Here is a 57,671-nt window from a genome sequence, read left to right on the forward strand (position 1 = left end):
TATTTGCTGCTTATACATTTATGAGTAATATAACACCTTATTACTTAATAGCGGTTATAATTATAAATATACTAGTTTTTTTCTGTATAAAATTATCTTGTACTAAATTTGCAATATATGATAATTATGTATTGGTAAAAAATAACTATGGTGAATTCAATGAAATTCAAAGTCTATTACTTGAAAAAAAGGATAAGGAAAATACTTATGAGTTAAAACTTACAACTAAGTATGATTTACTTATTTGTTCCATAATAACAGAAGATCCAAAAAGTATACTTAAATCAATAAAAACAAACTTACCTAAAAACATAAAAATAAAAGAATTGGCAGCTAAATAGTTGCCAATTCTTTTATTAATTATTTATTAATTAGAGATTTAATTTATTAAAAATTGCATTTACCAAGTAATAGTTGTTTTATTCTTAGAATTCTTGCAAGGCAATTTAAACTCAAAGAATTTCAAATTCTTACCTCTTGGTGAAAATCTATCACAAACAATATGTAAAATATATCCCATAGAAAAGCCTAGCGCTAAATATATATTTCCTGTTAAATATACACTTCCACAAAACATTAATGTTCCAAGCCATTTATGAGTAAACATTCTATGTGGGGATAACTTTCCTAATACAGTTGTTATACAAAACATAACTGTTGCAAAACAATTGTGGATATTATTTTCTAAGAAATTCAATACATCACTTACACTTAATGCTATTCCCAACATATATCCTAATACTATTGCTATTATAGAAAATGTTAATACCTTATTAAAAACTTGTCTTGCTTTAGAATTATGTGAATCAATATCAGGCATATATGATCCAATAAATCCACCAATAATTAAAGGAGCTAAATATACAGCACTATCAAAAGTTTTGGTAATTAAAAATCCAATCCCCATAGTTGCCGTTGCAGTAGTTCCTACAATCATATGCTCTTTTCCTTTCATATACTTCCATCCTCTGTAATTTTATCACTTTATATTCTACTACATTTTTCAACAAAGTGAAAGTATGTTCTTTTTAAAACTCCGGGGTAAATCCAATATATGGATTAACCCCGGAGGTATCCCGAATTTTGGCGTTTATTGACAGACCTTACCTGGATTTAAGATATTCTTAGGATCAAAGGCAAGTTTTATTCCTTTCATAATTTCTATAGACTCTTTTGGTAATGATTCATTTAAAAATGGCTTTTTAGCAAATCCAATACCATGTTCCCCTGAAACTTGACCATTTAACTCTCTTGATTTCTTATATAATATTTCCATAACATTATTAAGTTTATTATTCCATTCTTCTGAATTTAATTCATCTCTTAATATATAAATATGAAGATTTCCATCCCCTGCATGTCCAAAACTCTTTATCCTTATATCTTGAGATTCTTCAACTTCATGTGTAAACTTAACAAATTCAGCAACTTTATTTCTAGGTACAACAACATCTACTTCATCCATTTCAGTAGTTAATGCTTTTATAGCCTCTAAAAATGCTCCTCTAGCACTCCAAATAGCTTCTTGTCTTTCTTCTGTATCTGAAATAAATACGTCTAAAGCTCCAGATTCTAAACAAATATTCGCTACTCCTTCATATGCTCTTTCTATTTCCTCTTTAGAATTTCCATCAAAGGTTAATAATAAGTATGCATCTGATGAATTATCAGGAAATGGTTTCTTTAAAAACTCTTCAGCTGCAACTATAGCTGCTCTTTGCATAAATTCTATTGCTGTTGGAATAGATTTTGATTTAATTATCTTTGGTACAGTTTCAATTGCATTATCTAAAGTATCAAAAGGAATCAAAAGACTAATTGCCTTTTTAGGTAATGGTAATAATCTTAATACAGCCTTTGTAACAATTCCTAAAGTTCCTTCAGAACCCACTATCAAATCCTTTAATGCATATCCAGAACTATTCTTTACTACTTTTCCACCAATATTAATAATTTCACCATTAGGTAGTACAACTTCAAGTCCTCTTACATAATCTCTAGTAACTCCATATTTTACTGCTCTCATTCCCCCTGCATTAGTACTAATATTTCCACCTATAGTGGCAGTTTTTTCTCCAGGGTCTGGTGGATAAAATAAATCAAATTCTTCTACATACTTTCCTATTTCCATAAGAAGCACACCTGGCTCAACAGTTAATGTTAAGTTTTCTTCATCTAACTCTAAAATCTTATTCATCTTACTTAAATCTATAACAATTCCAGCTTTAATAGGAACTGCTGCTCCTACAAGACCTGTACCTGAACCTCTTGGAGTTACTGGAATGTTATTGTTATAAGCATATTTCATTACCTTTGAAACCTCTTCAGCACTTAAAGCTTGTACCACCACATTAGGCATAACTCTAACAGAGCCAAGCTCATCTCTACTATAATCTTCACTTATATTTTCCCCATATAAAACTCTATCATTGTCACCAATTAAATCTAATATATTTTTATAATCTTCTACTGAAAATTCCTTATATTCCATCATAAATTCCTCCCATTTTTATATTTGCCCTAGAACCAACTAAAATTAAACTAAACACCTTTTATAGCAAATTCCTCTATTGCTCCTGAAACATTATTTTTAAGTTTTTCAATTAACATTGGTACAACTTCATAAATATCACCAACTATTCCATAATGAGCAACCTTAAAAATTGGTGCTTTTTCATCAGTATTTATAGCAAATATATAATCAGAATTATTCATTCCAGCAGTAAATTGAACTGCTCCAGATACTCCACATGTAATAATAAGCTTTGGCCTAACAGTTCTACCACTTAATCCAACTTGCCTTTTTGCATCAACCCATCCAGCTTCAATTAATGGTCTTGTACAAGCAACTTGACCTCCTAAAAGCTCACTTAATTCCTTTATCATTTCTAAATCTTTTTCGCTCTTTACCCCTCTTCCTGCAACAACTAAAACATCAGCTTCACTTATTTCTTTTTCCTTAGATTTTTTAGCTACTTCTAATACATTAATATTAGATTTTAATTTTTCCTTTTTTATAGATAACTTAATTATTTCACCTGCTTCATTCTCACTTCTTTCTGGTGCTGACATAACTTTATACCTAACAGTTGCAAGTTGTGGTCTAGAGTTTGGAGTAACAATTTGAGCCATAATATTTCCACCAAAAGCTGGTCTTATCTGAACTAAATCCGTATTTTCCTTTATATCTAAAATAGTACAATCTGCTGTAAGTCCAGTTCTAAACCTAGCTGCAACCCTTGGTGCTAATGACCTACCAACAGTTGTAGCTCCAACTAATAATACTGCTGGCTTAACATTCTTTATAAAATCCTCAATTACTGAAGTATATGGTTCAATTCTAAAATATTTTAATTCATTATCATCATATAAAAATACTTTATCAACTCCATAATGTAAAAGCTCACGAACATTATTTTCAATATTATCTCCCATTGCTATACAGTAAACTTCTTGATTAATCTTATCTGCTAGTTCCCTTGCCTTTCCTATAAGTTCAAGTGTTACAGGATGAATTTCTCCATCAACGTGGTCCACATAAACGGCAATTCCACTCCAAAGACTTTTATCTATCTCTATCTTTTCATCTTCAACAAATACAACTGCACCCTCTGGCCCTTTTCTAACACATAATTTACACATTTTACATCCACTATTTATATCTAGTTTATTGTCTTTAATTTCAAGTGCACCAAAAGGACATATCTTAACTAATTCTTCTTTATTTCCAACTTTATCTTGATTAATTACTAACCTTCCCATAAACTATACCCCCTTAAATAAACTTTAATTCCTTTAATGTATCCTCAAATTTTGTAACTAACTCTTCACTGCTACCTTTCCACATTTCCCTTTTATCATTAACCTTTGGAGGGAAAATTCTTTCCACTTGAGTTGGAGAACCATTTAACCCGTAATGGTTTTCATCTTGATCTTTAAAATCACATAAACTCTTAACATCTATTTCTCTGTCCTTGGTTGCTATTTTCTTTTTATAAGAAGGTAATCTAGGTTCGAAAATTCCTTTTTCTACAGTAATTAAAGCAGGTAATTTAATATCTACTATTTCCAATGTATTTGGCATATCCATCTCAACTACTATAGATTCATCTTTTACTTCTATAATTCTTCTAACATTTGCAACATGAGGAATATTTAAATACTCAGCCATTTCTGGACCAACTTGGGCAGTATCACCATCAGTAGTTTGCTTTCCACAAATTATTAAATCAAAATTCCCCATACTTTTAACACCTTGAGATAAGGTATAAGAAGTTGCTAAAACATCTGCTCCTGCAAATTTTCTATCAGATAACAATACACCATGATCCACTCCCATAGAATAAGCTTCCTTAATAATTTCTTTAGCTTGTGGTGGTCCCATTGTTAAAACATTTATTTTACCACCTTTATTTTCTGAAATTTTAAAAGCTGTTTCTAATGCATATAAATCATATGGATTCATTTTCGAATCAACACCATCTCTTTTCAAAACTCCAGTAACTGGATCAACCTCAACTTTAGATGTTCCTGGAACTTGCTTAATACAAACTAAAATATTCATACTTTCTCCTCCCCTAATATACATTAATTGAACTTAAATTATATTTTAAAAATTATATTGCTAGTTTATTTAGTAATAACTTAGTTTTAAAATTGGTATTACCAATTTTAAAACTATAAACCTCTATATATATTTCTTAAGTTATATTGATATTAAATTTTAGATAAATAAATTAATATCTAAAAAAATTTAGATACAATATTAAGACATATAGGTGCAATTACAACAGTTATAAGTCCTGCAATTCCAATAGATAATGAGCTCATAGCACCTTCTGTTTCTCCCATTTCTAAAGCCTTTGAAGTTCCTACAGCATGTGATGCGGTTCCTATACCAATTCCTCTAGCCACTGGATCAGTTATTCTAAAAACTTTACAGACTATAGGCGCAATAATCGCTCCTGTTATACCTGTAATAACAACTGCTAATACAGTTACTCCAGTTATTCCTCCAAGAGTATTTGAAATTTCTATTCCTATAGGAGTAGTTACTGATTTAGGTAATAAAGAAATAATTAATTCATTATTTAAATTAAATATTTTGGCTAGTATCATTACAGATAAAACACTTACTAAACATCCTATTGTTATACCAATAATAATAGGTATAAAATTTTTCTTAAGTAATGATAATTGCTTATAAAGCGGTACTGCTAATATTACTGTTGCTGGTCCTAAAAACATATTTATAAATTGACCACCTTGATTATATGTTTCAAAGTCAATATTAAATACTTTTAAAAATACTATTACTAAAATGATTCCTATTAAAAGTGGATTAAATATTGGCAATTTTGTTTTTTTATAAAGGATTTGTCCAATTTCATATGCAACTAATGATATGAAAATTCCAAAAAACATATTAGAAGTGAAAATATCCATACTATTCACCCCTTTCTAAAGAAACTGTAGATTCTTTACTTTTACTCTTTTTGATTGCTATAGCTTCTACTTTTTTAGATATTAACTGAACTGTTAATCCTGTACAAGACATTACAATAAAGGTAGTTATAACAACTATAAATAGTATTTGTGTAACATAATTACTTATTATTCCAAAATAATTCATTAGTCCCACACCCGCTGGAATAAATAGAAATGCTAAATTATCTAATATAGACTTTGCAGCATTCTCTATTTTTTCTAGTTTAATAATACCTGTAACCAAGAAAATGAAAAGAAATATCATCCCCATAATATTACCTGGTATAGGTAATGACAAACCTTTCGATACAACTTCCCCTAAGAAATAAACAAATAAAATTAAAATCCATTGTTTAAGTATATTCATTGACTCCTCCTTTTCCTAAAATTGGTATTACCAATTATCTATATTATAAATCTCAATTTTCTAATTGTAAATAATTGTTATTAAATTAACATAAATGTTTTCTTTTCTAAAAAGGAGCTATATAGATATAGTTGTTATGTACTGGACCAATGACTTCTAACTAAAAAAATATCCATTTGAACTGCTCCTGCTTACTTGACATGGGGTAGTTCAAATAGACATCCTTTACATCATACTAATTTACATATTATTAAAAAAATCCAATTTATTTAATTTTTCTTATTATATAATTCTATATTTAGTAATTTTCATAAGCTTGCTTTATTATTTCAAAATGCTTTTTCATTGAATATATAGCCTTTTCTTCATCTCTTTCTTGTAAAGACAATACTATTTCCTTATGACTATTTAAAAGAATTTCTCTATTATTCTCTTCACAAAGAATAATTTTTCTAGATTCCTTAATAAACTTGTCCATAAGTTGAGATATAACTTCAAGCATATTAACAATTAAAGGATTATCAGATGATTTAACAATTATATTATGAAATCTAATATCTAATAATAAGCTTTGTTCTTCATCATTTGTTTTATACATTTTATCAACTACATCATTTAATAATTTAATATCATCATCAGACATTCTCTTACTTGCTACTCTACAACATTCTATTTCAAGAGTTTCTCTTAATTCATGAATATCTTCTGGTGAGTATTCTTGTAACATAAACATTATAGACAAAGGCTCAAAAAGTGAATTTCCAAAACTATTTGCTATATAATTTCCAGATCCCCGCTTACTTTCAATTAACCCCATAATTTCTAGTACTCTAATTGCTTCTCTTATAGATGTTCTTGATACTTCTAGTTTTTCTGCCATTTCTCTCTCTGATGGTAATCTATCTCCATTTTTTAATTCACCACTTAATATTTTTTCTTTAATATCTTTTATTACTTTTGTATAAACCTTTGTATCTTTATTTTTTTCACTCATCTTACCCTCTATAACTACATTTAATATATTATCAAAGTTTTTATTATTATTTTCTCTATTATTGATAATAATAACAAATTTTACATAATATTTCTATATTGCTATTGTTAAAGAATTATAAATATTAAATACACACTCTTTTCAAATAACATAAAAAGGCCAGCCTAATAGCTGACCTAATAATATTAATGATGATGGTGTGAGCATCCATCATGATTACATGTATGATTACTATCAAACTCTTTCAATTCACCATTTTTTAAAGAGTTAATATTTTCTTCTATATTTCCTTCAATAGCTTGATAAACCTTTATTCCCATAGAGTTTAATTTAACTATAGCACCTTTACCAATACCACCAACTACAACAGCATCAACTACCTCACCTGATAATGCCTTAATAGGTTGACATTTTCCATGTTCATGTCCTAAGTCTCCATTTCCTATAGTCTTCACATCATTAGATTCTAAATCACAAATAACAAACTCTGGAGCACTACCAAAATGATTATAAGGTATACTACTCATACCTTCATTAGATTTAACTGGGAAACATACTTTCATTATAATTCCTCCTTAAATTTTCTCTTACAACAACATTTCATTGATTTACAGCTAAGTTTACACTTAGTTATATTTAAATCACTAATTTTAATATTACATTGCTTACTTATTAAATCTATATCTTTATGAATGAGAAGGTCCATAAACTTTTTAGCGTTTTCTAAAACCTCTTTATTTAATTCATACATAACGTAATATCCCTCTTTATATGCTATTACAAGATTTGCTTCCTTAAGAGTTTTTATATGTTGTGACACTGCTGCTTCAGAAATCTCTAAATGCTTAGCAATCCCTTTTGCACATACATTTTTACTAGATAATAAAATTAATATTTTTAACCTTGTTTCATCACCTATAGCTTTAAAAACTTTAACTTTTTCATTCATAAGTATACCTCAATCTAATTAAGTAATTGCTTAATTAAATTGTATTCCTCTTATTTAATTTTCTCAAATTTAATTTAAAGCAAATTTATCTGATAATTAGTTAAAAATCATCAAACTACTTATTTATCTCACAATTACTTCTAAATACAATAAATTACATCTATTTACAGTTTGTCCCAACACCTAGTAATAATCTTTCTTAAATTTCTACCGGAATTGCTTGTCTGTTTTTAAATCTATATATATTTTTAAATCCGATATTCTTTAATACCTCAATACTTTCTTTAATATCAGCTCCAACATCTTCAGCTTTATGAGCATCAGAACCTACAGTTATTATTTTTCCACCTAAATCATAATACATTTTTAATATATCAATTGATGGCATAGTTTCATTTACCATTCCTCTTAATGTAGATGTATTAACTTCAATACCTTTACCTGAATTGATTATATTTTTAAGTACTTCTTCTATCTTTTCTCTATATTCATTAAAATCATAGTTCCCATGAGTATTAAACGCATATCTCTTCATTAAATCTAAATGAGCTACAATATAAATATAAGGTGAAGTACAAACCTTATTTACTTCCTCAAAATATCTACTATAACTTTCTTCTTTAGAATGTGAACTCATATATGTTGCAAGTCCAATATTATAATCAAAATTATGTACTGATCCTAAAATAAAATCAAAAGGTATATTTTCAAGTATTAATTTTAATTCCTCTTCATTTTCATGTGGCTCACAAATTTCAATTCCAGCTCTGATTGTAAGCTTATCTTTAAAAATTTCCTTACACTCTTTTATTTCATCACTATACTTCTTTAAATTTAAAAAACCATAGCTTTTTATTCCTTCTTTAACAGAAAAATGTTCAGTAAAACAAATTTCATTTATACCTTTTTCAATTGCAGCTTCACAAACTGCTGATACTGTTTCCTTACTATCAAAAGAATTATTTGAATGGATATGATAATCAATTAAATACATATTACTCTCCTTATTTGCTACAAATTTTACTCCATGGATAGTATAACATAAATTTTAATTTTATCTTAATAACATATTAAGATACTAATATTTCTTATTTTCTAGTTTTATCTTCATAATAATACTAACTAATAACTCTATATTCATATAATATTAGAGATAAAGTTTATTTTAAAGGAGTAAGCAATGAAAAAATATCTATTAACTATTTTTACTTTGCTATCATTAACTTTCTTTCTTTTTAGCTGTACAAATGTAAATGATAAAACAATAACTGAAGAAAATAATTCTAATATTTCTAGTAGTGAATCATCAAAGTCAGATAATGAAGAATATGTTGAAGAGGAAATTGATAAAAATAATTCCGAAGATAATATTGTTAATAAGAATTGTAGAATTTTTTATTATCATTGTTCTGATAATTGCTATTATTATAAAGATACTGTAATTGCAGTAAAAGATAATGCATTAGTTTCTTCACTTACAGAAGAGTTAAAAAAAGAAGTAAAATCTGGAATTTCCATATTACCAGAAAGTCTTTATGTTAAAAGTGCAAAATTAGATAGAAGTAATGATCTATTAACTGTAGACTTATCTGCTGATTATTATAATAGTATAAAAAATCTTGGAAGTGGTCCTGAAGGTGGAATTTTAGATAGTTTAATGTATACTTATTGTTATAATTATGATGTTAATAATTTTATTCTCTTAATAGATGGCAAACCTTATACCGGAAATCATATAATCCTTGAAGATGGAGAATCTTTTTCTGTTAATTATGATAATATTAAAGATTATCTAAAACCTTTAGAATAATACAAATAAAAAAGCTGGTACATCCCTTTCTAAACAAAATACTTCCTGATCTTTTATATTTCATTTATGTACCAGCTTTAATAATTATTTAATTGTAAAGTTAAGTTAAAATATTATGTCTTATCTCTATAAAAGTTCAGTTTGTGATTGAATATTTTTAAGTTTAATATAAAACTCTTTAAACCTTTTTGCTGAAAAAATCTCTAATCCATCTAAATCATCTTCAAAAATATACCCTATCTCACTTAAACTGTACTCAACAGTTCTATTATTCTTTAATGTAAAAACTATAGTATCCCCACACTCATTAAAATTTACATTAACTAATTGATTTTCTTCTTCTGTTCTTTTGATTAGTTCCTTAATTGTTTCTACTGCTTCTTCTGCTAATTCAAGTAGCTTGTCCTGTGTACTCATAACCATCCCCCTAAAAAATATGACTCTAAGTTCTTACAAGTTAATTATACAAGATATATTTAAATCAGCTTGTCGAATCTTGTTCTTAATTTATTGGTAATATCCACCTTCATATCCAATGAACTATAAATTATCCATTTATAAAGGTTTATTTTTATAATAAATCTTAATAGAGCTATTAAAACAGCTTAAAGTATAATATTACCTTCTATTTTTCATATAATTCAAGTGGTAATTTATCTGGATCTTCGAAAAAAGTAAATTTTCTTAATGTAAACTCATCTATTCTTATAGGCTCACATTTTATTCCATTTTTTTCTAAATACCTTACAGTTTCTTCAATATCATCAACTTCCAAAGCAAGATGTCTAAGTCCCCTTGCTTCAGGATAACTTACTCTCTCAGGCGCATTTTTAAATGAAAATAATTCTATTTGACTATCACCAATCTCCAAATCTAATTTGTAAGATTCTCTTTCTTCTCTATATACTTCTCTAATAATCTTAAGACCTAATATTTCAGTATAAAACTTTTTTGATACTTCATAATTTGAACAAATTACTGCTACGTGATGTATTTTATTTATCTTCATAATTTTTTCTCCATAAAACTCATAAAATTATTTATCAATATTTTTTAAATTAAACTCTCTAACTACTATTTCAGCTACTTTTTCTGCAACTAATCCTGTAAAATGGATACACTGTTCCTTATGCTCACCTTGTGACATATCAAATTCTTTTGTTAATATACGACAACATAAAGCATTCTTACCATTGGCTACCTTAAAATAATCATGTAGTTCTTTTGCTACTTCCAAATTCTTTTCAACCTTAGGATCATTTTGCACTGTTCGTCCAAAAAATAGCCCTAATGCCATTACCCCTCCTGAAACTGCTCCACATAAACATTTTGATCTACCTATTCCAACTGGAAATCCAGATGCCATTGCAATAACAATTTCAGGTATATCTAATTCAAAATTGCTTCTAATACTACTCATTACTGCTTCAGAACAGAAAAATCCCCCTCTAAATAAATCCTCAGCATCCTTTTTTACCTTATTAATACTAATCTCCGTTTTCATTTGCATTTTTAACGCCTCCCAAAGTAAATATATAAATAAATACTTTTATAAACTATAACTTGATTCAATGTCCCTAATTGGTATTTTACGGAATAATACTATTTATTTCAATAAAAAAATAAGACGCTAAATATCTTGTCCTATCTAACATCTTATTTAATACCCTTTTATACCATAATTGATTTACCCTAAATACCATAAATAAACTATAAGGAACCTTCCCCATCAGCCCCTATAAGCTTACAATTTAAATTCTCTTAATACCCTAATGTATCTTCATATTCCTTAAGTATAGCATCTTCTTTAGATGATTTTACTTCATCTTTTTTCTCTTTTACTTCCTCATTCATTTCTACAACTTTTGATTCATCAACCATATTAAATCCTCCCGCTTTATATTTTGTATACGTTTTCTTGTTATGTATTTATTATATCATATTATTTATATTTTTCCATATATTTTTCTATAATTTTCTGATTTTTTTCTACTTTTACTAAAAACATTGCTTCACCACTAATATTTTTTTATTTACCTCTAGTTTATATGTATTCTTATCAAAACTAGAGGTAATTTACCTATGGAGTTAATATTGGTAATGTTTCATCTTCTAATATACAATATCTTATATTGTTGTTTGTTAAATTACATATATTATTTTCAAGGATAAAATTAAAAACTATCCTAACCCTTATGTTATTAATTACAAAAATCTGTCCATTTTCCCTAGTTCCTAGCATATTAAAAATATTTAATGCTATATTTTGATGTTGTTGCCCAATAACAATTGTAATAACTTCTGGACATGTACAATCCTTTCTACACTCCAAATATTCCTTGTGCAATGCCCATATTATATCATTTCTATCTAAAATACTCCTTATTAGAGATATAACCTCAAATGTTCTACTTCTTTCTTTCTCAAAAATATAAGCTTTCATTTCTCCTTCTATACTTCCAATAGAGTTATTTACTATACCATTAATAACATTATAAAGATTACTAAAATACCTCTTTCTAAACTCTACAAAACTACTTTTAATTAAAAATTCACAATCACTATCATTATTTTTTAATATCTTCTTATAAACTCTCTTTTCAGCCTTATAATACTTCTTCCTTATTTCAGCAACCTTTTTCCTGCATAAGATTTCTTTTAAATTACTCACTTCCTGAATATCTGATGACATATACTTCCTCCAAATATATCACTCTTATTATAATTCTACATATGAATACCTCTTTTTATTCTAAGAAATACACCTCCGGGGTTAATCCAATATTTGGATTGACCCCGGAGGTTCATACATTATATGGAAATTCTATTTATTTGATTCTTTCTTCTTGAAAAATATAAATGAACCTACAGCTACAAGTGCTAATGCTATTCCACATATAACTGTTGTACCAACTACAGCTCCAGTCTTAGGTAATGTGTCCTTTCCTGAAACAGTACTTTGATTTGTATTACCTGGTTTTGAGTTCTCTGGATTTGAATTCACAGAACCATTATTATTTTCATTTTTATTTTCATTTTTATCATCTGATTCACCAGTGCCTGGCTTTTGATTATTTTCTTCTTCGCCTGGATTTTCTCCATCTGGATTTTCTCCATCTGTATTTTCATCCCCTGGATTTTGGTTTTCATCCCCTTTTCCATCCTCTTCTTCAGACTGTTGGTTTCCAACTCCAGTTATAGTAGATCCATCCTTTAATAAAGTGTACTCAACTATTTGACCATCATAGAATTCAAAAGACAACTTAATTTCTCCATCATTTATAGAAGAATCATTAAAGAAATTATTATAAATTTCTATTGTACCATTTTCATAATCAGCCATAAATGCACTACTGTATTGTAAATATCTCCACCAGCTAGAGTTAGGTCCAACTACATTCCCCTCTTTATCGAAAGCAGTAGCACGTCTTAATTTTGCTCCATTAAATTTAGTTGGAATACTAAATCCTTCTGTAGTTCCTTCAGCATTTGATAATATTGGTTGTGTATATTTTTCTAAATATTGATGCCAATCAGCACCTGCAGAAAATTTCATTACTAAATCAGCAATATTTCCATACTCATTTTCTGCTAAAGAATTAAATTTATTGTTTACAAAGTCTTTTGAAAGAATAACTTTAGATTCTTCCTTATTGTAAGTATAATCAACACCTTCAGTTAACCCTTCAATTCCTTCAAAATCATTACCATTTAAAGTTAACTCTATTTCTAAATTTTCATCTACTTTATCTGATAAGTAAATTGTATTTAATCCTGTAGAATAAGATGATCTTTCTCCATTTATACCAGCTTCTAAAGCATTTCCAACTAAAGGCTTTTTCCAAGAATAATCTTCTGTATCTAATCTATCAATTCCTGATCCATTATCCCAGAACATTATACTTATATCATTTTCATCTGCTAAATAATTAATATAATCATAATACTTTAATTCTTCACCTAATTGATTACATTCATTACCGGCATCATAACCTAATAATCCCCATTCACCAACTACAACACCAATTCCATTTTCTATGAAAGTATTATAAACTGTATCAAACATTTCATCTGCTGCTTTTCTTGCTGTATACTCATTACTCCAATCAAAAAGAGGTTCATCAAATCCTGTTCTACCAAGGTTTGCACTAAATACCCATTCACTATAATAATGTACTGTAGCAATAATATTTTCATCATTTAAGCTAGTAATTAAATTCTTTAGTGGTTCACTATTTTTTGATTCATGATTTGTATCCATTGTAGGCATTACTATCATTCTTGTATCATTTCTTCCACCTGAATTACGAATAATCTCATATGCAGCTAAATTAAGCATATCTAATCTATCTTGCTTTGAAATATCACCATCAGCATTAAATCTAGGTTCATTTATAGTTTCAAAGCATACCTTTTCATCAATATCCTTAAATTCATCAGCAAGCTGTTCCCATAAATCCACATATATCTTATACTCTACTGCTTCTTTGTCACCATTCCAATCAGCAAGCCATATCCAAGAATCATGGTGAAGGTTAATCATTACATAAAGACCTTCCTCTACTGCCCAGTTAACAACTTCTTTATATCTATCTAACCATTCTTGATTTATTACATATTTCCCATCTACCTCTGAATATCTTCTATAAGCTGTAAATGGAATTCTTATACTATCATATCCCTTTTCTTTAATTTCTTTTATAAGCTCTCTAGTTACAGCTGGATTACCCCAAGCTTCCTCACCTTTATCTTCACTATTTAAGTCTAAGTCAACCCCATCAAAGGTATTTCCCAAATTCCAGCCTTTCCCCATAGCCTCAACATATTTTTGAGATTCAGTTTTACTGCTCTCTTCTGCAAATGTAGTATCTTCTCCTATAAATGCTAATGAAGTAGCTACAGATAGTGTTAACATACTAGCCATCAATTTCTTTAAAATTTTTCCTCTTTTCATAATATTCTCCCCCTTTGATTTGTTAATAAAAATTCTCAATTAACTAATGTAAATGTTAACATAAATGTTGCAACTTAAAAACACTACTTTTTTTATATAAAAATCATCATTTTTTATACATTCAGTCTTATATATGTCTACTTCCATGAAATTAATCTCTATGTTAAATATATTATAAATATTTTTTACTTGGTAGATTGTTCAATAACATTTATAATATAATAAAACTCACAATTATTATATATTGTGTATTTATATTAATTTATGGTAGGTATTTTTATGAATATTAAAGAAAAGTTTAAAGCTATTAGAAATAATTATGTAATTAATCAAGTTGAAAATATTATATTACCAAATTTTGAATGTAGTAATACAACTAGAAAAAAGTTTATTTTTATAGGAAGAGTTCAAAAAGTTGGATTTAGGTTTGAAGTATCATTACTAGCTAAAAAATTAGGTCTTACTGGTTGGGTGAAAAATACTCCTCAAGGTGAAGTTGAAGCCGAAATTCAAGGAGAAAAAGATAAAATTGACTTTTTAGTGCAATTCATGAAATCTCTAAAAAGAATTAAGATAATAGAAATTAAAGAGCAAATAATAGATGTTGTTTGCATAGAAGATGAATTTATAATTATTAAATAAATTTACATATAATAAAATTTCTAAATTAGAAAACTAATCTCAAAGTTAGCTAACGTAACCTAAATTTAAAATAGCAATGGTAAGTTAAAATATCTTACTTACCATTGCTAACTTTATTAATCTCCTACACCAAAATCAGTATTATGATATAACACCTCAATTGTTGGATGATCATCTAAATAGCTATATTCTTTTCTAAACCATTGAACTAATTCTTCATCTCTTTTTATAGATGTAGTATTGTCAACAAAAACATTAATTGTTCCATACTTGAAATTCTCTAAAAGTATTTCTATGTCTTTTCTAATCATATCTTTAGTTTGACCCTTTATTCCTACCATTAAACATACAGATTGGAATTTTTCAGCCACCTCTTTAGCATCTTTAAACTTAGCATTTTTATTTAAAAAATTATTTCTAAAATCGTAATCAAATGTTTCAACACCAATTTTAAATATTATAGGTATATTAAAGAAGTTTTTAATTTCATCTAATCTATTTCTATAGCACCAGTGGCTTTCAAAAAATAGCAATTTAATCTTTTTTTCATCTACTATTTTCTTTATATAATTCATAGTTTCTTTAGGTATTTCAAAACAACTACCTGAATTAATAACTTCAAGTACTCCAAACTCACCAGTTATGTTATCTAAGACTTCTTTATTTAACTTATTTAACTCCTCTTCATCTCTACCATTATCATCAATATAATCACAAAAACTACATTTCCCCCAAATACATGGGAATGACCTTAATAAAACAATTTCTCTATTATTTTTATTGGTGATTTTATTATATCTATCCATATTCATCTCCTATATAATACAGCTTGTCTGTTCTAATTTTAATTATATTTATATAATTTCTATAGGTTATTTCAAAAAATCTAATATATACATTAATTTTGGAAATTAAAATTTTTAGGCATAACTTTTATAACATTAAATACTAATAATACGATTATCATCTTATCAATAAATTCTGTTAATATCTGAGTTATAAATACACTTGGCACTAAACCTAATCCTAAACTATTTAAGTACATTACAATTATTGAATTTCCTGATGAAGTTATTCCTCCAAATACAAATGCTGATGCAATTGCAGCAACAAAGGCTGAACAAGATGCAATTAATAATGTACTAAATGGCATTATAGCCTTCTTCTTAAATGCTCCTTTTCTATAAAGAACTCCAGCTAAAAATCCTACTATAATTTGTGATGGTATAAAATATAGCGCATATGGATCAAAAGTTAATGTAGTTATTGAATAACTCAATATACCAGTAATAACTCCTGCCATTGGTCCAAATAGAAATGCCACTATAAATGTCCCTATTGTATCTAAGAAAATAGGTAATTTTAATGCAACTGCAATCAATGCTCCTATAACATTTACACCTACACATAAGGATATAAGTACCAATTTACTAGTATTGTTTTTTTTCATTTTTCCACTCCTCCTATTTAGTAATAGTAAGAGAGGTTTCTTCTGCCTTCCAAAACAAATAGACCTCTAAGTTATAACTTAGAGGTCCTATAAACAAAACATATTCTTATTAAGTTATAAAATAACATATTTATTTTATAACTAAGCCTAGTTTTTTATAGAGGGATGGTCATACGAACCTCTCCTAGTATTTCTACTAGATTTATAAATTTATTTAACATTATATCTTCATTACTTATTTTTTGCAATACTAATATTTAACATAATCATTAGAAATCTTAAAATAAATTGACTCATATGTCCAAGTTATGTTAAACTTAATATATTGTTACATCTGTATATACACTTGTTAATTCAAAAAGGAGACGTATTATTTATGAAAAAATTTAAACAATACTTAAATCACATATTTATTGATGGGTTAAGCGGTATGGCTTTAGGCCTATTTTCTACATTAATAATAGGTACTATATTACAACAAATAGGTAATTTTATAGGTGGAAACCTAGGCACCACCATATTCCTTATAGGTAAACTTGCAGCTGCAGCTACTTGTGCAGGAATAGGTGTTGGCGTTGCTTATAAATTTAAAGAAACTCCACTTATAGTAATTTCTGCAGCAGTATCTGGTATAGTTGGTGGTTTTGCAACTAAAATACTTACTGGAAATATCATAAGTGATACTGGAGTTATTACACTAGCTGGTCCTGGTGAACCCTTAGGCGCTTTTATTGCTGCATTAGTAGGAATTGAAGTTGGACATCTTATTGCTGGTAAAACAAAAATAGATATAATAATCACTCCACTTGTTAGTATTGCTGTTGGTTCTACTGTTGGATTACTTATAAGTCCTCCAATCTCAGAATTTATGACTTGGCTAGGATCAATAATAATGTTTGCTATGGAACAGCAACCTTTTATTATGGGTATTTTAGTTTCAGTAATTATGGGTATATTATTAACACTACCTATTAGTTCTGCTGCTATTGGAGTTATACTAAATCTTGATGGAATAACTGCTGGTGCTGCTGTTGTAGGTTGTTGCTGCCAAATGGTTGGTTTTGCTGTTGCAAGCTATAGAGAAAATAAATTTGGTGGCCTTCTTGCGCAAGGTATTGGTACATCAATGCTTCAAATCCCTAATATAATTAAAAAGCCTGTAATATGGTTACCTGCAATTATATCCAGTGCAATATTAGGTCCTATTTCTTCAACCTTCTTAAAAATGACTAATAATGCAACTGGCTCTGGTATGGGTTCTGCAGGATTTGTTGGACAAATTATGGCTTATCAAACAATGACACAAACAGCATCATCAAAAATAGTTATATTACAAATAATCATAATGCATTTTGTACTTCCAGCTCTTCTTACATTTATAATTTCAGAATTTATGCGTAAGAAAGAATGGATTAAACAAGGTGATATGGCTTTAGACTTGTAAAAAATGGGTGTACCTCCGGGGTCAATCCAATATATGGATTGACCCCGGAGGTACACCCTTTATTTTCCAAAGAGAAAAACAGCAATCATATACCCCGTAATGATTACTGCTTTTATAAATTATTATTTAATTTTCAACTCTTTCATACATCTTCCTTTGTTAGTCCAAATAGGCAAGTTAACAACATATTTTTCAATTATATCTACACCTATTTCCTTAGCTTCTTCTTCTTGAATCATACCCTTTATTTCACTTAAGATTTCATCTAAACTTTTTTCCTGCACTATAACGTATAAAAACTTTAAGAATTCATCTATTTCCTCTTCTGACATAATAAAGTACTTTAAAAATCCCCTTTTAAAATCCTTTGCATAACTATTATCAACTTCCCAATTACTCTTAGATAATGATAATAATTCACTTTCAGAAAACTTTCTATAATCTCTATTTTTCATTTTTCTATTAATATCATTATAAAGACTAACATAATTATCTATATTAGAATTAAATACAAAGGCACCTTCAATAATATATTCATCACTATATTTAGAACTTTCTCTTAAAATATTAACTAAGTACTGATGATCATATTCCTCAACTAAGTATTGCTTTACAAATTCAACTATTTGATATACCTCTAGTAAACCATATGCCCTAACCATCCCTCTATACAAGCTTATTATCTTAGTATTATTTTTAATTTTACGTCTAACTTGAAAATCTTCTAATAATTTAATAAGTTCTTGAGTTACTGATGGCATTAAGAACATCTTATTACCATCTTTATTTTCAACTGGGAATATTGCTCCAATTTCAACAAAATAATCTATATAAATACCTTCATCATCACCTATGTTATCTAAGATTCTTTCACCATTATTTTTATAATATTTTCTTAAAGACTTAAATGCTCCTTCATCTAAAAGCTCAAATTTCTCTAATATAAGTTTTTCATAAGATGATAATAAAACTTCTTTTAAATCTTGCTTTTTATATTTATAAACTTTACTAATCCCTAAAGCTTCAGCAATCTTAGCTAACCTTTCCCTTGTCATAGCAGACAATAATTCATTTAAATCCTTAGAGTATGGTGTTTTTTTAAATTGTTTTTCAATTCTTTTATTATTAGACTCCTTTATAGAATCACACAATTTCTCCATAGCTATTAATATATTATTAAGCTCTTCATTATATCTATCTTGACTATTTATTTTTATAAATTCATCTACCTTTAAATCCTTATACTCTTTACTAAAGCATTCCTCACACATCCATAATTGCAAGTTAATATCAAAAAATACAGCATTTTTACCGCATTTCTCACACGTCTCACACTTTTGTTTCATTAATCACGACCTCCATTCTCTACCTTTCACGCTTTTATCATTATTTCCAAATAATATAAAACTTAGTCGCACTTTATGTAAGTTTTGTGTTTTAAAAGTATAAAAGTAGTACTCTAGCTACCTTCAGCCTAAGTACTACTTTATAATATTTATTTATATATTAATATTCTTGCAACTTATAAACTGTTACTCTTTTTCTATGTAATAACTTAAAAAGTATAAATCAATTATTTTTATATTTTCTTGTATTTTAATACTTTACATACCTATTATAAATTTATATTTTCCTCCTTCTTATATCCCATTATAACTAACGATAATACTAATGGAATACAGGAAATTAATATAGCTTTTCTTCCTATATTTAATGAAAAAATCGAACCTATAAAAGCACCAAAACAAAAAACAAATATTATAAAATAATATTGAAAAGCTACCTTTAAATAATTCCTATCTTTATTTTTCATAAAAACAACTAACTTTTCTGTTCCACTTCTTAAGTTGCCTGTACACATAGTAGTGGCATAAGCATTACCATGAAATTTTCTAAAACTTTCTACTTGCATTGCACAAATTAATGAAATCAAAGTATTTGCAATATAATCATAGGATATAAAAGCTACAAATATAAGTAAAATTATTTCTATTGCTAAAACTACTTGTCTCCAATGAACTTTTTCATACTCTAATAATCTATGTCTTATAATTTCAACTACTAAAACTCCAACAGCAAAAGCAATAATTGGTACTAAATATTTTATTATATCCTTTGTATTGCCTTCTAGAAAATTAATACCCAACATAACCATATTACCTGTTTGAGCATTTGCAAATACCTTTCCCCTACATAAATAAGTATATGCATCTAAAAATCCACCTGTTAATGCTAGTAAAACTCCAACCCTTAATGATTCTGAAAATTGTTTCCTCATAACTAACTACTACATTCCATTCTTTCTATAATTTTCTATAATAATACATTATACCCCTTTTTAATTTTTCAATCTATTCTATAATAAAAATAAACAGAGATTTATCTAAAATAAACTTTCTCTGCTTATGGAAAATTTAAATATAAATATCTGAAAACTCTATGTTCATTCTTGTTACCATTCCATTAGATACTTTATTATAATCTAATTTTTCTAAATAATCTTCATTACTTAAAATCGAAACTGGTAATTTTATAGTAAATTCACTTCCAACTCCAATCTCACTTTTAACCTCTATTATACCACCTTGAATATTAATTAAATCTTTTACAATAGATAATCCTATACCGCTTCCCTCACTTCTCTTTCTTAATCTATCCTCTACTTGCTTAAACCTCTCAAAAATAACTTTTAATTTATCACTTGGGATTCCAATTCCATTATCTTTTACAGTTATATTAAAAGTTTCACCACAATCCTTTAATAATACCTCTATCTTTCCTGGTGAATTAGTATACTTAATACTATTTGACAGTAAGTTAAACATTGTTCTTTCTAGCTTTTCTAAATCAAATGCCATTATCTTTTCCTCAACATCTGTATCAAAAATTAAAGTAATACCATTTTGCTTAGCAAATTCAGCCGCAGACATAGATATATTTTCAATAAAATCTACTATATTATCATTTTGAGGATTATATTCATAATACCCACAATCAAATTTAGTAGAGTCTATCAAATTATTAACTAACTTTAATAGTCGTTTAGAGTTTTGATTTATTATTTCAATATAATTTTTTAATCTATTATTCTTTTTTAATAAATCTTTTTCTATTAATTCAATAGTTTGTAACGAACTAAAAATTAGATTTAAAGGAGTTCTTAATTCATGTGATAAATTTGCAAAAAACTCCAATCTCAATCTTTCAACTTCTTTTCTATGAGATACATCTCTTATAGTCTCAATAACACCTACCAAATTACCATAACTATCTAGAAACGGCTCCTTAACAATTTCAAATTCTACTGATTTTCCATTAATTTTCACATATTCATTATATATTTTTCTACACCTATCATTAATAACTTCTAAATCTGTGCTAATAGTATTTTCAGCTATATCACTTAATTCAGAGATACTAGTAATTTTTTTACCTATAATTTCTTCTCTAGTAATATTTAATACCTCTAAAAAACTATTATTACAATCTAAATAAACTCCTTCAGTATCTTTAAGAATTATATACTCAGATATATTGTTAATTATATCAGCTAATGTACTACCATCATTTATTTTTTCCATCTTCCCAATTATATTTTCAAAAATTCCTATAACTCCAATTATTTCATTGTTACTATATATAGCATATCTATGAAGTAAATAAATTTTATTTTTTAATTTACGAATTTCTCTATAATAAGATTTTCTTGAGTTTATAAATTTTTCGTAAGATTTTGAATACTTTTCCCCTATCTCTTTCCCATATATTTCAATATCACTTGCTCCATAAATATCTTTGTCAATATAATCAGAAAGAATTTTAAACTTTTCACTACAATCAACATATTTATTTTCTATATTCTTAATAAAGAAAATCTCATCTTTTCTCTGGATATCTTCTAAAAAACGCTTATCCATACAGGATTCAAAATATAATATAAAATATTCATCATCTAGCTTTTGTATAGTGATCTTAATAAAATCCATTAATTGTTTAACATATTTAGTGTAAGTTAAATTTTTATCATCAGAAGCTTGTACTATATTAAGAAAATTTATATCTTCTTTGTATTCTGATAAAACATCGAAAAAATCTTTACATATAGCATCTTCATAAGCCATATTTAATAATAAAAGCATTTTATCACTAATATATTTAATTTCCATCTTAAAATCTTTATTTTCTAAAAATCTATATTTTACATATAGCATGGCCATAGGCATTTTTCTAAAAACTTCTCTGTAATCAATCATCTCTCTACCCTCGGAACATAAAATTCTGTCTTTCTATGTAACAAATATAACTATATTAATTAAATTAAAATTTCTTTATATAATTTTAGCATTTTTTTATTAAAATACAACATATTTGCAAATAAATTATATTATATTTCTTTAAATTTTTCCAATAAAAATTAAAAAAAGAAGCCAAATTAAAATTGACTTCTTTGAATATTTTATTTTTACTTATGTTTACACTTATGCTTTACAACAAGCTCATATAATGTAGCAACTGGTGCCCCTGTTCCGCCCTTTGGTGTAGTATCATTTCCAGCATCAGTCCAAGCAGTTCCTGCTATATCTAAATGTAACCAAGGTTTATCTTGTACAAATTCCTCAATGAACATACCTGCAGTAATTGTTCCACCATAGCGTCCACCAGTATTTTTAAGCTCTGCAAAATCACCTTTATATAACTTTTTAAAACACTTATCATTAGGTAATCTCCAGAACTTTTCACCAGTTCTCTTTGCAGCAACTAATAACTCTTCATAAAAAGCATCATCATTACTTAATACTCCTGTTATTTCAGATCCAAGTGCTACTAATACTGCACCTGTAAGTGTTGCTACATCTACTACTTTATCTACTTTTTCTTTTTCAATAATATAAGTTATAGCATCAACTAAAGTTAGTCTTCCTTCTGCATCTGTATTTAAAACTTCAATAGTTTTACCTGCCATAGAACCAATAATATCTCCTGGCTTATAGCTTCCACCTGAAATAGCATTTTCACAAGCTGCTACTACTGCTACTACATTTTTTTCTACCTTATTTTTTGCAAGTGCCGTCATTGTCCCAATAACAGCAGCTGCTCCACCCATATCACTTTTCATAGTATCCATAGAAGTTGATGGCTTAAGAGAATATCCACCAGTATCAAAAGTAAGTCCTTTACCTACAAGTCCTACTCTTTCATCACTATTAGCATTACCCATATATCTCATAACAATTAATCTTGGTTTATGCACTGATCCTTTTCCAACTTCTAAGAATGCTTTCATTCCTAATTCTTCTATTTGCTTTTCATCAAATACTTCTACTTCAAATCCACTTTCTTTTCCTGCTTCTACTGCATGTTGAGCTAAAGTTTCTGGATATAATATATTAGCAGGTTCATTTACAAGATTACGAGCTAAAATAATACCATCTGCAACATTACTTGCTTCAGCTATTTTCCCCTTCATTTTTTCAATCTTTTCTTTTGGTGCATCTAATATAGTTACATCTGGGTTATAAGTTGCTTTATTTTCCTTATACTTATCAAACTTATAGCTTGCTAGTTTAACACCCTCAACAATAGATTTAGTAACTCCACCTGTACATAATCCATTTGCTTTTATAAAGTGAATACCAAGATTATCTATCTTTAACTTTTCAGCTTGCTTTATTCCCTTAGCAACTGCATTTATTAAATTTGTTCTTTCTAACTCATCAAACTTTCCTAATCCTACAAAAATTTCATAAGTTAATTCTTCAGTGGTTCTATAAAATACTTGTCCACTTTTTCCTTCAAATACTTTTTTTGATTTTAAAGTATCTACTATTTTATTATTATTTTTTACATCTTCATATACAAGATTAATAGTACCTTGTAAGCTATCGATGCTTAAATCTTTTACTTTTATCATCCTTTGCTTCTCCTTTATTTAATAACTTTTCTCTATTATACTATAAATTTCAAATTTTGGCTCATTATTTTATCAATTCTTAAATTTCCAGTAAATGTAACGACCTCCGGGGTCATTCCATATTTTACCTGGATCATTCCATATTTTATAAAAAAAATAGCCTCATAGGCTATTTAATAATTTACCTATGAAGCTTATTTAACTAATTATATTACTTTCTTCCAAAGTCCGTGTAAATTACAGTATTCATATACTTCACTTACAGTTTCACCATCAGCTAAGATAAATTCTGCCTTTGGTTCATCTCCTGGAGATAGATACTTTCTTTGAACACCTTTGTTAGTCTTTAGACATATCCATTGAATATAGTGATTTTCAACCATAGGATGTAAAGTACTTCCTACAGTTACTAAAACATTATTTCCATTAATATTTACTTCAGGAACGTGTTTTTCAACAGCACCATCTGATGTATTTGCTTTAAGTTCCATCATTTTTTCACCACAGCATACTATTGGCACTCCACTTTCTTTTACTACTTCAACGATATTTCCACAATGTTTACAGACTAAAAATTTAATTTCCATAAAATCCCCTCTAATTTATAAAATTTTATCCCTTATATTCTAACATATATTGTAACATAATCCAAAATTATTATTTCTATATAATTCTTCTTTATTACTTATTTTGTCCTAAATTTCCAATATATCTTACAAAAAAATTACATATCCTTATAATTACTTCAGGATATGTAATTTTATATTTTTTTATTTCATTAAATCACTAGATACTATTATTCTACTACTCCACCTTCAACAACTATCTCTTCTGGGTCTACACTATCTCCATATACAGGTAATAATGTTTTCTTATAATCATTTAAGAAGAATTCTTCATCAGCTAAACTTTTAATTTCATCATTAATCCAATTTAATAATTCAGTATTTCCTTTTTGTACAGCTGGTGCAATTGTATCTATATTCCCTATACTTTCAATACCAGTAGTAAATCCCTTATTTTGATTTGACCAAGCTAATGCTTCAGTATTATCTGTTGCAAAAGCATCTCCTCTGCCATCTAATAATGCATCATAAGCCTCTTGATATTCATCATATTTAACAAGATTTAAGTCAGGATAAGTTTCAGAAAAATATGCTTCTGCAGTTGTTCCTTTTACAACAATTATATCCTTACCTTCTAATTGGTCAGCATCAGTAATTAATGCATCATCAGGTGATACTACTCCTAATGCAACCTTCATATATGGAAGAGCAAAATCAACGGCTTCTTTACGCTCATCAGTAACAGTGAAATTAGCTAAAATAATATCAACCTTACCTGATTTTAAATATTCAACTCTACTTGCAGCTTCAACATAAACAAATTCAACAGCATCTTCACTTCCTAATAAATCCTTACCTATTCTCTTTGCAAATTCTACATCATAACCTTGAACTTCTCCATTTGAATCAACATATCCAAATGGATTTTTGTCACTAAATACTCCAATTCTTATTTTTCCATCCTTTTTTATTTCATCTAAAGTTCTAGCTTCAGCACTTCCACTAGTATCTGAACTTTCATTCCCAGTAGCTGAGTCTGTATCTGAAGTTTTAGTGCTTGATCCACATCCTACTAAAATCCCCATTACAAGTGTTATTGATAAAAGTACTCCTAATAATTTTTTCATAAATAAAAACCCCCTTTAAATTTATATATATTTGAACTAATAATTAATTAGTGAGTATACCTTATTAATTATTAATTTGTCCCAACATTTTCATAAGTAAATGTATTAAGAAATTGCTTAGCTCTATCACTCTTTGGATTAGTAAAAAACTCCTCAGGTGTTGCTTCCTCAATAATAACTCCCTTGTCCATAAATATAACTCTATCAGCTACTGCTCTAGCAAATTCCATTTCATGTGTTACAATTACCATAGTCATACCTTCCTTTGCTAAGTCTAATACAACTTGAAGAACTTCTCTTACCATTTCAGGGTCTAAAGCAGCTGTTATTTCATCAAGTAATAAAATTTTTGGATGCATAATTAAAGATCTTACTATAGCCACTCTTTGTTTCTGTCCACCTGATAATTGTCTTGGATAACTATTTTTCTTTTCTAAAAGTCCTACTCTTTGTAAAAGCTTCTCTGCCTCTGCTTTTGCCTCTTCTTTATTTCTTTTTTGTACTAAAGTAGGTGCTAAAATTAAATTTTTCATTATATTCATGTTTGGAAATAACTCATAACTTTGAAATACCATACCTATCTTTTCACGTATTTCATTAACCTTATTATTTTCAGTTGATATTTCTTTTCCATTTAAACTAATTGTACCTGAGTCTATTTCTTCTAATCTATTTAAACATCTCAAAAATGTACTTTTTCCACAGCCTGAAGGACCTATTACAACAACAACTTCACCTTTTTTTAATGAAAATGATATATTGTTTAACACTATATTTCCCTTTTCATATGATTTAGTTAGATTTTTAACTTCTAATATATTCTCACTCATCTTAATCCTTTAGTCTCCTCTCTAATACTTCAGCCAACTTTGAAAATGGAAAACAAATGACAAAATACATTACAAATATTGTTCCATATACCCAAAGAGCTGCATCTGGTGTAGTATACCTATTTGCATCTATTATTTGCTTACCAACTTTAACAACTTCAACTACACCTATAAGTACTACTAAAGAAGTTGTCTTAATCATTCTTGTTAATAAATTTACTGCTGATGGAATTAATCTTCTAATAGTTTGAGGTATAATAATATGTGTAAACACTTGTAACTTTGTCATTGCAAGTGCAAACCCACTTTCATATTGATGACTTGGTACTGAAATAAGTGCACTTCTTACTAAATCCCCCATTTCTGCTGTTCCCCAAAATGTAAATACTATTATTGCAGCTAACTCTCCCGAAAAATTTATACCCATATGTTTTGCAGCTCCAAAATACACTAAAAATAACAATACAAGTTGTGGCATTATTCTTACAACCTCAAGATATATTCTACAAACAGCTTTAATAATCTTATTTTTGCTAGTCATTATTATCCCTAATAAAATTCCTAGTACTATTGAAAATATCATTGCAATTAAAGCTATTCTTAATGATACCCATATACCTTGGCACAACCTTAAGAAATTATTACCTTGAAATAGCACTCTGATCCCCAAATCCTGCATAGCGAACCCTCCTTTCTATGAATGTACAAATTATAGAAACAGGAAGCAAAATAAGTAAATATGCTATAACTAACATTAATAATGCTTCATCAGTTTTATAATAAATTCCAATCAAGTCTTTAGCTACAAACATTAAATCTGCTAAAGCAACAGCACTAAATACTGAAGTTTCCTTAATTAAAAAAATAATATTTGCACATAAAACTGGAACTGAAGTTTCAAATGCTTGTGGTAATGTAATATGCCAAAACACCTGAGATTTTGTCATTCCTAAACTTAATGCTGACTCATGCTGTACTTGTGATACATTTTCAATTCCTGAACGAAATGCTTCTGCCATATAACTTCCACCTAAGAAGGCTAGTCCTATAATTCCACAAGTTTCTGAACTTAATACGATTCCTAACTTTGGTAATCCAAAGTACAAGAAAAATAATTGAATTAATAATGGTGTATTTCTTGATAGCTCAATATATATTGATACTATAGTTTTTAAAACTGGTATTTTCATAGTCTTAATTAAACTACATATAATTCCAATAATTAATGATAATACTATTCCTATGGCTGCAATCCTAATAGTTAAAATTCCAGCTTCAATATATAAATGATAATGTGTCTGAATAAAATTAATATCCAATTTGCCCCTCCCCCAATTAATAATCTTATTAAAAATATATAAAAAAGACAGATAAATAACTTTTATGCATCTACCTTTCCTTAATATCTTATAAAAATCCATTAAGATTTACATATGAAAATACGTATAGAAACTAACTGTATATATATATACATACATCTCGAGCAACACATCATAATATTATGATTATATAATTTATTATTTTCTCTATGATTTTGTTCATTGCATTTTATCATAATTAATTCCCCTTCACGTTAATCATAAACTTTTCCTACTTTTCCGATAAGAATACTATAATATTATTTCTTTTAATTGTCAACAATTTTTTACTAGAATTCCTTTTAATGGTTGTTAGGTTTAAAAAACAAAAAAACACTAGAGAATGAACTCTAGTGTATATATAATGTTAGTTATCTTAAGCTTTCAATGGCTCTCTTTGCCCATAATGAATCTTTTAATATAGCTCGTCCAACTCCTATAAGATCTGCTTTTCCTAAATGTAGTAACTCTTCTGCAATATTAACTTCTGTTATACCTCCAGTTAAAATTACAGGAATTGAAATATTCTTCTTTATAGCTTCTGTAACATTAGCAAAGTATCCTTGTTCTTTAACTCCTGGAATTGTATATCCTTGTAATCCTCCTGAAATATCAAGTATATCCACCCCAGCTTCTTTGAATGCTATAGCTGCTTCTACAGCATCATCTATAGTATTTCCTCCATCAACATAATCACAGGCTCCAAGTCTAAGAAGTATAGGGAAATCTTCACCTACCTCCTCTCTAACTGCTTTTATTATTTCTAAATGTAATTTTATTCTTCCTAATAAGTTTCCACCATACTCATCACTTCTCTTGTTTGTTATAGGTGAATAAAATTCATTTAATTTATTATTTAAAAATATTTAACTAAATTTTTAAATATATTTGTTTGATTGAGAATAATTATTGATTTCAATATTTTTTTGCTATATAATCTTAATGGTTGCAACTTGAATTTTCTGGTAATATCCAGAATAAATATATTAAATTATTAGGAGGTCATTATGAATTTTTTAATTTCTATTATTTTAACAATTGTTATTATTTCTATAGGTCGTAATTTCATAAAAACCCACTCAAAACTTTGTTATATACTATCAGCAATTATATCAATAGCACTAATTATTGCTTCATATAGTGGAATTCTTTCAAATGTATCACCTTTTGTTAAAGCTCATATATTACCTATATTCACAAAAAGCGCCTTTGCAACATCACTATTTGTAGTAGTTATGTATACAGGTGCTTTAAAAAATGGAAGTAAGCTAATGAAAATTTTAATGCCAATTAGAGCTGAATTATCTATTATAGCAAGTATTCTTACTCTTGCTCATAATATTATTTTTGGTAAATATCATTTTGTAACATTATTTACAAATCCTAAATCAATGTCTCTTAATATGCTTCTAGCTGCAATTATAAGTGTAGTTTTAATTGCTATTATGCTTCCACTTATGATTACATCTTTCCCAAGTATAAGAAAGAAAATGAAATATAAATCTTGGAAAAAGCTTCAAAGACTTGCTTATGTTTTTTATGGCTTAATTTATCTACATATAATGCTTATAATGGTTCCAGTAGCTAAAACTGGTAATGCACAATATATACTAAATGTTTTAATTTATAGTTTAGTATTTTTAATTTATGCTGTAATACGTATTAATAAAGCTTTAAATAAAAAATCATCAACTAAATTTCAAACTGTATAAATAAAATACCCCCATTTAAGTATGACTCTTAAATGGGGGTATTTTATTATTAATATAATTTTCTTTCATAGCTTAATTCTATTTATTTTTAGAATATTCATCTGTATCTAAAATTGCTTTAATAAAGTTTTCTTCTGTTACTTCATACGGAGCACAATACCATTCTGTTACTCCATTCATTTTACGAACCATCTTTTCAACATCTTCTTTCTTAACATCAATATCATCTAAAGATGTTGGAAGACCAATACTCTTATTAAAGTTATAAATTATATCACGCTTTTCAAATTGTTTATCATAAGTTAATAAACATAAAACTCCAAAAGCTACTATTTCTCCATGAAGATGACTAGCACATGCTGGTACAACTGTTGAACCATAATAAACACAATGAGCTAAACTACTATTATAATAATACTTTTCAGCATCACTAGTTAAATTTGATACTAAACCTGTACTTATAATAATATCTAAAGCTATTTGCTCTAATTCATATGATGTAGTATTATTTCTACAATCCTCTAAAGCTTTAGCTGAAAAATTTAATAATGGTTCATCACAAGCACGACTTAATTGAGCCCCTAATAAAGGTGTATGTGAAAGGTTGTTTCCCCTTGTTGCAAGTAATACTTCAGATTCTTTTGATAATGCATCTCCAATACCTGCCCATAAGAAATTATCTGGTGCTTCTGCTATTATTCTTGTATTAATAAAAGTATGAACTGCTGGTTCACTTGGATAATAATAATCTCTAAAAGTATCATCAGCATTGTACATTACTGCAATAGCAGTACATGCTGCACAGTTAGATGCTATTGTAGGAAATGAAAACATTGGTTTATCCAACTTATCTGCTACAACTTTACATGTATCAATAGCCCTTCCTCCACCTACTGCAAATATACAATCAGCTTCTTTAACTTTTGTATTATTTAATAAAGTATCTACATTTTCATATGAAGCATTTCCTCCATACCAAATGAAATCTAACACTTCTATATTAGATCCATTTATTCCTTCTAAAATGTCACTTTTTGCTTTAGCTATAGCTGTTTGTCCACCAATAACTACTACCTTTTTACCATATCTTCTTGTAACGTATGGTATCTTTTTATAAGAATCACTTCCTATACTATAACTTGGTAAAAATACACTATAATTTGTCATAATAATTCGCCCCAATCTTTTTTTATGTTATATCCATTATAATACTATTACCCCTTTATTTGCAAAATAAAAAGTAGAATTTATATCAATTATGGTATAAATCCTACTTCTAATTTTAATTTATATAGTTTTAAAAATTGAAACCATTAAATCCCCAGTTGTCTACTTCTTCATATTTAACATATATGCAATCTTGAGGTATATTAAGCTCTTTTTCATATAAATTACAAATATCTTTAGTTATCATTTCTAAATATTTTTTATCAGCTTTTCCAAATATTTTTACTTCAACAAAAGCTCCATATTGAAGTTCTTCACCTCTAAAATATAATGAATACTCATCTTCAAATCCTATCATAAGGTAATTTTCGCTTTTTCCAGGTATGTTTGTTATTATTTTTCCTAACTCTGATTTAATTAAATCTTTCTTTTCTTTAGTTAATTTAGTTGTTATTTTTGAATTAATAAATGGCATAATAATTAACCTACTTTCTCAATTTATTTCACTTTATAAATATTATACTTTAATTATATCCACATTACCAACATTTACTATGCCAACATATTATTAATAACTTCTTTTGCAATACTACTTTTCTAATAATTCTAAAAAATAATTTTAAATTCTATTCCACACTTGTTTCTTTATTAATAATATCCCAAAACTCTTGTTCAGTAATTATTTCTATTCCAAGTTGCTTAGCTTTTTCTAATTTGCTCTTACCTGCCTCTTCACCTATAACAAGGATATTTGTTTTACCACTTATACTAGTTGGGGATTCTGCTCCATACCTTATAGCTGTTGCTCTCATTTCTCCCCTACTTTTAGACATATCACCAGTAAAAACTATCTTCTTTTTACCAAATATATCTTTTATTAAATTATTTTTAGCAAACTCAATCATTTCCTTTTCTTCTGCAATCTTTTCCTTATCCTTTGCAAACTTTCTAAACTTATTAGATTTTGCTGAACTTTCACTATCACTCTTAATTGCTTTATTATCCTTCTTTACAGTTGAGCTTGATGTTGGTGTAGTTAAAGTTGACCATCTTTCTGGTTTTATAACCTTTAATAACTCTAATAAGTCTAAAACATCTTGTAATGCATTATGAGCCTGTCCTTTTTTAATATTGTAATGCTCTAATAAATTAACTAATTTATATGATGGTAAAACTTCCTTTTGCTTTATTGTATTCATACTACAATAAAACTCCTGTTTATATTCAACCCATCCCCAATATCTTAAAAAGTTTCTATCAAAACTTGCATTATGAGCTACTAAAGGATATTTATATTTTTTAATTAATGCCTTAAACTTTTTCTTAAGTTCTTCATTTTCTTCAATAGCTTCTAATCCATCCCCATATCCATTTTTATATTTTTCTTCATCAGTGATTACTGCTAAATGTAAAGTATCTATTACTCTATAATCTTCAACAACAACTGCTGCAACTTCTCTAATTCCATCAGCAGGATTAAAGCTTCTTGGTGTTTCTATATCTACAATAATAAATCTTTCTTTTTTCTGCATATCTAATAAGTAATCTGGATGTATGCTATGTAGTTCTCCATTTATATCTAATATTATTTCATTGTTATCAACTATTCCAACAACATCACATTCTACAGCATCTTTTGTGTATGCTCCCTTATAATATAGATCTTTAATTTCACTAGCCTTTGGGCTTATTATTTTTAGTTCTTTTAATATTTCTATTTTTTCTTCTTGTGACTCAAATTTTCTACACTTTCTCTTTGGATTTATCATATTTATACCTCTATCCTATTTTTATATTTATTTATAAATTTATTTGAATTTTCAATAGCTTGAATATACTAACTTTAATTTAATATCTAACAATATTTTAAACTATTTTTATCTATTCGTTAATATAAATAAACTTAATAAATTCACTTACAAAACTTAAAGGTAGTAATAAGATCTATTTTTCACACTTCTTATTACTACCTTTTATTATAAAACTATATTAAATTATTAAACAGTAAACTTAGTAACTTGTCTTTCTGTTACTTGAGCTGAATATTTAGAAACCAACATTCCCTTACTATTTTCAAAAATGTTATTTTCAATTAAGCTATCCATTAAAACTTGAACCTCTTCATTTGTTATTCCAGCCTTAACATCTGAAATAGAAATGTTTGATTTTTCTCCTGTTTCAGTTAAAAATGTCATTGTTAATGTATACTCCATAATTAATAACCCCCATTTTTATTATTCTTCAATTTGAGATAATTCAGTTAAATAAAAATTTCTAGTGTTTGCACTAAGTAAATCTGCTACTAATGAAGCAACTGCTTGAACTTTTGCAAGTTCTACATTTGGTACTAATTTACCTATCTTCTTTTTTGTAAAGGTTGGATTTCCATCCTTGTCAATTGCTGATTGTACTTCAATTGATAATACTGTACTTTCTAAAGCTTTGTTTGCCATAATAAATTCCCCCATTCATTTATTTTTTTACTTTACACTTAAGATATATACAGTAAGGAGGATTTTTTACAGATTATAAAATAAATATTTTAAAAAAATTACTATTATGACATTTGATAGCATATATTCAAATTTAAGATTATAAGGCATCTCTTATTGTCTAAAGGCTTAATATAACATAATATGATTTTGACTTTATATTATTATCAAGTTATACTTAATTTACAAGTTAAGCAACTTAAGCTTATAAAACATAATATCGCGGGGTGGAGCAGTTGGCAGCTCGTTGGGCTCATAACCCAAAGGTCGTAGGTTCAAGTCCTGCCCCCGCAACCAAAAATAAATCTTATATTTTTATAGGATTTATTTTTTTGCATAAATTAAAATTACTACTGGATTTTAATATGCAAGAATATTAAATAATGAGAAGAAAATAGGCATTTTAATCATTTTGAGATACTCATATAAACTATATTAAAATTTAAATATGATAAGAGTCAATTTTGATATGGTAAATATATATATTCTAAAGAGCAACTATCTGAAATGAAAGAATTTTTCACTTCAAATATAAAAGAAGTATTTCCAAATATCATAATAAACTATGTAATTTAATTATAATAATATATTATTATAGTAAAAATTTATATTTCTAAAAATATAATGTCTTTTATTTGGCTCTGTAATTTAAACAGAGCTATTTAATTAAAATTGTATTTATCATTAACTCTTTTATAATTTTTGTTTAAGTTTTTATTTTAATTAACAATAAAAAATTAACGATAAATAAAAATGAACACTCCAAACTGAAGTGCTCATATAATCCTTATCTATAAAATACAGCTGTAATCATAAAATTAGTGCCATACTTTTCATTTTCTATAATTCCACTATCTCCCCATTTACCAAAACCTGCTTTAACTGCTAAAGGTCTTAGATCTCCATAGATAGAAAATACACCTTTAGACCATACTTTTTTATATCCATATCTTTTAACAAGCCTTTTAATTTCTTTTAAATTTTTATTTGCTATACTTTTAACCTTAAATATATCCTTAGAAACTTTAAAAAACTTTTTATAAAATAAAGTACTATCACAATAATGAGCGAATATTAAACAATTAGTATTATTACTTATTTTTATATTGCCTTTAAGAATTACATTGTTACTCTCAGCTATTTTATATGCCTCATTAATTAAAAAATTCATATTTATCTCTCCAGATTAAACATATTTTCTTTTATTATTTACATTTCTTAACTGTTATATGTATACATTACTAATACTCTGCTTTCTAAAACTTTGTTTGTAATAATAAACTTTCTCATTTCATTTTTATTTTTTTACATAAATATTTAAGGATATATAATGATTCTTTCTAGCAATCACTATATACCCTTTCTTATACGCTTAAAATACTTTTTTAAATATACTAGCTATTAATTTCTTAGTTACTCCAACTGGAATATCTTCAAAATACAAGCTTTTCTTTAAATAATCATTATTCCAATATTTAAAATCAGCTATTGAAAAATCATCTTGCCTAGATAAACTTTTCCACACCTGAAACATAATAAGTGATTGTAATTTAGGTTCATGAATCTTATGAGAGTTTAACTCATTACTAAATACTTTAGCACCTTTAATTATCTTATTTATATTTTTATTACTTAATTCATTACCTCTATATGCTATAGGTAATGTTTGTATATAATTAACATTCCAATAACTCATTACTTTCTTAATATACTTTGCAGTACTAGTATGACCAGCTCCTGCAGTTGTTGTAATTATTAATACTTTTTTATTATAAAACTTAGGTCTATGAAAATTATAAGACATATGATCTATAAAATTTTTTAATGTTCCTGATACCTGCATTGAGTAAACTGGAGTTGTAATAATAAAAGCATCTGCTGCTTCCATCTTTTTAACTATAGGTTCAATATATGAGTTATGTGGACACTTTTTTTCACCTTTTTTTATACAATTAAAACAACCAATGCACATTGGAATTTTCTCTTTTGATAATTCAATAACTTCAAATTCAAAATTACCATTCCTTTGCATTTCTTCTTTTACTTTGTTTAATACATCCCAAGTATTACCCCTTCGTGGGCTTCCATGTATAATTAAACATTTCATTTAAAAACCTCTTAATTAGAATTATTTTCTATGAATATTATACTCATCTTATTCATTAAAATTATCATTAAAATTTAATTTACCTTAATACAAAGTATATTTAACCAAGTAATATCTCCTCTTCCTGGAAGAATATCAGTTGTTTTATATATTTTTTCAACCTTTAGATTCTTAATTTTATTTATTAATTCACTAAAAGTTTTTTCAGTATAACAATTAAAATATCTTTCTTTTTCATCAATATACTCATTTTCACCATATTTAAAAGACATATAGAATACTCCATTAGTTTTTAAATTTGATGATATGTTTTTTATTACATCTACTATTTGATTTTTATTTACATGAAGTAATGAAGCACATGCCCATATTCCATGAAAGCTTTCTGTTAATTGTAGATCTTCAAATTTGCTGTAAATTACTTCTTTTCCAATTATCTTGCTAGCAGCAACTGCTAATTCTTTTGATCCATCAACGGCTATGACATTATATCCTTTTTTTATGAATTCAAGACTATCTCTTCCTGATCCACATCCTAAATCAAGTATATGACCACCTTTTGGTATGTATTTTAGGAAATCCTTATATAGATGGCTCATGTCTACAGATAGTGTACTTTCTATATATGATTTTGAATTGTTGTTATAAAAATCTAATGTTTTGTTTTTCATTTGTTTCCCCTTATTCATTATATTAATTAATAAACTTTTTTTAATATAATTCCTTTCATAAATCCGCCACGTTCTTCAAGCTTTTCTTTTCTCTTATTTAGTAAATCTTCTTCAGTATATCCAAGATTATGAGCGATACCAAATAATACTTCCATAACATCAGCAAGCTCTTCTAAATTTTTATCCTCTAAATACTCATTAACCTCTTCCATTAATTTAGCTTCAAGTAATCCTGTTCTTTGTTCCATATTAGCAATTTCTATATCACATTCTTTTCCTGATTTTTTTATTACTTCTGGAATTAAATCTCTAACTAATTTATTATAAGTTTTCATAATACACCTCTAAAATAATATAAACAAATTAAAAGAAGTCATAATAAATGACTCCTTCTAACCTATATTATATACTATTTTTCATTACTAAAAAATCTATTCTTATAATAAGTTGCAACTCTTAAATCAATAGCATCTTTCATGTGTTTTTTAAAAGCTTTATTACTTATAATATCTCTAATATCATCTTGAAGTGAAATTAAACATCCATCTTTACTCTTAAAGAAATCACCATGAGTCTTAATTAAAAATTTAATTGGATTATTCTTAGCTAAGCTAATATACTTCTTTTTATCCCAGTTCATAAAATCACTAGTTCCCTTGTCCTTAAGCATATCAACCTTATTAGATCCCTTTCTATAAAAATGATAAAAACTTTTATAAATATCATCCTCTGATATCTCCATCTTTATATCTCCATCATTATAAAAAGCTAATAAAACTGGCATCTTATAAGTTTTACTCATACTAGTAGTTTCAATCATATTAATAAATTCTCTTCCTCTAGAATTATATAATATTTCTTCATCATCAGTTAATTTATCATTTTCTTTTATATATTCTAGATAATTAGAAAATGGATTCATTGCTTTACTTTTACTTTTTATATTTTGATAAACTTCATCATCCATATAAGTAAAAAACTCTATTCTATTTGGCCTATATCCTAACATATCAGATACAATTTCAAACTGCTCTTTAATTTTATCCTTGACCTTCATTTCTCTTTCAGCTTGATTCTTAAAGATATCTATTATTCTGAAATCAAAATCAACAATACATTCTTCAGGAAATTCATAATCACTTTGCCTATTATTCTTAGATTCTATTGATGAATACTCTTTTCCACTTAATAAAAACGGTACTAAATTAGCTTTCTTATAATTTCCTATAAAATCAAGCACATTTAAGTATGTCTTATCTTTAGCTTTTCTTAAACCCCTTCCCAACTGTTGTAAGAATATAGTTGGTGATTGAGTAGGTCTTAAAAACATAACCATATCTATTGCAGGTACATCTAGCCCTTCATTAAACATGTCTACTGAAAATATAACCTTCAATTCTCCAGAAGTTAACTTAGATAAAGCTATATTTCTCTCTTCAGAATACTCCCCTTTTTCTCCACTATAAACAGCAGCTGATGGTATATTATTTTCATTAAATACCTTTGCCATATATTCTGCATGATGTCTTGAAGTGCAGAATCCCATTGCTCTTTTTGAATTATATTTTAGGTAATGATTTAATATAAGCTCTCCTCTTTTATTTAACATTAAAGCTTCTTCAAGTTGTTTATCATCATATTTACCATTTTTATAATCTATACTTTCATAATTTACAGTTTCATCATAAATACCATAATATCTAAAAGGTACTAACCATCCCTTATTTATAGCATCTTTTAATCTTACTTCATAAACCATGTTATAATCACAAAGTGCAAATACATCTTTAGAATCAAGTCTTTCTGGTGTTGCAGTAAGTCCTAATAAGAATTTAGGTTAAAGTAATCTATTATTTTCTTATAGTTATTAGAAACTGCATGATGGAATTCGTCAACTATTATGTAATCAAAATAATCTTTTGAAAAATATTCTTCATTTAAATATTCATCTTTACCTAGAGTTTGTACTAATGCAAATATAAATGAATTTTTTGTATCTTTTTGATTTCCATAAAAGAATCCAATATCATCAGAATTTCTAACATTTTTAAAACTTTGAGCTGCTTGCTTTATTATTTCTTCTCTATGAGCCACAAATAAAATTCTATTATATTTAACTGAATCAAAGGCTGCTAAATATGTTTTTCCTATACCAGTTGCAGCAACGATCAATCCTTTATCAAAACCTTCTTCTCTAGACTTCTCTAATGAATATAACGCTTCAATCTGAGCTCCTCTTGGTTCAAATATATTTATAACATTATCTTCTTTGATTTCTTCTTTTTCAATATCCTTATAAACATTAGGTCTTGTCCATTGTTTTGAATAATCTTTTAACACTTCATCAGTTATTATTAATGAATGATTATTAAATAGATCTTCAAAGGTATCGTAAAATACTTTAAAGTCATTTGGAGCAGTTGATTTTAAAAATCTATAGTTCCATTCTATTGATGATGTTAATGCTCCTCTTGATATATTTGATGAACCTATATATATTTCACTATCTATTGGATTGTGAAACATATATGCTTTTGGATGAAAGGATTTATTAGGATTATTGTAAAATCTTAAGTCTACTTGATTTTTTAGTTCTGATTTTAATAGGTATAATGCTTGTGGTTGTGTTATTTTCAGGTAATTTCCTGTAAGGATTCTTATTTTAACTCCACGATTTAGTGCTTCCTTTAGGTCTTGTAGTAATAGTTTTACTCCTGATTCCATTAGGAATGATACTATTATGTCTATTGTTGTTGCTGTTTTGAAGCTTTGTTTTAGTTTTGGGTAGAGATGGTTTTTATCTCCTGTTGTTGTATTGGAAGCTAATGTATTATAATTTATTGATTTTTCTTTTACTTGTGATATTTCATTTATCTTTTTTGTATTATTTATCATTTAATCACCTAACCAACTTCATATTTATAAATATTCTAATGACTATTTATAACTTTCTTAGTTTATATATGACTTTGTCCATTTTTAAGTATGTTAAACATTTCATCTTTGTGTATAGCCACAATCTCCTTATTCCATATACCATCATTAATATAAATCATCTCTTTCATTACTTTTAATTTAAGACTTTGCTCTATAATTCCTTTATATGAAGTTACCTTTCCTTCTGGAGGTAAATTAGAGAATTTTGAATTTCCAGAAACAGTTATTAAAGCTAAATTTCCAAAACTATTCAACTCCTCATCCTCCCACTTCATAAATGATTCTGTATCGATTGGATGCTGTGGATAAAAATGTTCTATTGAATTTCTAAATTGAAAATACCAATCATCATCTAATTTTGATATTATTGATTTTCCTTTATATGAATATCCATCCCTATATAAAATATAGTCAAGATAAGTAAAAACAATACGCTCAAAACCAAATCCACTAGCTTGTTCATAATCAGACTCTTTTACTTTTTTAACACAATAGTCTTCTAATAACTTTAGTATATTAATATTTTTATCATTGATTAAATTTCTCAATACTAATGAAATCCAATGCATAGTCTTAGGTGATGTATAAGTAATACGTAAACAAGATTGAAGTGTTCTTAGCTGTTTGTTATTATTATCATCTCCACCAAAAGTTCCTATATATTTTGGTTTTAACGAATTTCCCCTTTTCTCATCTTTGTAAGATTCTAAACGTTGTAATGACCATTTACCAGTCTCCTTATAATCTTTTGTAAACTCTCTTTTTATAATATATTTATCAAACAAAACCCTACACTTTAATAAATTATATATGAAATTCTTTGCCTTTTCTTCATTATCCCAATTTAGTTCTATATTTTTCAAGAAATTTTTATCATCTAACATTGACTCATTTTCATTATCTTCTGATATTGTCTTATTTACTTGCAATATAAAATTAGGAAAAGAAATAATAGATTCAAACCTCTCATTTTCTTCAGAAATTTTAGAAGCATCATTTTTATGAGTTTGTGGATTTTGTAAAATTTCAATTAACGTTCTACTAGAATTAAATAAGCTATATTCTTCTTCATCAATAACTTTTTCTTTAACCTTATCAAAATTGCTAACTTCTGATTTTAGTCCACTCCAATCTTTAGTAAAAAGACTTTTTCTTATTTTTGAGTCAAAATTCATTTGTACATATGAATCCATGTTAGAGCAAGCATCCCAAATAAGTGCTCCTGCCTTTTTATCCTCATCTGTTGATAGCTTACTAAGTAGTTTAGCTTTTGCTATTTCATGTAACTCCAATTGTTCACCACGTGTGTTCATAATTTCAAAATAATGATTTAAATCTATATTTTGTGGTACTTGAATACGAATTAACTGTACGTTATCTAGTTTTTCCCTGAAATCTTGATTCTTAATCATTTTACTCTTAAAATAATCTTCAATCATTTTATAACCATTAATAAGTTCTTTAGATTGTAGTTCATCTAAAAGATTACTTCTTTCTTCTGTTCCTATAATTGAAAGTGTACGATTTGATTTTTCTCTTGCCTCAAAACATAAGGAACCATTAAAAAAATCCATATTCAAATATTTTTCTAGTAAGTATAAAGTTGTCAGACGTTGTTGTCCATCAATTACTTCATAAACACCTGTATTCTTTTGATTTACAATTAAATTACCTAAAAAATATGTTCCATTGGAATCATAAATATCGTCAATTAATTGTTGAATTTGATTTTCTCCCCAAGCATAATTTCTTTGATATATAGGAATTTCATACTTTACATTATTAAATAATCTTGATACTTGTAATATCTCTAATTTTTTATTCATATTCTTACCACCCATTTTCTTTTTCTAAAAATTTCCATATATGTTCATATTTTCCCCAATTATTTTTTGTAATTTCTGTTTTATCTACTCTCTTAAAAATAATAAGTTCTAATTCTTCTGGAGCATTCATTTCACTAATTTTAGTAAAAATGTCTATTCCTTCATTAATTTTCTCATGCTTTCCTATAGCATATTTATTAATAGTCTCTGGATATATTGCTGCCATAACCAATCTAAGGGAATAACTCCAAGTATATAATTGTTTCATCACTGTATCGGTAATTGAATCAATGCCAAATCTATCTGCAAAAAATAATAACACACTTTCATAAAGTTCCTTTATATAAACATCTCCTGTACGTTTACTAGGAATTTCATTAATATCTCTGTGAAAGTCCTTAATCTTATTTTTAATCTTCTCAAGTAACTCAGCATAATGTATGGTATATGCAAAAAATCTTTTTCCTGCAATTAATGGCTGAGTTAATTGAAATTGATTTAAAGGTTTAGTAGCTAAAATTTCTACACTACCATTATTATTCATTTGTTCTATAAAAAGATTTGAAGCCTTTTGATATATAGCATAATTATAAATATTATTAGTTTTAATTCCCTTAAATGCCCCAATCTCTTTACTTGAGTAACCTAATCCATTTCTCCACTTATACCATTGAGTTAGAGGAAATAAATAAACTCTGAATAATTTTTCTAAATTATCTTGATCTTCATTTTCCCAAATACTAATAATCTTATTTTTTAAATCTTCTTCTTCATTATTCATTTCTCTTAAATGATAAGATTTTAGTAAATCATGAGGAGCCAATTCCTTTCCCCTTGAATTTTGAGAATCAAAAAACTGAAATGCTTCTTGTTCTTCATCAGTTACTATTTTAACTAAAGTACAATTTTTTAACAAATAATCTTTAAAGCTTTCCCTACTTTTAAGTTCAGAAACTTTCTTTTTTAATATTTGAAAATTATTTATTATAACATTCTCTGAAAAAGAATTATAACGCTCATTTAGTAACCCTAACTCTCCATATCCAAGACAATAAAGTAAAATTGACAATGTAGTAATACGTTGTTGTCCATCTACAATATTATAAACTTCATTATTCTTATGTAATATTACAGAACCAAGCCTATATTCATTTACACCTTCTTTATATGCCTCATAAATATCCATAAACAAAGTATTTGTGGATGATACGCTCCAACTATATGGTCTTTGATATTCTGGAATAGCTAATTTCAATTGAAATAGATCTTTAATTGTAAAAATTGATAATTCATCTTTAATTAATGCCATTTTTTCATCCTTTCTCTAGATATATATAATATTATTTCTATAACTATTTAAGCTTTTTATTTGACTTATAACCATAATTATTCAATATTTAAATATATTAGTTACATTAAATTAGAATACTAAATTAAAAAAGGGCGAATATTTATCATCTAAATATTTAGCCCTAAACTATTATCTGTTAATAAAATACTATATGTTCTTATACTTCTTCATATACTTTTTCTTACTTAATAAAATTATATAAATTTGTATTGACATTAGCTATTATTTCAGTTACCTCTTTATTACAATAAATATAAACACCCTCTCTTGATCTTGTTAACAATGTATATAATATACTTATTAATTCATTTTGTAAGTACCTTAATTCTATAATCTAACTTTTTTAAAATTACTATTCTTGTTTTTAAACATTAACTTTTATTTTTTCTTTAATAAGTTTTTAATATTAATATTTTTTTACCTCAATATAAAATCATCATCATTTATCATCGCCTTTTTAAAATCATTTAAATCAACATGCTGTAACTTTAATCCATATTTATGTGAAAACATTGTTATGGCCATTAAGGCATTATCATAATTTTCTCCTGTTTTCATATTATAATCAAAAGTTTTAATAAATGAAGATAACATTTCCTTTTCTCTTGCTTCAAATTTCTCTAATTGATAATTAACTTTTTTTCTATACTCTTTTAATTTTTCTGTAGCTTCATCATATAAACTAGCTATTCTATTATACTCGCATGCATTTAGCTTAGTACTTTTTATTATTTCTCTACAAGTTGTTACTACATAACTCGCTGTAGTATATATCATCATTGGAAGAAATGCCGGTGTATTTCCTAAAGTTAATTGTATTGCTTTAGTCAAATAAATAGTAGATACTGTTTTTATAGCTGTATTGCTCATTTCTTCAACTAGATCTTCTGAACTTATTTCTCCTTTAGCATATGAATAAACAGAAACGCCACAATCAACTAACCCTCCTGCAAGAGCTGTCGCTGCACTACCATCAGATAAAACTGGTATAGATGCTTTTTGAGAAGCAATCCTTAATGTTGAAGATAGAAAACCTGTTATTCCTCCTCTTGCTCCTGATTTAACTACATCTACTCCTAAATCCTTAATTGCCTCATTTAACTCCTTTTTATCTTGTAATACATCAATAATATTAGTTGTACTTGAAACTATTCCAGTAACAATCATACTTGCAGCTGCAGTATTAATTGTAGTGTTTCCTATTTCTTTTATAACCTGATTTTTTTCAAAATTCCTAATATAACTATCTATATCATCATAGGCACTCTTTAACTCTGATGTAGTTGTTCCTCCTGAAGATACTCCACTTATATCTTCTGTAAGCCCTTGCTCTCTTAAATTTCTTTTCACATCTTCGTACATACTCTTAGATATTTCACCATTTTGTAATTTTATATCTAACTGCCTAACTACATCATCATATTTATCACTAGCTATAACTCTTTGCATTCCTTCATATTTTGTATTAGAAATCCCTTTATCTGCACTAGCTGTATCTCTTACATTATTATTAACCTTAGCTTGTCCTCCTTTTCCAATTACCTTATTACCTTCAAATAGTCTAAAGTCATCTGGTGCATGTGGTTCACCTAATCCACCCCATTCTTTTTTTGCATCTGTTACAACAAATCTACGGTTAATCCCTGCATTAGCAAGATTTCTATTAACCTTTGCAGCCTCAATATATTCAAATAAATTTCCCTTAGCTTGTTCATAATTTACATTCTTTATTTGCAATGATTTTTTTAATAATAAATCCATGCCATAAAAACTTGCATTAGTTCCATTTTGAAAATTTTCCGATAACAAATTTCCAATTTGATATTCCGAAAAATTTAATATATCATTATTATTCTTCTTTTTTCTATCCAACAATTTCTTCTCCTTGCTCACCTAAATACTTAATTGTTGATTCTGTTGCTGCTTCAAGAACTTTTTCAGCATTTTCATCTATATTCCCTTCATTGTTTAATATAGGCGCTGCTAATACTGCATTATATATTTGGGTTAGTAACCAAGCTACCTGTAAAGACTTTTGATCATTTTCACTTAATAGATTAAAATCTATCTTAAACTTTATCCTCAAAAACTTTTTAATACGATTTATTAATTTTTTACTTTGTTTTTCTGTAGATATTTTCAGTATATTATCTAACTCTATAAGCATACTTTTATATATATTGCTAAAATTACTTATGAAATCCGTATATAATTCAGCTATATTTTCAACACTTACTAAAAAATCCTTCATTATTCCCATTTGCTCTACTGCATGTTTAGCTTCTGAATAAGTTTTTCTTGCATTAGCTAAATTTTCTTCAGCTTTTGCAGCCATAATAAATCCAGCTACTGCTAATACAGGACCTGCAACGATTCCTCCTAACACAAGTGTTCCACCTGCCATTCCAAGACCTCCTGCTGCTAATGAACCTCCACCAAACCATGCTAAGGTAGCATTTGTTGCTGCTGCTCCAGACAAAGATGCAATAGCTGTTCCTGTTGAAGCTGAAGCAAACATCATTGCTCCACCATATGATGCAATTCCCGCTAATGCTCCTGCACTAAGAGATCCTACTCCACCTTTTAAAACTTCTGTCGCTTTTAATGCAGCTGTCTCTATTACTTTTAAATCTCCAACATTTTTAATATTAGCTTTCAGTATATTATCTAAGTTAACCTCATTTTCTAATCTTACATTTTTAAAATTAGAAAATACATTTATAAACTTCCCTAAATCTTCTGACCAAGCTTTTAATTTTAATTCTCCCAATACTTCTAATTGCCTTGCTGTATCTTCTTTTTGCGTCTCTAGTTCATTTTTTGCTCTATCATATATGTATTCAGCATCTTCAACTAATTCTTTTGCTTTAGAATTATTTGATATAGCCTTTCCTCCTTTCGCTACTCCTGCTACTCCTGCTGCTGCCGCTAAACCTGCTAAAATAAATGGTACTGCCATTTTATAACCTCCTTAGTTTATCACACATTATTTTATTTATTTCTATATATTCTTTTAAAGATAATTTATCTTTAAATAATTTATACATTTTAATTACATCACACTTATCTGGCCTATTATCATAAATTAAACATAATCTTGATTCCTTACTAAAATATCTGCATACCCCTGATCCATCATGCAAATCAGAATATATACTATTCATATTCAATCTTGTACAACATACTCCACATTTATCGCATTGAAATTTTATATTTGTCATATTTCCACTACTTTCAATTCTATATTACAAAAGAATAAACTATTATATACTAAGATAATTTCATTCTTAATTATATTATAGATCAATAAAAAAATTATTTTTGTCGTATTTTGTCTAGCTATATTAATTATTTAATTCTCTTAAATAAATATTATATTTGTATTTCTATATAAGTATCTTTTCATCAAAATAAAGGCCCTACAAAACGTAGAACCTTTATTCTTTATAGTTATTTATAAAAAACTTTCAATATTACTTCTTACCTTTTAAACTAGCTCCACCAACAGCTGTCACAACTCCTTCAATACATAATGTAAATATTCCACTCATTACACCTATTTGCGGTAACTCAGATTGATTATTTGTTGGTTTTGAAGTAACAGATTCATCTTTTTTATCAGTATCAGAAGAAGTTCCTGCATTACTTTCATCTTTCTCCTCTTGCTTATCTCCATTATCTTCAATAACTCTATCCTTCTCATTTTCAGTCTTTACTTCACTATTATAAAGACCTTCAACTTCCTTATCAGACAATGTTGTATTGAAAACTGTAATATTGTCAAATTTAGCATTTGATATATCCACATCTCCCCAAATGTTACCACTTACAATTATAACATCTGTTATTAAAGCTAAGAATTTATCTTTAAAACAAACTGATATATCTTTATTATCTCTACCTACTTCATCGCCATTAACATATACAACAATTCCATCAGGCTTTACAGTATAAGTTACATATTCCCACTTATTTTCTTCTAATGTTTTTTAACTTTACCTATTTAACTTAATACTTCCTCGTTGTTAAATTTCCATGTAATTATAATATCATTTCTCCCCTCTATAGGTTTTAAATATTAATTTATTATTAATTCTTAATTAAACTATCTCTAACTTTTTTTACCGCCTTAGGCAAGGCCTTTAATACAATTCTATCTGATAAAACAATTGCATTGTTTGGAATTAACTTATTTTCCTTCCCCCACATAACTGGATAAATATATATATTAGTTTTCTTATTATTATATAATATTTGTATCTTATTATTTACCTCTATAATACAATTATTATCAATCTCTAAAATCTCTTTTATTGGTTTAAATATTTTAACTTGTTCTAATAAAGTTAATTCATTAGCAATTTTTCCTTCAATACCCCATTCAATTAATTGTAAACCAATTTTTCTATCTAACATACTCTGAACTCGCTGATTCCAAAAATGATTTAAGCATTGATGACAAGATGTATCACACTTACATTCTAACAATAATTTTTTACTACTCATTATTAATTCATTTGCTCTTAATGCAATTTCTGAGCTATATCCAGCCCCACTTGACAAACTATCGAATAAAAAGATATCAATATATAATTCTTCATTGCCTTCTCTAATTCTATATCCACCTTTAATTTCATTAAATTCAATATCTAACAATCTACTAGAAGCTAAAATCATAGCTTCTGTCACAGTAGTTGCTGAAGTTTTTAACCAAAACTCATTTAAATCACAATTAATAAAATTTTTGTCAATCCTGAATTCAAATACAGCCATATCCGTTATAAAATTAGTTCCTAAAACTACATCTGCAATATCTCTATGTGAACATTTCTTCATATAACCTCTTGGATGTTTATATGGTCTCTTTACATTCTTAAACTCTTGCGCTCCAGGTACTGCAGCTCCACAATCTTTACATACTTTAAATCCTTTATTTTTAGGCCCATTATTTAATATTATTAACTTTTGATCTTCTCTTCTAGCAATTCTTATATTATTACATCCAAACTCTTTCATATCATTTTGATTTGGTGTTGTTGAATAGCATGGTTCTTGTGCAAATGATATTTCATTATCACTTTCCGCTTCAGGAATACTATCTGCATTTAATGGAGCAAATCCCCATGGTTTTAACATATTTTTTTCACCAATATTTGCTCCCTTACAAAATGGACATTTTCCATCCTTAGGCGAACTTATATCAAACCATCCACATAATTTATTATTACAATAATAAACTGTCTTATAATAATCTCTATTTTCAAAATATGTTCTTGCTGCTTTATCATAATTACCTGTTAAGAACTTAGAATGATAACTATATATTCCACCTGATCTATATGTTTTCTTATCAACTACTATTAATCTTCCTGGAGCATATTCACTAATAGCCATATCTAATGCTCTATCTGGCTTTTGTATAATCCTTTTTCCCTCTTTATCCTCAATATAAAATCCTACTACATTTTTAGGAAATGAGTATGTTGGAAATATACTTTCCTCATATAATACATCTAAAACTGATTTTTGATTATTATTTTCATCATTATAGTCATTTGGATTATTTTCTACTTTACACTTAACTTCATATAGCCTCTTCAATAAATCATTCTTAAAAAGATTAAAGTCAATTGTTATATTTCTTGGTATTAAAATATTTTTTTCATTCTTAGCTAAAGAATAACTTTTAACATACTTCTTAAAGTCTTCATATGCTGTTTCAAAAAAACTAGAAATTCCTATCTCCTCAATAGAAATTCCTTGTTGCATGAAATACTTCGTTACTAATACAATACTTAAATGCCTATAAACCAATTTACTATTCTCAATATCTATCCAAGGTTTTCGTACATCCCCTGAAATTATTATTTCTGGATTATTAAAATAATAATTATCATGAGGTCCATTATCTGTATAAGTTACAATTGTTGAAATAGATGCACTTTTTCTTCCTGCTCTCCCTGCCCTTTGTTGATAATTTTCTCTCATAGGAGGAATGTTCCTCAATCCAACTGCTGTTAATGAACCAATATCAATTCCAACCTCCATAGTTGTTGTGCAACTTAATATATCAACTGGCACATCATCATTAGTTTGTACATCCTGAAACCTCATTTCATAGTCTTCAGTGGTAGACCATAACTTCTGTCTTTGATCCTTATGCGATAGTTGTGCTGAATGTTCTTCTGTGTTAATACTTGTAATTTTATCATTTATATTATTAATAACTTCTAAAACAGGTTTTCTCCAGAAACTTAATCTTCCAAAATCTTCTGATCCCATCTCTTTAATATGTTTAGAACCACAGTGTGAACACATTCCCCATATACTCTTACTAAAAACGCCTGAACACTCCTTACAATGATACCATTTTTCTAAATCAGCACAGATTAATTTAATTACATTTAAATTTAAAAATACCTCTTCTTCTCTACCTAAATTATTAGTAAATTTTAAGAAACATTTATAAATTAAATTTATCTGCTCTTCAGTATAACCTCTACTTCCAAGAATAACTCTTATAGTTCTATTAATATTTTTATCTTTTTTTATACCAAATCTTTCAAAATTACTCGCCTTAATATTTCTTCTTATCTCATTATCAATTTTATCACCAAGTGCATAACTATCTTTCATAACTAAGTTTGCCCATATTGCAAACAAATCACAAAATTCCTCTGTGCTTAACTCAACCTCTTCATCATCTAAATCATCTTCTACTTCTATTAGTAATCTTTTACTACATGGATATACATAACATAAAGCTATATCGGATAATGAATGATAACTACTACATAATAATTTAAGAATACTCTGATTATATAAACCCGGTCTATTATTAAATTCCTCATTTAACTCATCATATTCAATTTCCCTATTTCTTCTTCTTGCTCTTCTTATTTTTTCACTTACTTTTTCAATATCACGTTTAAATATCTCTTCATCTTTACCATAAAATAATTTTAAATTATTATTATATGCTACTTCTAAAAATGCAACATATAATAGCTCCATCGTTGGAGCTTTATTATTATTCTTAGCCCATTCACCCAATTTTTTGCTTGCTAATACAATAACTTTTCTTATTGCATCATCATCTGCTGCCTTAGTTAAGTCCTTAGCTAATCCTGCAGCTCTTTGTCTGCTATCTGAAAATAGCAAAACCTTCCTTCCAGCATTTGGGAATTTTTTTATTAATTCTTCTTTAAATATAGTTGGTGGCTGTATATGCAACTGTTCAGATACTAAATTATAAAATGATTCATTTCCCTTTGTAATAAAATCAGTAACATTTAAATGTGATTTCTTACATTTAGGACAAATATAATATGTTAATACACCTGGTTTTCCTTTTTGCTCTTTATTCTCGTATGCAACATGAATAAACCCTTCATTATTTGCATAATTATCATTTTCATATAACTTTCCTGTTAATGAATTTAACCATCCTATCCTAATATCTTTAGATTTTTTATAATTTAAATTACTAGGAATAATATATAAATGTACTTCCTTAAAAGCTTCATCATATTGTTCACCTAGTGAATTCCATATAAATTTCTCACTATATTCATTACTATACATATATCCTTTTAAAAATAATGCCCCACATCTACGATCATTAACTAGTTCATATACTTTGGATCCACAACAATCACAAAGCTCTTTTTTAGAGTTTAAAAAAATCTTTCCTATTGAAATTCCCTCTGATGACACCCCTTCAGAACAATTAGGATTACTACAAGCATATATTCCTTGAATTCCTCTAAACATCATGTGTAATCTTGCTGGAAATAATACTTGTTTATCCTTATTTTTAGCTAAAGGAGATACTGCTAATAACGTTTCTACAGCTCTTCTTGCTTTTTCCCTTTCTTCATTAGGAAATATATTTTCAGCTAAATATTCATAGCTTTTAGCTGACCCTCTACATGCCTTTAATATTTTCATCATTGGTTCTAAATTTTCTAAATAACTATAAAGCCATTGCTCACATTCATTGTAATTATTAAAATTAACATTCTCCCCCATTTGTTTAGCAAAGTACTTGATAGAATTTATACGCTCATCTTCTTCACACTGAAAAATATCCACATTAATATTTGCAAGCTTATTAATATCACACTTTTTAGAAGCCTCAAAATTTATTGTAGCTTGTACACCATTTATTATACTAATATCATTAATATCACATCCTGTAATATCTGTTATAAAATTATTAATATCATATTCTCCATCTTTAGGAACACTAGCCGAAGTCAAAATAAATTGTACTCTCTTTTCTTGTATTCCTAAAGTATTTAATAACCTCCTAATAAGTAATGCAACTTCTCCTCCTGCTGCTCCTTTATACATATGTGCTTCATCAATAATTATAGTTAATTTATTCTTTTCATCTAAACTTAACCATTGTCTAGTATCATCCCACAACTTATTTTCCCTTGGTCTTATTAACATATATTCAAGCATTGAATAGTTTGTAATTAATATATCTGGACACAACTGCTGCATTTCTTGTCTAGTTATCAATTCTGCATCCTTATCATCAGTAACATGTTTTCCATTTTTTAAATTCTCAACAAATTCTGATAAATTATATTTAGATGGATACTTTCCTATTTCTATAAGTTTCTTCTTAATACTCTCGTCTTTTTTCAATAAATCTGTTTCTAAAGTTTTTGCTAGATCTTTATCCTGCTCTAAATTTATTTCTCCCGGATATGGCGTTCTACCTGTGTACATACCAAATTGTGGACGCCTTACATTTTGACCATTTAATTCTTCAAAGAAACTTAAAAACCTACCTTCGCTATCACCAATCATTTTTCTTAATCTTCCAATTTGATCGGATACTAAAGCATTCATTGGATAAAGCATTAAAGCTCTAACTCCTCTTTGTTCCCAACTTACATTTTTTGCTTCACTTATAATACTACTAATCATTGGCCACATAAAACATTCTGTCTTTCCTGAACCTGTTCCTGTAGCAACAAATGTATTCTTTCCATTATAAAAACTTTCTAAAGCCTTTATTTGATGCTCGTATGGATTTTTATATACCCCTAAATTATTTTTAATCATATTTAATAATATATTTTTAATATTTTCTGGTATATTAGCATTTACAACTCCATTCTCTCTTACTTTATATGATGGATTAGCCTCAATAAATGGTTTAGAATAAAGAATTCCCTCTTTTTCTAATTTATCTTTACACGCTTCTATTAATAATTGACTTTCCCCTAAATACTGAGCAATAATATAATCCTTCAATTTATTTCTTAAAGCATTATGAGTACTATTTACACTATACCTCTCCATCTTTATATTCAACCATCCTTATCTTCAAACTAGTTAAAATTAATTTAATATAATCCCATACTTCTATTTTAAATAATAAATTTGTAACATCACTAATATTACTTTTAGGCCATCCCAAGCCTAATAGAATACTTTCTTCTATAGCCGGTAACTTATTTGTTAATTTTAACTGTACATATCCTTTACTAACTTTATTAACGTAGGCTATACTAGGATTTGCACATTCACTTTTTAAATTTAACATATATCTTCGTACTTCTAATCTATCTATATCATATTTACTTATTGATGAAATAAATAATCTACTATCTTTTTTCTTAATAAATCCATAATCAAAATCATTATATTTATATATAGTAATATCATTATCTTTTAAATTAATAACATCACTCCAACAATTTGATAAACACTTATTTCCATATTTATTAAATACTTTTAATTGATTACTTTCTTTAATTTCATTCATAGGGTTATTTAAATATGTAACATAAACATTTTCTAACCTTTCCATATCATAATTAAAAAATTTATTTATTTCTTTAAAATCTATATTATTGCAATTTCCTTTATTTCTATCTATAAATAATAATCCTGCAATATTAAATAAGTTTACGTTACCAATACCTCTAATAAGTTTACTATTTGAAGATATATTTACAAAACTAGATTTAGGAATCCCAAAATCTGTATTAAATCCAACAGAAATTATATCACCGCTTCTCGCTAATCTATCTCTTATTGTTACTATAGGTGACTCTTTATTATTTTCATTATAAAACCATTTTCGAACTTCAGGAAATACTAATAAAAACTTTTCTAATAACTCTTCTCCTTTAGATAATAAATACTTCTTACTTTTAAATACTTTTTTATCTAATACTTCTTTATCTAATATACATAGTCTAATATGTATTGATATTGCTGAATATAACAATCTAGCTATATATTCTTTATTATTTTCTTCATTATATGAATAAACATTTATATCATCTGATATTTTTTTTATCAATATATTTTTTATATTATCCACTAAATTCCACATTCCTTCTCAATATAATTAATGAATTCTTCAAATGTATATGACTCTATTTTCTTTTCTCTTAATAAACCTATAAAACTATTAACTCTTCCCTTATTTTTACTTAATGGATATATTGTATATTGAGCTATTATATTAAATACTAATTCTATATCTATTTTATAAGTTTCATTCATAATGCTAATTGCATTAGATAATATATATTTCATTACTTTATTAATGACATTTATATTATCATACCTATTTGAAATTAATTCATAAAAATAATTTACATTTTTTTTGCTTATATCTAAAATGCCATCACTAACTAATGATATAATCATTTCTTCATTTTTAGATAATCCACCTACATATTCAATATCAATTGGAATTATATAATTAAAAATACTTCTATTTATAATATGGATATTATCAGAATTTTCCATAGAAAATAACACTATTTTATCTTTTATCGCTTTTACTATTGGTAAATATATATTTTCATTAAAACTTTCTATAATATTTTCTAATAAAATTACTTTATTAGAAGATTTATTAATATGATTTATTAATGATTCACATGTTTCTGTTCTTTGCGATAAATTTATTATCTCAGGTGCTTGTCCATACATACTTGTAGAAATCGCCTTTGCTACCCCTCTTGAGTTATATCCAATAAGTGCTATTGGGGTTTTAGATACCATTATCGCAGTTAAATACTTTGCTAAATTTCCTTTAAATTTAGATTCTATACCTGCAATTTCCAAATTCACCTCTAAATCATAAATAAAGTCTTTTATATCGGAAGTATTATATACTTCGCCGAGTATTAGTTTTTCACATATACTATGTATATAGCTTGAATTATCCTTAATTCCCACTTCTCCAATTAAACCTTTTATTTTATTAATATTTATTAATAAATTTTTTTCTAAATATTCAATATCATTTTCATACTGTAATTTCTTTTTATTAATTTTTTCACTCTCATCTTTTAATTCTTGAATTTTTTTAGATATATTTTCAAGTTCATTTTTTTTCACTTCTATTTCTTTGATTAATTTAAAATTATTTTTTTTAAATTTATCCTCTAACTCATTATTAAACTCAATAGTTTTTTTATTTATTATTAAATTTACTTCTTCAAGTTCTTTCACTTTTTCTATATATCTTTTATTTAATTGCTCTATTTTATTTTTTTCATTTAATAATTCTTTATCAAACTTTTTTTTCTCTTCATTTTTTTCTTTCTCTAACTTATTACAACTTTTTTCAATGTCTTTTATTCGATATTTATAATTTTTTTCTCTTGTTTCATACTCTTCTTTTAGGTTATCTATTATAATTAAATTATTAAACTCTAATTCTTTTTTTTCATTTTTTAATTGTTTTATTTCAGCTTCAAGATTAGTTATTATATATTCCTTCTCTTTCTTCAATTCCTCTTGTTTTTCTTTATATTGAGCTTGTATTTTAGTTACAATTTCTTTCTCTCTCTCTTTAATTTTTCTTTTCAATTCACAAATATAATTTATTTCTTTTTTGGCTTTTAAAGTTAATTTTATTTTATTAATAATGAAATATAATTCTATATCTGTATCAAAACTACTTTCTAATAATATATCTATTAAAGTATTCAATTCATTTTCCTTCTTCAATATATTATCTAAAGTAATATTTTTTTCTTTACAAGTATTATCAACCTTTAATAATATTTCTTTTATTGATGTATAAATAAAAGAAATTAACTTCATATTTTTATCAATAGTAATATTTTTATAAAATGAATCAACAATCATTTTTTTAGTTATACTTTCTACCCTGAATGACTGATATATTTTAGGTTTACATTTTGGATTTTTTTTCAAAAACATCCTAATGCTTTTTATTGAAATAATATTTATTATTCTCTCAAATACTTCATAATCTAAACTTTGTATAAAATCATTATATGAATTTACCGATTCTACTCCTAATTTTTTCATTATTTTATCATCCTATCTTAAATAATATTTCTTCAAATATTTTAATGCCATACTAGGCATCTTATTTTCAAATATATATTTCTTTATTAAATTAAAACTTCTACTATGCTGAGGTAATTTTAGCAAAAAACTTTTTATTTCTAATGGAGTTTTAACTACTATACCTCCAGAATTAATTAAATTTTTAAATAGTATATCATCATCAATCTCTTTATTAATTTTTATCTCTTTTTTATTAAAATATATACTAAATTGTGAATAACAAACTCCTTCAATAAATACTTGATCACCAAATTCAATATTATTTATTAAACATGCCTTACTATTTTCTAATTTATGTATCTTCACTTGATTATCTTTTTTTCTATGAATAATAATACATTTAAAATTAGTTTCAACTTTTAATTTACCTTCAATAGGCAAGCTATAATTTTCTCCAAATTCCAATATATTATTATTTATATCTTTAAATAATACTGATATAATAACTTCTTCTATATCATTTTCATACCTACTATAAATTTTGTTAATCATATAATCATTACCATTATAGCTAATACCTATTTTTTCATCTATATCATTAAAAAAATGGATATAATTTTCTGAATCAATTTTATATCCTAATTTATCTAACTTTAAAGAATCATCATGTAATGTCAAAAAAGAATTTTCAATATAACTATTAAATATTAATGATATAGTATCTGTTTCTAAATAATAATATTCATCATTATCATTTTGTATTATAGGAGGCCAAATAGTTATAATTTTATTTTTATTCTTAACTAATCTAACATTTAATTCTTTTTTACAAAAATTTTTAATATCAATAAATTCTAAGTCATTTTTAGGAATAAATTTTATTTTATACACATTGTATTTAGGAATAAATAAACTATTTCCTATATTCACTTCTCCTATTTTTTCACACATTATATTATTACTATATTTATCTAAAAAAGAAACTGATTTTGAAATTAAATAATAATACCCATTTATTACTATTTCTTCATTCTTTCTTATATACCTTCCACCTAATTCACCATATGTAAATAACCCTATACACTTATTAATACCTTCAATTTCATTTCCCCAATACTTTTTCATAATATTATTGGCAATAGGAGAACTGTAATTTAAATAATATTTACTTGATATTACATTAATATCCTTATACGTGATTTCATTTTCCAAAAAATTACACTCATTAAAAAAATATTTACTTAAACATATACCCTTATTATCTCTTATATCAAACGATATATTATGTCTACTTAAAAAATTTAAGTCTTTACTTTTTACTCTACGAAATCCTATCGCTAATGTATACATTTGGTCATTTCTCTTAATATATATATTTAATCCATGTTTTTCATATAAAGAACTATATTCACTACCTTGAATTCTAAGTTCACATTTTTTTGTATCTTCATTTAATTTTGTATGCCTAAAAAAAGATTTATGTTTTTCTTTTCTTACAAAAGATAAATATTCCCCACATTGCGGACAAAAGAATCTCTTATCTTTTACTGAAACAGTGTTACCTATTTTTTTCTTTATATCCTCGGCTGTCACAATTTTTTCATTTCCTCTAATGTCTACTTCAAATGCCTTATCCATTATCTATCCTTTCAAAAACATTCATAATAATATATTTTTTTATTATTTAAATTATGATTTTACATATTAAAGTCTTAATTAAAGATATAAAATATATACATACTTTCATCTATTTAATTAATAATTCTACTTCAAAATCTATATTCTAACTCATTATCTTTTCTCTTATCTCACCTATATCATAATAATAACTAAGATACTCTAAAAACGGCTCCTTCAAACTTTCCTTATCAAGCATAGGAGATAAAACTACAGGATAACTCTTATTAAATTCAAATATAACCCTTCTACCAACACGCTCATCTTTACCAAGATCAGGTCTATTCTTTATCTTAGCTTTCATTACCTTAGCTAAATCTAATTCATCAATAATATCTAAAATATTTAATAAAAACTTCTCATTTCTAAAAATTTCATATTTAATAATATAATTATATAAGTCAAGATTATCAAAAATCAGCTCATAATATCTTTGTCTTTCATCTTCATTTTCAACATTATCATTTACGTACTGTGCAGCTAATACACATTTATAGATATAATTTTGCCAGTCAAAATTCTTAACTACTACAGTATCGAACTCTTTTTTGCCTTCCTTTATCTGTGGATATTTCTCAAGTAAATATTCTCTTTTATAAACACAAAATAGTGAGTGCCAAAATAACTCATCAAAATGCACATCTCTATCAGTTTTTAAGTAATATTTAGATATTACATTTACAGCTTCAATAAATAATTCCTTTTTCTCACTTTCACTACCTCTTCCCATATAAATTGGAAAATCTGGTGCTTCATCTATATAAACTACATCTCCTGAAAAATAATCATCATTATTTCTTATTTGATCTTCTAAAAAGTCATTATAAAACTGTTCGCTTTTTTTATATCCATTCTTTAAAAGCCTAATTTCCATCAGAATATAACCTCCTTACTGCAGCTGTATATTTTTCTAACATCTTATCTGATATAGAGTAGATAACTTCATCAATATTTTCTATATTTAATTCACTAATCTTTTTCTTTTTCATAAGATTATATAACTTAAAATCTAACCCATCACTTGGTGGCTCTATTTCATCTAAATCAACTGATTCATAATCCTCACTATTATTTACAATAAATCTATATAAAGCCTTTTGTAATCCCATATATACATAAGGATTATTAAATGTACTACTTTGTGGTAGATCTGTAAATTGTAAAGCTTCATTTTTATAATTTATAATAATTGTTTCACTACCAAGCTCGATTTTTACATCTGACTTTAAGTTTGGATTAACCTTTTTCTCAAATAACTCTAAGGGCTTGTTATTGCTTCCCTCAAAAACAACACTATTCGAAAAACCTAATATTGAGTTTTTAGGCACATAAATTTCATCTTTAAACTCTTCATAAAAAGAACTTAAATCATAATTATTTTTAAAGTTAATTTCTTCATTTGACTGTATAAATAATTGAATTGTAGTTCTTTTACTTAATGATATTCTTGATTTTGAAATACTCTTAGTCTTTTCTCCATATTCAATGTTGAAAAATTTATTATCTTTAGATTGAATAATTAAAACTAAAGTTGCT

51 protein-coding genes, 1 tRNA gene and 3 pseudogenes (1 of these 55 running past the window's edge) are annotated in these 57,671 nt (G+C 26.7%); 6 read left to right on the top strand and 49 right to left on the bottom strand.

Going from position 1 to position 57,671, the window contains the following annotated elements; all coding sequences use genetic code 11:
• Positions 1-341, top strand: a 341-nt coding sequence (locus EJJ37_RS20095; protein ID WP_166484677.1) for a hypothetical protein, incomplete at its 5' end; no start/stop codon positions are given.
• 59 nt (positions 342-400) lie between these two features.
• On the opposite strand, the gene EJJ37_RS06490 is transcribed toward EJJ37_RS20095, so the two are convergent.
• The 10 genes from EJJ37_RS06490 to EJJ37_RS06535 form a co-directional block, all read right to left on the bottom strand.
• On the bottom strand, positions 401-955 hold the full coding sequence (locus tag EJJ37_RS06490) for a metal-dependent hydrolase (protein WP_133014788.1): 555 nt from the start codon (positions 953-955) through the stop codon (positions 401-403).
• Positions 956-1,090: 135 nt separating this feature from the next.
• Positions 1,091-2,491, bottom strand: a complete 1,401-nt coding sequence (locus EJJ37_RS06495; RefSeq protein WP_133014878.1) for an FAD-binding oxidoreductase — start codon at positions 2,489-2,491, stop codon at positions 1,091-1,093.
• A 50-nt stretch (positions 2,492-2,541) separates the two neighbouring features.
• Entirely contained in the window at positions 2,542-3,762 is a 1,221-nt protein-coding gene (locus EJJ37_RS06500) for an electron transfer flavoprotein subunit alpha (RefSeq protein WP_133014789.1), read from the bottom strand.
• A 13-nt stretch (positions 3,763-3,775) separates the two neighbouring features.
• On the bottom strand, positions 3,776-4,564 hold the full coding sequence (locus EJJ37_RS06505; RefSeq protein ID WP_133014790.1) for an electron transfer flavoprotein subunit beta/FixA family protein: 789 nt from the start codon (positions 4,562-4,564) through the stop codon (positions 3,776-3,778).
• A gap of 179 nt (positions 4,565-4,743) precedes the next feature.
• Complete coding sequence (locus EJJ37_RS06510; protein ID WP_133014791.1) at positions 4,744-5,445, bottom strand: LrgB family protein; 702 nt, start codon at positions 5,443-5,445, stop codon at positions 4,744-4,746.
• Between the two features lies 1 nt (position 5,446).
• Positions 5,447-5,854, bottom strand: a complete 408-nt coding sequence (locus tag EJJ37_RS06515; RefSeq protein WP_133014792.1) for a CidA/LrgA family protein — start codon at positions 5,852-5,854, stop codon at positions 5,447-5,449.
• 298 nt (positions 5,855-6,152) lie between these two features.
• On the bottom strand, positions 6,153-6,848 hold the full coding sequence (locus tag EJJ37_RS06520; protein ID WP_133014793.1) for a FadR/GntR family transcriptional regulator: 696 nt from the start codon (positions 6,846-6,848) through the stop codon (positions 6,153-6,155).
• Between the two features lie 185 nt (positions 6,849-7,033).
• The gene (locus EJJ37_RS06525) at positions 7,034-7,411 is read right to left on the bottom strand and encodes a NifB/NifX family molybdenum-iron cluster-binding protein (protein ID WP_133014794.1); all 378 of its coding nucleotides are present in this window, start codon (positions 7,409-7,411) and stop codon (positions 7,034-7,036) included.
• Entirely contained in the window at positions 7,411-7,797 is a 387-nt protein-coding gene (locus tag EJJ37_RS06530) for an ArsR/SmtB family transcription factor (RefSeq protein WP_133014795.1), read from the bottom strand. The genes EJJ37_RS06525 and EJJ37_RS06530 overlap by 1 nt, the downstream gene beginning before the upstream one ends.
• A 199-nt stretch (positions 7,798-7,996) precedes the next feature.
• A complete protein-coding gene (locus EJJ37_RS06535) occupies positions 7,997-8,791 on the bottom strand; it encodes a histidinol-phosphatase HisJ family protein (protein WP_133014796.1) in 795 nt (264 codons plus the stop codon).
• 186 nt (positions 8,792-8,977) lie between these two features.
• Here EJJ37_RS06535 and EJJ37_RS06540 point away from each other — a divergent pair, with 186 nt between their 5' ends.
• Complete coding sequence (locus EJJ37_RS06540) at positions 8,978-9,607, top strand: GerMN domain-containing protein (RefSeq protein ID WP_133014797.1); 630 nt, start codon at positions 8,978-8,980, stop codon at positions 9,605-9,607.
• A 126-nt stretch (positions 9,608-9,733) separates the two neighbouring features.
• Here the strand turns inward: EJJ37_RS06540 and EJJ37_RS06545 are convergent, their stop codons facing one another.
• The 5 genes from EJJ37_RS06545 to EJJ37_RS06565 all read right to left on the bottom strand — a co-directional run bounded on the left by EJJ37_RS06545 (position 9,734) and on the right by EJJ37_RS06565 (position 14,561).
• Positions 9,734-10,024 (bottom strand): hypothetical protein, encoded by a 291-nt coding sequence (locus tag EJJ37_RS06545; RefSeq protein ID WP_133014798.1) that lies wholly within the window; start codon positions 10,022-10,024, stop codon positions 9,734-9,736.
• A gap of 208 nt (positions 10,025-10,232) precedes the next feature.
• The gene (gloA2, locus tag EJJ37_RS06550) at positions 10,233-10,616 is read right to left on the bottom strand and encodes an SMU1112c/YaeR family gloxylase I-like metalloprotein (RefSeq protein ID WP_133014799.1); all 384 of its coding nucleotides are present in this window, start codon (positions 10,614-10,616) and stop codon (positions 10,233-10,235) included.
• 27 nt (positions 10,617-10,643) lie between these two features.
• Entirely contained in the window at positions 10,644-11,117 is a 474-nt protein-coding gene (locus tag EJJ37_RS06555; protein WP_133014800.1) for a C-GCAxxG-C-C family protein, read from the bottom strand.
• Between the two features lie 570 nt (positions 11,118-11,687).
• Positions 11,688-12,299: a hypothetical protein gene (locus EJJ37_RS06560; RefSeq protein ID WP_133014801.1), complete on the bottom strand. Its 612-nt coding sequence runs from the start codon at positions 12,297-12,299 to the stop codon at positions 11,688-11,690.
• A gap of 132 nt (positions 12,300-12,431) precedes the next feature.
• Positions 12,432-14,561 carry a cellulase family glycosylhydrolase gene (locus EJJ37_RS06565; protein ID WP_133014802.1) on the bottom strand — a complete coding sequence of 710 codons (2,130 nt, stop codon included), beginning with the start codon at positions 14,559-14,561 and terminating at the stop codon, positions 12,432-12,434.
• A 279-nt stretch (positions 14,562-14,840) separates the two neighbouring features.
• Between EJJ37_RS06565 and EJJ37_RS06570 the strand changes: the two genes are divergently transcribed.
• The gene (locus tag EJJ37_RS06570; protein WP_133014803.1) at positions 14,841-15,203 is read left to right on the top strand and encodes an acylphosphatase; all 363 of its coding nucleotides are present in this window, start codon (positions 14,841-14,843) and stop codon (positions 15,201-15,203) included.
• Positions 15,204-15,319: 116 nt separating this feature from the next.
• On the opposite strand, the gene EJJ37_RS06575 is transcribed toward EJJ37_RS06570, so the two are convergent.
• A complete protein-coding gene (locus EJJ37_RS06575) occupies positions 15,320-16,009 on the bottom strand; it encodes a radical SAM protein (protein ID WP_133014804.1) in 690 nt (229 codons plus the stop codon).
• A gap of 92 nt (positions 16,010-16,101) precedes the next feature.
• A complete protein-coding gene (locus EJJ37_RS06580; RefSeq protein ID WP_133014805.1) occupies positions 16,102-16,653 on the bottom strand; it encodes an ECF transporter S component in 552 nt (183 codons plus the stop codon).
• A 376-nt stretch (positions 16,654-17,029) separates the two neighbouring features.
• On the opposite strand from EJJ37_RS06580, the gene EJJ37_RS06585 reads away from it, so the two are divergent.
• Complete coding sequence (locus EJJ37_RS06585; protein ID WP_133014806.1) at positions 17,030-18,097, top strand: PTS sugar transporter subunit IIC; 1,068 nt, start codon at positions 17,030-17,032, stop codon at positions 18,095-18,097.
• 122 nt (positions 18,098-18,219) lie between these two features.
• On the opposite strand, the gene EJJ37_RS20100 is transcribed toward EJJ37_RS06585, so the two are convergent.
• The 10 genes and pseudogenes from EJJ37_RS20100 to EJJ37_RS06635 form a co-directional block, all read right to left on the bottom strand.
• Positions 18,220-19,443, bottom strand: coding sequence for a hypothetical protein (locus tag EJJ37_RS20100; protein ID WP_166484678.1), 1,224 nt, complete (start codon positions 19,441-19,443; stop codon positions 18,220-18,222).
• A gap of 269 nt (positions 19,444-19,712) precedes the next feature.
• Positions 19,713-20,375: a YoaK family protein gene (locus EJJ37_RS06595; RefSeq protein ID WP_133014807.1), complete on the bottom strand. Its 663-nt coding sequence runs from the start codon at positions 20,373-20,375 to the stop codon at positions 19,713-19,715.
• A 136-nt stretch (positions 20,376-20,511) separates the two neighbouring features.
• Positions 20,512-22,350, bottom strand: a complete 1,839-nt coding sequence (locus EJJ37_RS06600) for a sensor histidine kinase (protein ID WP_133014808.1) — start codon at positions 22,348-22,350, stop codon at positions 20,512-20,514.
• Positions 22,351-22,559: 209 nt separating this feature from the next.
• Positions 22,560-24,008, bottom strand: coding sequence for a leucyl aminopeptidase (locus EJJ37_RS06605; RefSeq protein WP_133014809.1), 1,449 nt, complete (start codon positions 24,006-24,008; stop codon positions 22,560-22,562).
• Between the two features lie 206 nt (positions 24,009-24,214).
• Entirely contained in the window at positions 24,215-24,595 is a 381-nt protein-coding gene (locus EJJ37_RS06610) for a desulfoferrodoxin family protein (protein ID WP_133014810.1), read from the bottom strand.
• A 209-nt stretch (positions 24,596-24,804) separates the two neighbouring features.
• Positions 24,805-25,701: a cysteine ABC transporter substrate-binding protein gene (locus EJJ37_RS06615; RefSeq protein WP_133014811.1), complete on the bottom strand. Its 897-nt coding sequence runs from the start codon at positions 25,699-25,701 to the stop codon at positions 24,805-24,807.
• A gap of 71 nt (positions 25,702-25,772) precedes the next feature.
• A complete protein-coding gene (locus EJJ37_RS06620) occupies positions 25,773-26,531 on the bottom strand; it encodes an amino acid ABC transporter ATP-binding protein (RefSeq protein ID WP_133014812.1) in 759 nt (252 codons plus the stop codon).
• 1 nt (position 26,532) lies between these two features.
• Positions 26,533-27,210 (bottom strand): amino acid ABC transporter permease, encoded by a 678-nt coding sequence (locus EJJ37_RS06625; protein ID WP_133014813.1) that lies wholly within the window; start codon positions 27,208-27,210, stop codon positions 26,533-26,535.
• On the bottom strand, positions 27,173-27,850 hold the full coding sequence (locus tag EJJ37_RS06630) for an amino acid ABC transporter permease (RefSeq protein WP_133014814.1): 678 nt from the start codon (positions 27,848-27,850) through the stop codon (positions 27,173-27,175). The genes EJJ37_RS06625 and EJJ37_RS06630 overlap by 38 nt, the downstream gene beginning before the upstream one ends.
• 410 nt (positions 27,851-28,260) lie before the next feature.
• Positions 28,261-28,737 (bottom strand): annotated as a pseudogene (locus EJJ37_RS06635) (oxidoreductase); the annotation flags it as partial.
• Positions 28,738-28,896: 159 nt separating this feature from the next.
• Between EJJ37_RS06635 and EJJ37_RS06640 the strand changes: the two are divergent.
• Positions 28,897-29,601 (top strand): ferric reductase-like transmembrane domain-containing protein, encoded by a 705-nt coding sequence (locus tag EJJ37_RS06640; RefSeq protein ID WP_133014816.1) that lies wholly within the window; start codon positions 28,897-28,899, stop codon positions 29,599-29,601.
• Between the two features lie 78 nt (positions 29,602-29,679).
• Here EJJ37_RS06640 and EJJ37_RS06645 read toward each other — a convergent pair whose 3' ends face one another.
• From EJJ37_RS06645 to EJJ37_RS06665, 5 genes are all read right to left on the bottom strand, one after another.
• A complete protein-coding gene (locus EJJ37_RS06645) occupies positions 29,680-30,768 on the bottom strand; it encodes an iron-containing alcohol dehydrogenase family protein (protein WP_133014817.1) in 1,089 nt (362 codons plus the stop codon).
• 130 nt (positions 30,769-30,898) lie between these two features.
• The gene (locus EJJ37_RS06650) at positions 30,899-31,243 is read right to left on the bottom strand and encodes a phenylpyruvate tautomerase MIF-related protein (RefSeq protein WP_133014818.1); all 345 of its coding nucleotides are present in this window, start codon (positions 31,241-31,243) and stop codon (positions 30,899-30,901) included.
• Between the two features lie 151 nt (positions 31,244-31,394).
• Entirely contained in the window at positions 31,395-32,537 is a 1,143-nt protein-coding gene (locus tag EJJ37_RS06655; RefSeq protein ID WP_133014819.1) for a BRCT domain-containing protein, read from the bottom strand.
• Between the two features lie 228 nt (positions 32,538-32,765).
• Positions 32,766-32,981: a DUF2922 domain-containing protein gene (locus tag EJJ37_RS06660; protein ID WP_133014820.1), complete on the bottom strand. Its 216-nt coding sequence runs from the start codon at positions 32,979-32,981 to the stop codon at positions 32,766-32,768.
• 21 nt (positions 32,982-33,002) lie between these two features.
• Positions 33,003-33,221 (bottom strand): DUF1659 domain-containing protein, encoded by a 219-nt coding sequence (locus EJJ37_RS06665; protein WP_166484679.1) that lies wholly within the window; start codon positions 33,219-33,221, stop codon positions 33,003-33,005.
• A gap of 260 nt (positions 33,222-33,481) precedes the next feature.
• Between EJJ37_RS06665 and EJJ37_RS06670 the strand changes: the two genes are divergently transcribed.
• A tRNA-Met gene (locus EJJ37_RS06670) sits at positions 33,482-33,557 on the top strand.
• Between the two features lie 490 nt (positions 33,558-34,047).
• Here the strand turns inward: EJJ37_RS06670 and EJJ37_RS06680 are convergent.
• The 17 genes and pseudogenes from EJJ37_RS06680 to EJJ37_RS06760 form a co-directional block, all read right to left on the bottom strand.
• Complete coding sequence (locus EJJ37_RS06680; protein ID WP_133014822.1) at positions 34,048-34,431, bottom strand: hypothetical protein; 384 nt, start codon at positions 34,429-34,431, stop codon at positions 34,048-34,050.
• A gap of 201 nt (positions 34,432-34,632) precedes the next feature.
• Positions 34,633-35,367, bottom strand: a complete 735-nt coding sequence (locus tag EJJ37_RS06685; RefSeq protein WP_133014823.1) for a flavodoxin family protein — start codon at positions 35,365-35,367, stop codon at positions 34,633-34,635.
• 74 nt (positions 35,368-35,441) lie between these two features.
• Complete coding sequence (locus EJJ37_RS06690) at positions 35,442-36,038, bottom strand: class I SAM-dependent methyltransferase (protein WP_166484680.1); 597 nt, start codon at positions 36,036-36,038, stop codon at positions 35,442-35,444.
• Between the two features lie 26 nt (positions 36,039-36,064).
• Complete coding sequence (locus EJJ37_RS06695) at positions 36,065-36,373, bottom strand: nucleoside triphosphate pyrophosphohydrolase (RefSeq protein WP_133014825.1); 309 nt, start codon at positions 36,371-36,373, stop codon at positions 36,065-36,067.
• 74 nt (positions 36,374-36,447) lie between these two features.
• Positions 36,448-38,933: pseudogene (locus tag EJJ37_RS06700) on the bottom strand (DEAD/DEAH box helicase family protein).
• A gap of 62 nt (positions 38,934-38,995) precedes the next feature.
• Complete coding sequence (locus EJJ37_RS06705) at positions 38,996-40,801, bottom strand: DUF262 domain-containing protein (RefSeq protein WP_133014826.1); 1,806 nt, start codon at positions 40,799-40,801, stop codon at positions 38,996-38,998.
• A 4-nt stretch (positions 40,802-40,805) separates the two neighbouring features.
• Positions 40,806-42,110: a DUF262 domain-containing protein gene (locus EJJ37_RS06710; RefSeq protein WP_133014827.1), complete on the bottom strand. Its 1,305-nt coding sequence runs from the start codon at positions 42,108-42,110 to the stop codon at positions 40,806-40,808.
• Between the two features lie 459 nt (positions 42,111-42,569).
• Positions 42,570-44,024, bottom strand: coding sequence for a hypothetical protein (locus EJJ37_RS06715; protein WP_133014828.1), 1,455 nt, complete (start codon positions 44,022-44,024; stop codon positions 42,570-42,572).
• Entirely contained in the window at positions 44,017-45,111 is a 1,095-nt protein-coding gene (locus EJJ37_RS06720; protein ID WP_133014829.1) for a hypothetical protein, read from the bottom strand. The genes EJJ37_RS06715 and EJJ37_RS06720 overlap by 8 nt, the downstream gene beginning before the upstream one ends.
• Position 45,112: 1 nt before the next feature.
• Entirely contained in the window at positions 45,113-45,373 is a 261-nt protein-coding gene (locus EJJ37_RS06725) for a CxxCxxCC domain-containing protein (protein WP_133014830.1), read from the bottom strand.
• A gap of 252 nt (positions 45,374-45,625) precedes the next feature.
• A pseudogene (locus EJJ37_RS06730) lies at positions 45,626-46,126 on the bottom strand (hypothetical protein); the annotation flags it as partial.
• Positions 46,127-46,241: 115 nt separating this feature from the next.
• Positions 46,242-51,473 (bottom strand): DEAD/DEAH box helicase, encoded by a 5,232-nt coding sequence (locus EJJ37_RS06735; protein WP_133014832.1) that lies wholly within the window; start codon positions 51,471-51,473, stop codon positions 46,242-46,244.
• A complete protein-coding gene (locus EJJ37_RS06740) occupies positions 51,460-52,503 on the bottom strand; it encodes a hypothetical protein (protein ID WP_133014833.1) in 1,044 nt (347 codons plus the stop codon). Before EJJ37_RS06740 ends, EJJ37_RS06735 begins: the two co-directional genes overlap by 14 nt.
• Complete coding sequence (locus EJJ37_RS06745) at positions 52,503-54,476, bottom strand: coiled-coil domain-containing protein (RefSeq protein ID WP_133014834.1); 1,974 nt, start codon at positions 54,474-54,476, stop codon at positions 52,503-52,505. Before EJJ37_RS06745 ends, EJJ37_RS06740 begins: the two co-directional genes overlap by 1 nt.
• Positions 54,477-54,488: 12 nt before the next feature.
• Complete coding sequence (locus tag EJJ37_RS06750) at positions 54,489-56,096, bottom strand: hypothetical protein (protein WP_133014835.1); 1,608 nt, start codon at positions 56,094-56,096, stop codon at positions 54,489-54,491.
• Positions 56,097-56,241: 145 nt separating this feature from the next.
• A complete protein-coding gene (locus EJJ37_RS06755) occupies positions 56,242-57,009 on the bottom strand; it encodes a DUF6339 family protein (protein WP_133014836.1) in 768 nt (255 codons plus the stop codon).
• Positions 56,999-57,671: the 3' portion of a hypothetical protein gene (locus tag EJJ37_RS06760; RefSeq protein WP_133014837.1), read on the bottom strand. Its footprint extends 179 nt past the window's final position; the window shows 673 of its 852 coding nt (coding positions 180-852); its start codon lies off the right edge, out of view; its stop codon occupies positions 56,999-57,001. The genes EJJ37_RS06755 and EJJ37_RS06760 overlap by 11 nt, the downstream gene beginning before the upstream one ends.

It is taken from the genome of Clostridium cuniculi (assembly GCF_004353185.1).
Taxonomy (GTDB): Bacteria; Bacillota; Clostridia; order Clostridiales; family Clostridiaceae; genus Clostridium; species Clostridium cuniculi.

What these genes read in the sequence shown, in the direction of transcription:
- EJJ37_RS06490 (WP_133014788.1), bottom strand. Translation starts at nt 955, where the DNA reads ATGAAAGGAAAAGAGCATATGATTGTAGGAACTACTGCAACGGCAACT.
- EJJ37_RS06495 (WP_133014878.1), bottom strand. Translation starts at nt 2,491, where the DNA reads ATGGAATATAAGGAATTTTCAGTAGAAGATTATAAAAATATATTAGAT.
- EJJ37_RS06500 (WP_133014789.1), bottom strand. Translation starts at nt 3,762, where the DNA reads ATGGGAAGGTTAGTAATTAATCAAGATAAAGTTGGAAATAAAGAAGAA.
- EJJ37_RS06505 (WP_133014790.1), bottom strand. Translation starts at nt 4,564, where the DNA reads ATGAATATTTTAGTTTGTATTAAGCAAGTTCCAGGAACATCTAAAGTT.
- EJJ37_RS06510 (WP_133014791.1), bottom strand. Translation starts at nt 5,445, where the DNA reads ATGGATATTTTCACTTCTAATATGTTTTTTGGAATTTTCATATCATTA.
- EJJ37_RS06515 (WP_133014792.1), bottom strand. Translation starts at nt 5,854, where the DNA reads ATGAATATACTTAAACAATGGATTTTAATTTTATTTGTTTATTTCTTA.
- EJJ37_RS06520 (WP_133014793.1), bottom strand. Translation starts at nt 6,848, where the DNA reads ATGAGTGAAAAAAATAAAGATACAAAGGTTTATACAAAAGTAATAAAA.
- EJJ37_RS06525 (WP_133014794.1), bottom strand. Translation starts at nt 7,411, where the DNA reads ATGAAAGTATGTTTCCCAGTTAAATCTAATGAAGGTATGAGTAGTATA.
- EJJ37_RS06530 (WP_133014795.1), bottom strand. Translation starts at nt 7,797, where the DNA reads ATGAATGAAAAAGTTAAAGTTTTTAAAGCTATAGGTGATGAAACAAGG.
- EJJ37_RS06535 (WP_133014796.1), bottom strand. Translation starts at nt 8,791, where the DNA reads ATGTATTTAATTGATTATCATATCCATTCAAATAATTCTTTTGATAGT.
- EJJ37_RS06540 (WP_133014797.1), top strand. Translation starts at nt 8,978, where the DNA reads ATGAAAAAATATCTATTAACTATTTTTACTTTGCTATCATTAACTTTC.
- EJJ37_RS06545 (WP_133014798.1), bottom strand. Translation starts at nt 10,024, where the DNA reads ATGAGTACACAGGACAAGCTACTTGAATTAGCAGAAGAAGCAGTAGAA.
- gloA2 (WP_133014799.1), bottom strand. Translation starts at nt 10,616, where the DNA reads ATGAAGATAAATAAAATACATCACGTAGCAGTAATTTGTTCAAATTAT.
- EJJ37_RS06555 (WP_133014800.1), bottom strand. Translation starts at nt 11,117, where the DNA reads ATGCAAATGAAAACGGAGATTAGTATTAATAAGGTAAAAAAGGATGCT.
- EJJ37_RS06560 (WP_133014801.1), bottom strand. Translation starts at nt 12,299, where the DNA reads ATGTCATCAGATATTCAGGAAGTGAGTAATTTAAAAGAAATCTTATGC.
- EJJ37_RS06565 (WP_133014802.1), bottom strand. Translation starts at nt 14,561, where the DNA reads ATGAAAAGAGGAAAAATTTTAAAGAAATTGATGGCTAGTATGTTAACA.
- EJJ37_RS06570 (WP_133014803.1), top strand. Translation starts at nt 14,841, where the DNA reads ATGAATATTAAAGAAAAGTTTAAAGCTATTAGAAATAATTATGTAATT.
- EJJ37_RS06575 (WP_133014804.1), bottom strand. Translation starts at nt 16,009, where the DNA reads ATGGATAGATATAATAAAATCACCAATAAAAATAATAGAGAAATTGTT.
- EJJ37_RS06580 (WP_133014805.1), bottom strand. Translation starts at nt 16,653, where the DNA reads ATGAAAAAAAACAATACTAGTAAATTGGTACTTATATCCTTATGTGTA.
- EJJ37_RS06585 (WP_133014806.1), top strand. Translation starts at nt 17,030, where the DNA reads ATGAAAAAATTTAAACAATACTTAAATCACATATTTATTGATGGGTTA.
- EJJ37_RS20100 (WP_166484678.1), bottom strand. Translation starts at nt 19,443, where the DNA reads ATGAAACAAAAGTGTGAGACGTGTGAGAAATGCGGTAAAAATGCTGTA.
- EJJ37_RS06595 (WP_133014807.1), bottom strand. Translation starts at nt 20,375, where the DNA reads ATGAGGAAACAATTTTCAGAATCATTAAGGGTTGGAGTTTTACTAGCA.
- EJJ37_RS06600 (WP_133014808.1), bottom strand. Translation starts at nt 22,350, where the DNA reads ATGATTGATTACAGAGAAGTTTTTAGAAAAATGCCTATGGCCATGCTA.
- EJJ37_RS06605 (WP_133014809.1), bottom strand. Translation starts at nt 24,008, where the DNA reads ATGATAAAAGTAAAAGATTTAAGCATCGATAGCTTACAAGGTACTATT.
- EJJ37_RS06610 (WP_133014810.1), bottom strand. Translation starts at nt 24,595, where the DNA reads ATGGAAATTAAATTTTTAGTCTGTAAACATTGTGGAAATATCGTTGAA.
- EJJ37_RS06615 (WP_133014811.1), bottom strand. Translation starts at nt 25,701, where the DNA reads ATGAAAAAATTATTAGGAGTACTTTTATCAATAACACTTGTAATGGGG.
- EJJ37_RS06620 (WP_133014812.1), bottom strand. Translation starts at nt 26,531, where the DNA reads ATGAGTGAGAATATATTAGAAGTTAAAAATCTAACTAAATCATATGAA.
- EJJ37_RS06625 (WP_133014813.1), bottom strand. Translation starts at nt 27,210, where the DNA reads ATGCAGGATTTGGGGATCAGAGTGCTATTTCAAGGTAATAATTTCTTA.
- EJJ37_RS06640 (WP_133014816.1), top strand. Translation starts at nt 28,897, where the DNA reads ATGAATTTTTTAATTTCTATTATTTTAACAATTGTTATTATTTCTATA.
- EJJ37_RS06645 (WP_133014817.1), bottom strand. Translation starts at nt 30,768, where the DNA reads ATGACAAATTATAGTGTATTTTTACCAAGTTATAGTATAGGAAGTGAT.
- EJJ37_RS06650 (WP_133014818.1), bottom strand. Translation starts at nt 31,243, where the DNA reads ATGCCATTTATTAATTCAAAAATAACAACTAAATTAACTAAAGAAAAG.
- EJJ37_RS06655 (WP_133014819.1), bottom strand. Translation starts at nt 32,537, where the DNA reads ATGATAAATCCAAAGAGAAAGTGTAGAAAATTTGAGTCACAAGAAGAA.
- EJJ37_RS06660 (WP_133014820.1), bottom strand. Translation starts at nt 32,981, where the DNA reads ATGGAGTATACATTAACAATGACATTTTTAACTGAAACAGGAGAAAAA.
- EJJ37_RS06665 (WP_166484679.1), bottom strand. Translation starts at nt 33,221, where the DNA reads ATGGCAAACAAAGCTTTAGAAAGTACAGTATTATCAATTGAAGTACAA.
- EJJ37_RS06680 (WP_133014822.1), bottom strand. Translation starts at nt 34,431, where the DNA reads ATGAATTTTTTAATTAATGAGGCATATAAAATAGCTGAGAGTAACAAT.
- EJJ37_RS06685 (WP_133014823.1), bottom strand. Translation starts at nt 35,367, where the DNA reads ATGAAATGTTTAATTATACATGGAAGCCCACGAAGGGGTAATACTTGG.
- EJJ37_RS06690 (WP_166484680.1), bottom strand. Translation starts at nt 36,038, where the DNA reads ATGAAAAACAAAACATTAGATTTTTATAACAACAATTCAAAATCATAT.
- EJJ37_RS06695 (WP_133014825.1), bottom strand. Translation starts at nt 36,373, where the DNA reads ATGAAAACTTATAATAAATTAGTTAGAGATTTAATTCCAGAAGTAATA.
- EJJ37_RS06705 (WP_133014826.1), bottom strand. Translation starts at nt 40,801, where the DNA reads ATGAATAAAAAATTAGAGATATTACAAGTATCAAGATTATTTAATAAT.
- EJJ37_RS06710 (WP_133014827.1), bottom strand. Translation starts at nt 42,110, where the DNA reads ATGGCATTAATTAAAGATGAATTATCAATTTTTACAATTAAAGATCTA.
- EJJ37_RS06720 (WP_133014829.1), bottom strand. Translation starts at nt 45,111, where the DNA reads ATGGCAGTACCATTTATTTTAGCAGGTTTAGCGGCAGCAGCAGGAGTA.
- EJJ37_RS06725 (WP_133014830.1), bottom strand. Translation starts at nt 45,373, where the DNA reads ATGACAAATATAAAATTTCAATGCGATAAATGTGGAGTATGTTGTACA.
- EJJ37_RS06735 (WP_133014832.1), bottom strand. Translation starts at nt 51,473, where the DNA reads ATGGAGAGGTATAGTGTAAATAGTACTCATAATGCTTTAAGAAATAAA.
- EJJ37_RS06745 (WP_133014834.1), bottom strand. Translation starts at nt 54,476, where the DNA reads ATGAAAAAATTAGGAGTAGAATCGGTAAATTCATATAATGATTTTATA.
- EJJ37_RS06750 (WP_133014835.1), bottom strand. Translation starts at nt 56,096, where the DNA reads ATGGATAAGGCATTTGAAGTAGACATTAGAGGAAATGAAAAAATTGTG.
- EJJ37_RS06755 (WP_133014836.1), bottom strand. Translation starts at nt 57,009, where the DNA reads ATGGAAATTAGGCTTTTAAAGAATGGATATAAAAAAAGCGAACAGTTT.